The organism is Sutcliffiella tianshenii (assembly GCF_016908565.1).
Taxonomy (GTDB): Bacteria; Bacillota; Bacilli; order Bacillales; family Bacillaceae_I; genus Sutcliffiella_A; species Sutcliffiella_A tianshenii.
This window is the reverse complement of record NZ_JAFBED010000002.1, coordinates 631,172-671,586: the sequence shown is the minus strand read 5'-3', so window position 1 is coordinate 671,586 and position 40,415 is coordinate 631,172. Positions and strand designations below refer to the sequence as shown.

At 43.5% G+C, this 40,415-nt stretch carries 45 protein-coding genes (1 of these 45 cut by a window edge); 44 read left to right on the top strand and 1 reads right to left on the bottom strand.

All coding sequences use genetic code 11. The features are described 5' to 3' along the window. The first annotated feature begins 311 nt into the window (after window positions 1-311). From JOC95_RS06955 to fni, 8 genes are all read left to right on the top strand, one after another. The gene (locus JOC95_RS06955; protein ID WP_239582769.1) at window positions 312-1,337 is read left to right on the top strand and encodes a cell wall hydrolase; all 1,026 of its coding nucleotides are present in this window, start codon (window positions 312-314) and stop codon (window positions 1,335-1,337) included. Between the two features lie 15 nt (window positions 1,338-1,352). Then, complete coding sequence (ypeB, locus tag JOC95_RS06950; RefSeq protein WP_204414658.1) at window positions 1,353-2,693, top strand: germination protein YpeB; 1,341 nt, start codon at window positions 1,353-1,355, stop codon at window positions 2,691-2,693. 122 nt (window positions 2,694-2,815) lie between these two features. Continuing rightward, on the top strand, window positions 2,816-3,466 hold the full coding sequence (locus JOC95_RS06945) for a flagellar brake protein (protein WP_204414656.1): 651 nt from the start codon (window positions 2,816-2,818) through the stop codon (window positions 3,464-3,466). A gap of 66 nt (window positions 3,467-3,532) precedes the next feature. Beyond that, on the top strand, window positions 3,533-3,715 hold the full coding sequence (locus tag JOC95_RS06940) for a YpfB family protein (RefSeq protein WP_204414648.1): 183 nt from the start codon (window positions 3,533-3,535) through the stop codon (window positions 3,713-3,715). Between the two features lie 157 nt (window positions 3,716-3,872). Next, a complete protein-coding gene (gene cmk, locus JOC95_RS06935; protein ID WP_204414647.1) occupies window positions 3,873-4,565 on the top strand; it encodes a (d)CMP kinase in 693 nt (230 codons plus the stop codon). Next, window positions 4,562-5,143: a lysophospholipid acyltransferase family protein gene (locus JOC95_RS06930; protein ID WP_204414646.1), complete on the top strand. Its 582-nt coding sequence runs from the start codon at window positions 4,562-4,564 to the stop codon at window positions 5,141-5,143. The genes cmk and JOC95_RS06930 overlap by 4 nt, the downstream gene beginning before the upstream one ends. 291 nt (window positions 5,144-5,434) lie before the next feature. Next, on the top strand, window positions 5,435-6,577 hold the full coding sequence (gene rpsA, locus JOC95_RS06925) for a 30S ribosomal protein S1 (RefSeq protein ID WP_204414645.1): 1,143 nt from the start codon (window positions 5,435-5,437) through the stop codon (window positions 6,575-6,577). Window positions 6,578-6,596: 19 nt separating this feature from the next. Then, window positions 6,597-7,646: a type 2 isopentenyl-diphosphate Delta-isomerase gene (fni, locus tag JOC95_RS06920; RefSeq protein ID WP_204414644.1), complete on the top strand. Its 1,050-nt coding sequence runs from the start codon at window positions 6,597-6,599 to the stop codon at window positions 7,644-7,646. 67 nt (window positions 7,647-7,713) lie between these two features. On the opposite strand, the gene JOC95_RS06915 is transcribed toward fni, so the two are convergent. Next, the gene (locus tag JOC95_RS06915; protein WP_204414643.1) at window positions 7,714-7,845 is read right to left on the bottom strand and encodes a YpzI family protein; all 132 of its coding nucleotides are present in this window, start codon (window positions 7,843-7,845) and stop codon (window positions 7,714-7,716) included. A gap of 140 nt (window positions 7,846-7,985) precedes the next feature. Here JOC95_RS06915 and JOC95_RS06910 point away from each other — a divergent pair, with 140 nt between their 5' ends. From JOC95_RS06910 to lhaT, 36 genes are all read left to right on the top strand, one after another. After that, entirely contained in the window at window positions 7,986-8,591 is a 606-nt protein-coding gene (locus JOC95_RS06910) for a YphA family membrane protein (RefSeq protein WP_204414642.1), read from the top strand. Further along, window positions 8,588-9,472, top strand: coding sequence for a YIEGIA family protein (locus tag JOC95_RS06905; protein WP_204414641.1), 885 nt, complete (start codon window positions 8,588-8,590; stop codon window positions 9,470-9,472). The genes JOC95_RS06910 and JOC95_RS06905 overlap by 4 nt, the downstream gene beginning before the upstream one ends. Window position 9,473: 1 nt before the next feature. Next, window positions 9,474-9,659: a capping complex subunit for YIEGIA gene (locus JOC95_RS06900; RefSeq protein ID WP_204414640.1), complete on the top strand. Its 186-nt coding sequence runs from the start codon at window positions 9,474-9,476 to the stop codon at window positions 9,657-9,659. A gap of 245 nt (window positions 9,660-9,904) precedes the next feature. Beyond that, on the top strand, window positions 9,905-11,215 hold the full coding sequence (der, locus tag JOC95_RS06895; protein WP_204414638.1) for a ribosome biogenesis GTPase Der: 1,311 nt from the start codon (window positions 9,905-9,907) through the stop codon (window positions 11,213-11,215). Between the two features lie 18 nt (window positions 11,216-11,233). After that, complete coding sequence (locus JOC95_RS06890; RefSeq protein WP_204414637.1) at window positions 11,234-12,274, top strand: NAD(P)H-dependent glycerol-3-phosphate dehydrogenase; 1,041 nt, start codon at window positions 11,234-11,236, stop codon at window positions 12,272-12,274. Between the two features lie 465 nt (window positions 12,275-12,739). Next, window positions 12,740-12,955 carry a DUF2768 domain-containing protein gene (locus JOC95_RS06885; RefSeq protein ID WP_204414636.1) on the top strand — a complete coding sequence of 72 codons (216 nt, stop codon included), beginning with the start codon at window positions 12,740-12,742 and terminating at the stop codon, window positions 12,953-12,955. Between the two features lie 35 nt (window positions 12,956-12,990). Continuing rightward, a complete protein-coding gene (locus JOC95_RS06880) occupies window positions 12,991-13,728 on the top strand; it encodes a hypothetical protein (RefSeq protein ID WP_204414635.1) in 738 nt (245 codons plus the stop codon). Window positions 13,729-13,961: 233 nt separating this feature from the next. Further along, window positions 13,962-15,440: a stage IV sporulation protein A gene (spoIVA, locus tag JOC95_RS06875; RefSeq protein WP_204414634.1), complete on the top strand. Its 1,479-nt coding sequence runs from the start codon at window positions 13,962-13,964 to the stop codon at window positions 15,438-15,440. A gap of 358 nt (window positions 15,441-15,798) precedes the next feature. Further along, window positions 15,799-16,071, top strand: coding sequence for a non-specific DNA-binding protein Hbs (hbs, locus tag JOC95_RS06870; RefSeq protein WP_010193643.1), 273 nt, complete (start codon window positions 15,799-15,801; stop codon window positions 16,069-16,071). A 136-nt stretch (window positions 16,072-16,207) separates the two neighbouring features. Next, on the top strand, window positions 16,208-16,774 hold the full coding sequence (gene folE / locus JOC95_RS06865) for a GTP cyclohydrolase I FolE (RefSeq protein WP_204414633.1): 567 nt from the start codon (window positions 16,208-16,210) through the stop codon (window positions 16,772-16,774). A 41-nt stretch (window positions 16,775-16,815) separates the two neighbouring features. Then, on the top strand, window positions 16,816-17,037 hold the full coding sequence (mtrB, locus tag JOC95_RS06860) for a trp RNA-binding attenuation protein MtrB (RefSeq protein ID WP_204414631.1): 222 nt from the start codon (window positions 16,816-16,818) through the stop codon (window positions 17,035-17,037). A gap of 323 nt (window positions 17,038-17,360) precedes the next feature. Next, entirely contained in the window at window positions 17,361-18,191 is an 831-nt protein-coding gene (locus tag JOC95_RS06855) for a heptaprenyl diphosphate synthase component 1 (protein WP_204414630.1), read from the top strand. A 3-nt stretch (window positions 18,192-18,194) separates the two neighbouring features. After that, on the top strand, window positions 18,195-18,908 hold the full coding sequence (locus tag JOC95_RS06850) for a demethylmenaquinone methyltransferase (RefSeq protein ID WP_204414628.1): 714 nt from the start codon (window positions 18,195-18,197) through the stop codon (window positions 18,906-18,908). Between the two features lie 18 nt (window positions 18,909-18,926). After that, window positions 18,927-19,889, top strand: coding sequence for a heptaprenyl diphosphate synthase component II (gene hepT / locus JOC95_RS06845; protein WP_204414626.1), 963 nt, complete (start codon window positions 18,927-18,929; stop codon window positions 19,887-19,889). Between the two features lie 109 nt (window positions 19,890-19,998). Then, complete coding sequence (ndk, locus tag JOC95_RS06840; RefSeq protein WP_204414624.1) at window positions 19,999-20,445, top strand: nucleoside-diphosphate kinase; 447 nt, start codon at window positions 19,999-20,001, stop codon at window positions 20,443-20,445. A gap of 159 nt (window positions 20,446-20,604) precedes the next feature. After that, window positions 20,605-21,390 (top strand): CheR family methyltransferase, encoded by a 786-nt coding sequence (locus tag JOC95_RS06835; protein ID WP_204414623.1) that lies wholly within the window; start codon window positions 20,605-20,607, stop codon window positions 21,388-21,390. A gap of 548 nt (window positions 21,391-21,938) precedes the next feature. Next, window positions 21,939-23,111: a chorismate synthase gene (gene aroC, locus JOC95_RS06830; protein WP_204414622.1), complete on the top strand. Its 1,173-nt coding sequence runs from the start codon at window positions 21,939-21,941 to the stop codon at window positions 23,109-23,111. Then, window positions 23,095-24,189, top strand: coding sequence for a 3-dehydroquinate synthase (gene aroB / locus JOC95_RS06825; RefSeq protein WP_239582724.1), 1,095 nt, complete (start codon window positions 23,095-23,097; stop codon window positions 24,187-24,189). Before aroC ends, aroB begins: the two co-directional genes overlap by 17 nt. Window positions 24,190-24,203: 14 nt before the next feature. Continuing rightward, on the top strand, window positions 24,204-24,569 hold the full coding sequence (aroH, locus tag JOC95_RS06820) for a chorismate mutase (protein ID WP_204414619.1): 366 nt from the start codon (window positions 24,204-24,206) through the stop codon (window positions 24,567-24,569). A 352-nt stretch (window positions 24,570-24,921) separates the two neighbouring features. Next, window positions 24,922-26,433, top strand: a complete 1,512-nt coding sequence (trpE, locus tag JOC95_RS06815) for an anthranilate synthase component I (protein ID WP_239582765.1) — start codon at window positions 24,922-24,924, stop codon at window positions 26,431-26,433. After that, window positions 26,426-27,451 (top strand): anthranilate phosphoribosyltransferase, encoded by a 1,026-nt coding sequence (gene trpD / locus JOC95_RS06810; protein ID WP_204414617.1) that lies wholly within the window; start codon window positions 26,426-26,428, stop codon window positions 27,449-27,451. Before trpE ends, trpD begins: the two co-directional genes overlap by 8 nt. Next, window positions 27,441-28,205: an indole-3-glycerol phosphate synthase TrpC gene (trpC, locus tag JOC95_RS06805; protein ID WP_204414616.1), complete on the top strand. Its 765-nt coding sequence runs from the start codon at window positions 27,441-27,443 to the stop codon at window positions 28,203-28,205. The genes trpD and trpC overlap by 11 nt, the downstream gene beginning before the upstream one ends. Next, window positions 28,198-28,854: a phosphoribosylanthranilate isomerase gene (locus JOC95_RS06800; protein WP_204414615.1), complete on the top strand. Its 657-nt coding sequence runs from the start codon at window positions 28,198-28,200 to the stop codon at window positions 28,852-28,854. Before trpC ends, JOC95_RS06800 begins: the two co-directional genes overlap by 8 nt. Further along, entirely contained in the window at window positions 28,835-30,058 is a 1,224-nt protein-coding gene (gene trpB / locus JOC95_RS06795; RefSeq protein ID WP_204414614.1) for a tryptophan synthase subunit beta, read from the top strand. The genes JOC95_RS06800 and trpB overlap by 20 nt, the downstream gene beginning before the upstream one ends. Beyond that, a complete protein-coding gene (gene trpA / locus JOC95_RS06790; RefSeq protein WP_239582764.1) occupies window positions 30,051-30,851 on the top strand; it encodes a tryptophan synthase subunit alpha in 801 nt (266 codons plus the stop codon). The genes trpB and trpA overlap by 8 nt, the downstream gene beginning before the upstream one ends. A 9-nt stretch (window positions 30,852-30,860) precedes the next feature. Continuing rightward, window positions 30,861-31,955, top strand: coding sequence for a histidinol-phosphate transaminase (hisC, locus tag JOC95_RS06785; RefSeq protein WP_204414611.1), 1,095 nt, complete (start codon window positions 30,861-30,863; stop codon window positions 31,953-31,955). A gap of 56 nt (window positions 31,956-32,011) precedes the next feature. After that, a complete protein-coding gene (locus tag JOC95_RS06780; RefSeq protein WP_204414610.1) occupies window positions 32,012-33,121 on the top strand; it encodes a prephenate dehydrogenase in 1,110 nt (369 codons plus the stop codon). A 24-nt stretch (window positions 33,122-33,145) separates the two neighbouring features. Then, window positions 33,146-34,432, top strand: a complete 1,287-nt coding sequence (gene aroA / locus JOC95_RS06775) for a 3-phosphoshikimate 1-carboxyvinyltransferase (RefSeq protein ID WP_204414609.1) — start codon at window positions 33,146-33,148, stop codon at window positions 34,430-34,432. Between the two features lie 113 nt (window positions 34,433-34,545). Beyond that, on the top strand, window positions 34,546-35,448 hold the full coding sequence (locus tag JOC95_RS06770; RefSeq protein ID WP_204414608.1) for a hypothetical protein: 903 nt from the start codon (window positions 34,546-34,548) through the stop codon (window positions 35,446-35,448). Between the two features lie 50 nt (window positions 35,449-35,498). Beyond that, window positions 35,499-36,758, top strand: coding sequence for a tetratricopeptide repeat protein (locus JOC95_RS06765; RefSeq protein ID WP_204414607.1), 1,260 nt, complete (start codon window positions 35,499-35,501; stop codon window positions 36,756-36,758). Window positions 36,759-36,790: 32 nt separating this feature from the next. Further along, complete coding sequence (locus JOC95_RS06760) at window positions 36,791-37,327, top strand: ReoY family proteolytic degradation factor (RefSeq protein WP_204414606.1); 537 nt, start codon at window positions 36,791-36,793, stop codon at window positions 37,325-37,327. A gap of 130 nt (window positions 37,328-37,457) precedes the next feature. Beyond that, on the top strand, window positions 37,458-37,913 hold the full coding sequence (locus tag JOC95_RS06755) for a YpiF family protein (protein ID WP_204414604.1): 456 nt from the start codon (window positions 37,458-37,460) through the stop codon (window positions 37,911-37,913). 224 nt (window positions 37,914-38,137) lie between these two features. Then, complete coding sequence (locus JOC95_RS06750) at window positions 38,138-38,647, top strand: ubiquinol-cytochrome c reductase iron-sulfur subunit (RefSeq protein ID WP_204414602.1); 510 nt, start codon at window positions 38,138-38,140, stop codon at window positions 38,645-38,647. A gap of 3 nt (window positions 38,648-38,650) precedes the next feature. Beyond that, a complete protein-coding gene (gene qcrB, locus JOC95_RS06745; protein ID WP_078380200.1) occupies window positions 38,651-39,325 on the top strand; it encodes a menaquinol-cytochrome c reductase cytochrome b subunit in 675 nt (224 codons plus the stop codon). Window positions 39,326-39,361: 36 nt separating this feature from the next. Beyond that, complete coding sequence (locus JOC95_RS06740; protein ID WP_204414601.1) at window positions 39,362-40,153, top strand: menaquinol-cytochrome c reductase cytochrome b/c subunit; 792 nt, start codon at window positions 39,362-39,364, stop codon at window positions 40,151-40,153. 111 nt (window positions 40,154-40,264) lie between these two features. Further along, on the top strand, window positions 40,265-40,415 hold the 5' portion of the coding sequence (gene lhaT / locus JOC95_RS06735) for a lipoprotein heptaprenylglyceryl N-acetyltransferase LhaT (RefSeq protein ID WP_204414600.1). 446 nt of this gene lie beyond the right edge of the window; only the first 151 of its 597 coding nucleotides appear in the window; it begins with the start codon at window positions 40,265-40,267; the stop codon falls past the right edge of the window.

Genomic DNA, 40,415 nt, shown 5'->3' with positions numbered 1-40,415 from the left:
TGTACAGCTTGATGTTTTACTTCTCGTGTAAATTTAGTCAACTGAAGTACACCTCCTATTGTTAGGTGTGTGTCCAACAAAAGGGGTGCACTTCTTAGCCGAGGAGGCTCCACAAACGCCCCGCGGAAAGCGTAGCCTAGTGCGGAGTCAACAGCGGTGTTTATAGGATTATCACTCCATTTTTTGGTATATGTCTTTTGTTGGGTGGATTCTGTATAAAATGCCAACATCTACAGAAAATACTTCTAACAATTGTTTAAAGAAGACAAAGGAGGAAATGTAAGGTGAAGCGGTTACTAATAATTTCATGTATGTTTCTTATCAGCACCTTTATGCTATTTTCGATAAATCAGCCCCAAGTAAGTGCCTTTTCCGAGCAGGTCATTCAAAAGGGTGCAACCGGGAATGATGTGGTCGAGCTGCAAGCGCGCCTTCAATACAACGGCTATTACCAAGCCAAGATTGATGGAGTTTATGGCTGGACTACATACTGGGCGGTTAAAAACTTCCAACAAGAATTCGGGTTGGATGATGTTGATGGGCTGGTAGGTCCTAAAACAAAGGAAATGCTTCAAAGAGCGACCAAGTTCCATAAGGATTGGGTGCATCAACAGATTAACAGTGGAAAAAGATTTACTCATTACGGCGGCATGGAATTGAAATATCAGGTGGAACCTTCTGCAGCAACGATGGAAAAAGCAAAGCAGGGGGCTGCTGCAAAGTGGAAGCAGGAAAAGACGCAATATCAAAAGCCTGCCCCTCAAAAGGAGCCGGGTAAGCCAGCACCACAAAAAGAGCCTGGAAAGCCTGCTCCACAACAACAGGCCCCAGCTAAACCAGCTCCAGGGAAGGAGCCAGCAAAGCCTTCTCCCGAAAAACAGCCAGCAAAGCCAGCATCAGAGAAGCAGACGCCTGCTAAACCTGCTCCAGAAGAACAGCCTGAAGAAGAAAAGCAGACTGCAACGAATATGCCTGGAGGATATTCAGAGAACGATATTCAACTGATGGCTAATGCTGTTTACGGTGAAGCGCGAGGAGAGCCTTATGAAGGGCAGATTGCGGTTGCTGCGGTTATTTTGAACAGAATAAACAGCCCGACTTTTCCAAATACAGTTTCGGGTGTGATTTTTGAGCCGCTTGCATTTACTGCCGTTGCAGATGGCCAGATCTGGTTGACTCCGAATGAAACAGCCAAAAGGGCAGTTATCGATGCCATTAACGGAACGGACCCTACAGAGGGTGCAACCTATTACTTCAATCCGGATACCGCAACCAGCGGCTGGATTTGGGGGCGTCCGCAAATTAAAAGGATCGGAAAACACATTTTCTGTGAATAAAGAGGGTGGAAAATTATGTTGAGACTTATCATTATCGCTGTTTTAGCCATTGCAGTTGCAGGAACAGGGTATTGGGGTTATCAGGAACATCAGGAAAAAAACGCAGTCCTCATCAATGCGGAAAATAACTATCAACGTGCCTTTCATGACCTTGTATACCATGTAGACCTATTGCATGACAAAATTGGAACCACGCTCGCCATGAGTTCCAAGGAACAATTGTCCCCATCCTTTGCAGAGGTTTGGAGAATAACATCGGAAGCTCAGAATGATGTAGGACAGCTGCCATTGACGTTGCTTCCATTCAACAAGACTGAAGAGTTCCTGACTAACATTGGGGATTACACGTATCAAGTTGCGATACGTGATCTTGATAAGAATCCTTTATCAAAAGATGAATTTGCTTCCTTGCAGACACTTTATCAAAAATCAGGTGAAATTAAATCAGAATTGAGAAAAGTGCAGAGCATGGTCATGAATCAAAACTTGCGCTGGATGGATGTAGAGCTTGCCTTATCAGCCAAAGACCAGCCTCAGGATAATGGGATCATCGATGGATTCAAAACGGTGGAAAAGAATGTGGAAGGCTACGAAGAAGCGGATTTCGGGCCTACATTTACATCGATGAACAAAAAGGACGAAGACTATAGCAGACTTTCCGGTAAGACGATCACGAAAGAGGAAGCAAAGCAGGTTGCAGACCGTTACCTGGAGCTTGAAGGAAATGAGAAGATCACGATAACTGAAAATGGTGAGGGATCCAAGGTAGGGTTCTACAGTTTGAAGATTGTCGATAAAAACCAGGTTGATACGTACATGGATATTGCCAAAAAAGGCGGAACTCCAATTTACATCGTACAAAACATGGAAGCGAAGAAGAAAAATATCAGTTTGAACGAAGCGACGGAAAAAGCACGTAATTTCCTGAAGCAGAATAAGTATGAAAGCTTGGATCTCTATGAGAGCGTAGAATACAATAAATTGGGTGTTTTCACTTTTGTCTCAAATCTGGACGGGGTGCGAATCTATCCTGATGCCATCAAAATGAAGGTAAGTCTTGAAACAGGGGAAATCGTAGGGTTTTCGGCAAAGGATTATCTGATGGCACATCATTTGCGTGAAATACCAAAACCGGGTATTTCATATGAAGAAGCGACAGCCAAGATCAATGACAACGTCATGATCATGGAAGATCGCTTGGCAGTCATCACCAATGATACCGGTGAAGAAGTTCTTTGCTATGAATTTCTTGGAACCATAAATGAGGATACTTATCAGATCTTCATCAATGCAGAGAACGGCAGGGAAGAAAAAGTGGAAAAACTGAAAAATGCAGAAGAATTGTATGATTTATAATTGGAAAATGATTTAGGAAAAGCTAAAATTTGGCTTTTCCTTTTTTTGTTTACATGGTTTAATTAAAGTAACTAGGGAGCTTGGAAATAGAGAGACAAGCACGAAAGTCAGGGGGCAATTTTTTGTTGAAGACAGGGGTAATACTAACCCTTCATATGCAAAATGATGAAGGAGCGGAAAGGTACCGGTGTAAAGTTCAAGAAGTGATGGATAACGAATTTTACGTGGACTATCCAGTACATATCAAGAATGGAAAAACGACATACATATTGAATGGCACTCAGTTGAACGTCTCGTTTGTTACCGATGAGGGGCTTGCCTATCATTTTGACAGTGAAGTCATGGGGAGGATCAAGCAATCCATCCCGATGATACAGCTTTCCTATCCTGGTCACGAGCAATTAATCAAAATACAGAGAAGAGAGTATGTCCGTGTCGAAAGCAGTGTAGATGTTGCTGTACATCCCGATTCTGTCGAGTTTCAACCATTCACTACTGTTACACACGATATAAGCGCAGGCGGGAGTTCCATACTGTTGCCTAAGGAAGAGCGAATTCCTAAAACAGGAACCATACAGACTAACTTTGCCATCCATCTAAATAATGGGGAAATATATTATCTGAAATTAAAAAGCAAGGTAATCAGGATTGTGGATGGTAAAAATGGAAGAAAGCGAGCTTCGCTGCAGTTCGATCAAATCAAGGAACATGAAAGGCAAGTAATCATCAAATATTGTTTTGAACAGCAGCTGCTTAAGAGAAAAACACATTGATGAGAATATTTACCACAAATTTCACGCATAATAAGTAGAAACGCCTGTGAAAAAGTGGTGAATGAAATGAAAAGATTTGAAGGCATTATCGTCAAGCTCCTAATCATTCAACTATGCTGTCTTGTGGTTGCACAAAGCTTGATCCTTTATACGGAGGTTTCCCCCTTTTTAACGAAGGTCGTCCAGTATGAAGGGGTAGATGGAATGGAGATCATGGAGCATATAGAAACATTCGACCAAAATAGATGATTATGATAAAATAATGAAGGATTTACGTTTGAAATCTGCAGGGGAAACCTGCTTTTTTCATTAGTAAGGCAGAAAAAAGATCAGTACATACGAACATGGAAGACAGGGATCTCACAGATGCCCCTTACTTAAACATTGTTCGTTAGCAGGAGGAATTATGAACAATCATCATTTATCAGTAGCAATCGACGGACCTGCCGCGGCGGGTAAAAGCACTGTGGCAAAAATTGTAGCGGACAAATTGGGATACATTTATATCGATACAGGTGCCATGTACCGAGCAGTAACATTTGAGGCTCTTCGTCATGATATAGACCTTGAGGATGAAGATGCCCTTCAAAGACTAGTTGGAAAGATGGATATCGATCTTCGTGCTGCAGCCGGAAAACAACAACATGTATTCATTAATGACGAAAATGTAACAGAGGAGATACGTACACATAATGTGACAAATTCTGTTTCCATTGTTGCAAAACATAAATCTGTCAGAGAAGAGATGGTGGAACGTCAGCGCATACTTGCCCAAAGAGGCGGGGTTGTGATGGACGGACGGGACATCGGTACACATGTATTGCCACATGCCGAAGTCAAGGTATTCTTGCTGGCATCAGTGGATGAGCGGGCAAAAAGAAGACATGCAGAGAATCTCGCAAAAGGTTTTGATTCCGATTTGGATAAATTGAAAGAAGAGATTGCACGTCGTGATAAGCTGGATTCAGAAAGGGAGTTCGCTCCTTTAGTCAAAGCGGATGATGCAAAAGAAATAGATACAACGTCCCTATCCATCGTACAAGTGGTTGACAAAATCATGGAAATCGTCAAAGAAACCGAAAGGATCAATCTTGCATGACTTTCTATTCATTTGCTAAATTTATCGTAAGTGTCATATTAAAGCCCTTATACCGAATTAATGTGATAGGCGAAGAGAATATCCCAAAAGAAGGACCGGTCCTTCTATGCTCCAATCATATTGATAACCTTGATCCACCGGTTGTGGGTATTACCTCACCAAGGACAGTTCATTTTATGGCTAAGGAAGAGGTATTCCATGTACCGGTACTCAAGACTATTTTACCGAAATTGCACGCATTTCCAGTAAAAAGGGGAATGAGTGATCGTGAAGCACTGCGAACCGCGATCAAGGTTTTGAAGGAAGGAAATCTTCTGGGACTTTTTCCTGAAGGTACAAGAAGCAAAACAGGTGAACTCCAAAAGGGATTGGCAGGCGCGGGCTTTTTTGCTCTAAGGACGGATGCGGTGGTAGTCCCGTGTGCCATCATCGGACCATATAAAGCATTTCAGCCGTTGAAGGTTGTTTATGGGAAGCCGATCGATTTTGCCGAATATCGCAAGGAGAAAGTGTCAGCGGAAGAAGCAACCCTGATTATCATGAATTCCATCAAGGAACTATTAGAAAAAAATAAATAGTTTAAGAGTTTTGACTTGACAAAATGTCCTATTTATTAGAAGTTAATAGAAAGAAGTTAAAATATTTGATGAATTTTGCATATATTTAGCTATTTTTTTCATCAAAGCTTCACTCTGTCTGTTTAGATGGTGCATCATCCATCTAAGGATTATTACACGAAACATGCATCTTTGGTTAAGTGCATATGATAGTGCCTGGACGTTTGTCCGGTCGCTATTCATATATACGTAACGGCTACCGTTACTTACATAAATAATGGAATAGTTGGTTTGTATAGAGGAGGTAATAATATGGTAGAAGACATGAATCAAGTAGAAGTGAAAAATTTAGAAGTGGGTTCCAAAGTGACAGGAACTGTAACGAAAGTGGAAGAAAAGCAGGTTCTGGTTTCTATAGAAGGAAGCAAGCTTGATGGAATCATCCCAATCAGTGAACTGTCAAGCCTTCATGTAGAAAAGGCAACGGATGTTGTGGCAGAAGGACAAGAGCTTCAGCTTAAAGTTACCAAAGTGGAGGATGAGCTTTTGGTTCTTTCCAAAAAAGCGGTGGACGCTGATCTGGCGTGGGAGGACCTTCAAAAGAAGTTTGAATCCAAAGAGGTATTCGAAGCGGAAATCAAGGACGTAGTAAAAGGCGGTCTTGTCGTGGACCTGGGTGTTCGCGGTTTTGTTCCCGCTTCATTGGTTGAAAACCATTTTGTTGATGATTTTGCCGATTATAAAGGCAGAACACTTACTTTCAAAGTGGTTGAATTGGAAAAGGAAAAAAATCGAGTGATCCTTTCCCACAGAGCCGTTGTGGAAGAGGAAATGAAGAATAAAAAGCATCAAGTGCTTGATTCCATCGAAACTGGCCAAGTGCTAGAAGGAACTGTACAACGGATCACCGATTTTGGTGCATTTGTAGATATCGGTGGAGTGGACGGCCTTGTCCATATTTCCCAGCTATCCTATGAGCATGTGACAAAGCCATCCGAAGTGGTTACCGAAGGGCAAAAAGTGCAGGTGAAGGTGCTTTCCGTCGATCGTGACAATGAAAGAATCTCCCTTTCCATCAAAGAAACATTACCTGGACCATGGAGTATGGTTTCTGAGAAGCTTTCTGCAGGCAGCATCACAGAAGGTGTTGTAAAGCGCCTCGTTTCATTCGGTGCCTTCGTTGAGGTCCTTCCTGGAGTGGAAGGGTTGGTTCATATTTCCCAAATCTCCAACAAACACATCGGGACTCCTCATGAAGTACTTTCCGAAGGGGAAAAAGTCCAGGTGAAGGTATTGGACATCAATGAGAATGAACAGCGCATTTCTTTAAGCATCCGTGAATTGGAAGAGCCAGAACCACAAGAGGACTATAGTCAATATAGCCATTCTGAAGAGTCCGGCGGTTTCCAGCTAGGGGAAATGATCGGCGACAAATTGAAGAAACTTAAAAAATAATCTTATTAGGTGATAGACGGTGAGTAGAGCAAAGAGAAAAATGGACCATATCAAACATGCTTTATCAACAGGTCAACTTAGACAACATGGTTTCGAGGATGTTATGTTTGTTCATCAAAGCTTGCCAAATTCCAGTGTGTCATCTGTTCAATTGAATACAAAAATAGGCGAACTTGCTTTAAGTTCGCCTATTTTTATCAATGCAATGACTGGTGGGGGCGGAATGGAGACCCTGACAATCAACAAGGGGCTTGCAGCGGTTGCAAGGGAATGCAAGTTGGCTTTGGCTGTTGGTTCCCAGATGTCTGCCATAAAGGACCGGAATGAACGGGAAACATATGAAATAGTACGAAAAGAAAATCCGGATGGCGTCATCTTTGCCAATCTTGGCAGCGAAGCTTCGGTTGACCAGGCAAGGCAAGCTGTAGATATGCTGGATGCAGACGCATTGCAGATACATCTGAATGTGATACAGGAATTGGTGATGCCGGAAGGAGATCGGGACTTTACCGGGGCTCTTAAGAGAGTGGAGAAAATAGCTTCTTCCATAGACGTGCCAATCATTGTGAAAGAAACGGGTTTCGGCATGAGCCGGGAGGCGGCCAGACAACTTGTAGATGCTGGTGTATCCATTATTGATGTCGGAGGTTTTGGGGGTACGAACTTCTCTAAGATAGAGAACGAACGCCGTGATTATCGACTTTCGTACTTTGATGACTGGGGAATTTCCACTGCCTCTTCCATAGCAGAAGTGAACTGCTTCGTACCTGAAGCAACGATCATCGGATCTGGAGGAATTCAAAGTCCACTTGATATTGCCAAAAGCATGGCACTGGGGGCGTCAGCTGTTGGGATTGCAGGGTATTTTCTACGTGTTTTTTTGGAGGAAGGTCATGACGGGCTATGTAACTTGATAGCCCAGGTACATGATGATCTTAAAATGGTCATGACAGCTGTGGGAGCTTCTTCTATTGAAGACCTTCAGCGGGTACCATTGGTTCTACGGGGTGAAACCTTCCACTGGCTGACACAGCGTGGCTTGGATACGAGTATATATAGTAATCGCTAATCATCTTCGTTTCAAATAAAGTCCATAACATAAAAGCAGCGGTCCCGCGTGGGCCGCTGCTTTTTTACTATTTATTCCGCTTTCTTGCTTCCTCAGGGCCCTCAAGGCTTGTTGCGCCGGGATACTTCAAGGATTGATCGCGGTCTGATTCAGTTCGCTTCTGGGCTTTCAATTTTTTCTCCTGTCTATCTTTTCCCATTTTCATCACCTCTTTAGAAAATTGATTTTCTATCTTATTGTTTGTTTCTTTTATAAAAAGATACGAAGGACTGTGACTAGTTTTCTGTTTTTTTACCCATAATGTATGAAGTGATCATGAAATGATGGGAGGGAACTAGCATGGCAGTGGAAGGATTATATTTTTATTTTCTATCTTGGGTCGGATGGATAATTGTGACCTTCTTTTTTTCAAAAAGTAAACAAAGGCTTATGGTGTCTGTTCTTTTATTGTTGATCATTATCGGCTCTAATACATTTATTCCGATTATGGAGTTTCAAATAAGCTTTTCTTTTATCGTTCTTGCTTTTACGGCAATCATCCTGCTTGTCATCGTCCTGAAGAAGAATCTATTACTGCACTATTTTTCGATATGTACTGTGGCGCTTGCTTATGTCTGCTTCAAACTTTTTGAGATATATGATCCTGTTTGGATCATTTTTGATAGGACTTGGATGCTTTCCATCATTCTCCTGTATCTTGGGTTAATGCTTTTTAAATCAAAGAGCGAGAGATTCGTATTCCTTTTAACGGGACTACTGATGGGAGAGCTTCTCAGCAGTTTTGTTTTGCATTCAGTCTTCCGTTATTCGGTAGTCGGATCCTTTGAATTCCTTGATGTTTATGCCCTGACTCTTTCGGGATTGTCGGTCTGGGTATTTTTTGAAACGGTCACCGTCTACCTGGATGGCTTCATACAAAAGCGCGTAAAGGAGAAACAAGGATGAACGAATACACTTACCCGATTCTCTTCGGGGTAATAATCGGACTTGCCACGAGGATCTATATGCTGAAAACGGACTATAGGCAGTATCCCACTTACTTGCATGGAAAGGTGATTCACCTCTCACTTGCATTCATTGCAGCGGGGCTGGGTACGATTGCCGTTCCTGCGATCATGGAAGAGGAGTTTGCAGCCATCACATTCCTTGCGCTGGCTGCTTCTCAGTTTCGTGATGTGCGCAATATGGAGAGGAACACACTGACGGAACTGGATGGCTATGAGCTGGTACCAAGGGGCAGCACGTACATAGAGGGTATTGCTATCGCTTTTGAAGGAAGAAATTATTTGGTGATCATCACTTCTTTTTTGGCTACTTTGGCTTATCTTGTAGCAAATTTTTGGGTCGGGCTTCTGGTGGGCATAGGTGCTATGCTCATTTCCCACCGCCTGATGACAGGGGGACAGATCAAGGACATTGTCGAAATAGAATACGTTAAACCTCATTTCAAGGATGCAGGGCTATATGTGGATAACATATATATCATGAATATTGGTTTGCCTGAAAGACAGAAAGAAGTCCTTCAGTATGGAATGGGATTTATCCTGACACCCAAAAATTTCAATGCAAGAAGCACCATTGCCAATCTTGGACAAAGACAGGCAATCCTGCATGATATGTCGACCGCTCTGGGAGTGTACCGTGATTCCGGGACACCTGCTTTGGTGCCTCTCGCCAAACGGGACCTTAATGATGGGCGTGTAGGGGTTTTTGTGCTGCCACAGGAACAGGACCTTGAAATAGCATTGTCCATACTGGGACAGGTTCCGACTTTGGAGAATGCAATCAGGATGCCGACGGAAAAAATCAAAGAGAAGGTAAAATAACATGGAAATGGAAAAGTATATTTTAGCGGTCATTACTACGAACCCGGCCAAAATAGCTGGTGGTGCACCTATTTTCACATGTGATACAAAAGAGGAAATGGAGTTTGTTGCCGCAAACCTGGAAGCAATCCTTGATGGTATCGCGCATGGATTGGGTGAGGAGCTTTATATCATTGTGAAGCATTAGTACCTCTTGAAGCAGGATGGGGAAAAAGTCAGACTTCCTTATTGGAAGCAATAATGTTAAACTATTCTAGTTAGACCCTTCCGGAATTTGGAGGGTTTCTTTTATTCATGCTTGTATAATTTAGTCTTATCTTTTTACAGATTAGGTAAAGACTATGAAGTAAAGAAAACGAAAAGTAGAGTTTCTTCATCAACTTGATAGAGAATTTTTACATAAATATTTAGAAAATTGGGAGGGTGGTCAAGATGCCAAAACCAACCGTTGCGATAGTCGGAAGACCGAATGTCGGGAAGTCGACCATATTTAATCGTATTGTAGGAGAAAGAATCTCCATTGTAGAAGATATTCCTGGTGTTACAAGAGACCGTATCTATAGCTCAGGAGAATGGTTGAACCAACACTTTAATTTAATTGATACTGGTGGAATCGAAATCAGTGATGCACCATTTATGACTCAGATCCGTGAACAGGCGGAAATCGCCATTGATGAGGCGGATGTCATCATCTTCATGACCAATGGCCGTGAAGGATTGACAACTGCCGATGAAGAAGTGGCAAAAATACTCTACCGCTCCAAAAAGCCTGTTGTTGTAGCTGTGAACAAAGTGGATAATCCTGATATGAGAGACACTTTGTATGATTTTTACGCCCTGGGCTTCGGAGAACCGATCCCTATTTCCGGCTCGCATGGATTGGGTCTTGGTGATCTATTGGATTTGGTGATCGCCAATTTCCCTAACAAGCAAGAAGAGGAATATGATGATGATACCATCAAGTTCTCCCTTATCGGGCGCCCGAATGTCGGTAAGTCTTCCCTTGTGAACGCACTGCTTGGCGAAGAGCGTGTGATAGTAAGCAATATCGCAGGTACTACCCGGGATGCCATTGATACACCTTACAAGTATGATGGCAAGGAATATGTCATCATCGATACTGCGGGTATGAGAAAAAAAGGTAAAGTATATGAGACAACCGAAAAGTATAGTGTACTTCGTGCCTTACGTGCAATTGAGCGCTCTGATGTAGTTTTGGTTGTAATAGACGGTGAAGAAGGTATCATCGAGCAGGATAAGAAAATTGCAGGCTATGCCCATGAAGCTGGCCGTGCCATCGTGATTGTCGTGAACAAGTGGGATGCAGTAGAAAAAGATGATAAGACAATGAAGGAATTCGAGCAGAAAATAAGAGATCACTTCTTATTCCTTGACTATGCCCCGATTGTATTCCTGTCGGCTAAGACGAAAAAACGCGTGCATACATTGATCCCGAAAATTGATATGGCGAGTGAAAATCATGCGATGCGCGTCGTCACGACTGTATTGAATGATGTCATCACCGATGCTGTTGCGATGAATCCTACTCCTACAGATAAAGGACAAAGATTGAAAATCTACTATGCGACTCAAGTGGCAATCAAGCCGCCTACTTTTGTCATTTTTGTGAATGAACCCGAATTGATGCATTTCTCTTACAAACGTTTCCTCGAAAACCGTATCCGGGATGCGTTCGGATTTGAAGGAACCCCTATTAAGCTTATTGCACGTCCACGTAAGTAATGGAGAGGGAGTGAGTTCGTGAAAAAGGTAGCAGTTCTAGGTGCTGGAAGCTGGGGAACAGCGCTTGCGATGGTGTTGGCGGATAATGACCATGAAGTACGACTCTGGGGTCATAAGAAGGAACAGATCGATGAGATCAACACCACCCATACAAACAAAAAATATTTAAAAAATATTACCTTGTCAGAAGGGATCGTAGGCTATACTTCGATGGAGAAAGCCGTAACAGGTGTTGATGCCATTGTTTTGGCCGTGCCGACAAAAGCAATGAGGGAGGTCTGTCAGCAGGTCAAGCAATACCTGAGCACCCCTCACCTATTTGTGCATGTGAGCAAAGGCATCGAGCCTGATACCCATCTGCGGGTGTCCGAGGTCATCGAAGAAGAGCTTCCTGCCACAGTGAGGGAAGCGGTCGTTGTGCTCTCAGGACCGAGTCATGCAGAAGAAGTGAGCTTAAGGCAGCCCACCACCGTGACAGCTGCATCCTCCAATTTGGAAGCGGCTGAAAAGGTGCAGGATCTCTTCATCAACCAACACTTCCGCGTCTATACCAATACAGATGTAGTAGGAGTGGAGATTGGTGGTTCATTGAAAAATATCATAGCTCTTGCTGCCGGGATCACCGATGGTCTTGGCTATGGTGATAACGCCAAAGCTGCGCTCATTACGAGAGGGCTTGCCGAAATCGCACGCCTGGGAAGCTGTCTGGGTGCAAATCCGCTTACTTTTCTCGGTCTGACCGGTATGGGAGACTTGATTGTCACATGTACAAGTGTGCACAGCCGTAACTGGCGTGCAGGAAACATGCTTGGCAAGGGCATGAAGCTTGATGAAGTGCTTGAAAACATGGGAATGGTAGTCGAGGGGGTCCGTACGACCAAAGCGGCCTACCAGCTCTCCCAGAAGCTGCAGGTGAAAATGCCGCTCACATCCGCTCTATACCATGTGCTGTTTGATAACGTGGATCCGAAAGATGCGGTGGACGAATTGATGAGCCGTAATAAAACAACCGAGCTTGATGATCTTTCCCAATTGCTTGGGGATCGCTTCTCTTCTTAAAGAAGGGAAGCTTTTTTTGTTATGGAAGATATTTTTTTGAAAATGAACACCCAATTGGGCTCCCTGCATAATGTATAAAGAAGAATTGATGGGAGGGTGCTTTCGTAAATCCATACTAATCCATAATTTTTACATGCTTTATTTGCGATAAATAGGCATTTGGCGATGCATGTTTGCATGGCGCCGCATATGATGTGAATGAGGATATCACTGGTTGAGCTGTGGGATTGGATTATTTAGTCTATTACATGTTTGCTGAAGTAAAACGGCCCCTTTTACTTCAGCTTTTTTTATGGGGACAGGTCCCGTTTCCGAAGTGCCTTATAAGAGGGACGGGACTGTCCCCGATGATTTTTTGTCCGTTTTGTGACCCGTTGGCTTGGACAAGCAGAGTAGGGGCCGTAATTGGAGTTTTTTTCATGTTTATATTATGGTATAATTTTTGACGGAAAAGGAGAGATGAGAATGTCACCTGCATTGATGAAAATGTGGATTTCGTTTGTTGCGATGGGCTTTATGGTCATATCCGTACTTACCGTATATTTCACTAAATTTAAAGTTAAAAATAACGTGATCAGGATGATTTTGAATACAATTGCATTTTTGCTGATTGCCGTTGCCGGACTTATCATCTTTTATGTCGTGTTCAGTGGTCCGGTACCTGAAAGTGCCTTAATGTAAAAGAAATGGAAATCAGTGATAAAGGTGGAAAGTTTATGCCGATAAATAAGTTCTTCCTCCTAGTGGGAATGACAGCAATGATGATGCTGCTGACAGGTTGCTTGTATCCTCAGGACAGACTGACGCAGAATCAGGTCCCTTATCAGGATCAGCTGGAAGCGGTGCAATCTGCGGTCAATCAATATCGTGAGGCAAGCGGTGGGCTCCTTCCGATAAGGGACAGGGACATGGATACACCAATCTACCAGAAATATCCGATAGATTTCAACAAACTGTCTCCAAAATATATGCAGGAGCCACCCGGTACAGCTTATGAAGCCGGGGGGGTGTACCTCTACGTATTGGTCGATGTCGAGGAGAATCCGACTGTGAAACTGATAGACCTCAGAATAAGCGAACAGATCCGTGACCTGAATATGCGTATTTCCGTATATAAAAGCTCGAATGGCGGGTATGCGCCGGTTAAGGAAGTAATCAATGACAAAGCATTCCGTGTGGACTGGGACAAGCTCGGGTACTCTGAGGAGCCGCATGCCGAAAGTCCTTATTCAGGTAAAAACCTGCCCTTCATTTTAGACGAAAATGGAGAAATCAAGGTAGATTACTCCATGGATCTGTATGATTTCCTGCAAAAGCATGAGAATGATATCAAAGAGGGCGAGGATATCAGGGAGATATTGGTCGACAATTCCGTTTTTGTCCCTGCATTCTCCCTGCCATATACATTGGATGAAAATAAAGAGCCCGTGATTGCAAATTCCGATAATAAATAGTCATGAACCCTTTTTTAGAGAATACATTCTAAAGAAGGGTTTTTGTTTTTCCAGGCACAATACCCTTCGCTAAATCATAGCTGACAATTTTTTGATAAAAATAAAGGTGAGAGGGATTTAATTTTCTAAAAGTAGTCATATTTAATTAGGACAACATCATACACATATAGTGTCATAGATTCTATTCTTACTAGAAAATGAATATCCCAAGATAAATGTCGGGAGGGAATCACTTGGAAAAAGTAGATATTTTCAAAGATATCGCTGAACGGACTGGCGGCGATATATATTTAGGGGTCGTAGGCGCTGTTCGTACAGGGAAATCAACGTTCATCAAAAGGTTCATGGAGTTAGTGGTTCTGCCGAATATCGGTAATGAGTCGGATAAAGCTCGCGCACAGGATGAGCTTCCGCAAAGTGCAGCAGGAAAGACAATCATGACAACAGAGCCTAAGTTCGTACCTAACCAGGCGGTAAAGGTGAGGGTGGATGAAGGCCTTGATGTAAATATTCGTCTGGTTGATTGCGTAGGTTATACGGTACCTGGTGCAAAAGGGTATGAAGACGAAAATGGCCCAAGGATGATCAACACTCCATGGTATGAGGAGCCGATTCCGTTCCATGAAGCGGCTGAGATCGGCACAAGAAAGGTAATTCAGGAGCATTCCACTATCGGTGTTGTCATCGCGACAGATGGCAGTATCGGAGAAATCCCGCGCAGAGATTACATCGAAGCCGAGGAGCGTGTGGTGGAAGAGCTGAAAGAGGTCGGTAAGCCATTCATCATGGTCATCAATACCGTTCAGCCGCACCATCCTGAAACGGAAGCGTTAAAAAGGGAACTCTGCGAGAAATATGATATCCCGGTCATCGCCATGAGTGTGGAGAGTATGAGGGAGTCGGATGTATTCAATGTCCTGCGGGAAGCACTATTCGAGTTCCCGGTACTTGAAGTGAACGTCAATCTTCCAAGCTGGGTGATGGTACTGAAAGAGAACCATTGGCTGCGTGAAAGCTACCAGGAAGCTGTAAAGGATACAGTCAAAGATATAAGACGTCTGCGTGATGTGGACCGGGTTGTCGGCCAATTCAGCGAATATGAGTTCATTGATCGTGCCGGTCTTGCAGGCATCGAAATGGGTCAGGGGATTGCGGAGATCGACCTGTATGCACCGGATGACTTATATGACCACATATTAAAAGAGGTAGTGGGTGTCGAGATCAGAGGGAAGGATCACCTTCTGCAACTGATGCAAGACTTTGCCTTCGCAAAAGCGGAATACGACCAAGTGTCCGACGCTTTGAGAATGGTAAAGCAAACCGGATATGGGATAGCATCTCCAGCCTTGAGCGATATGAGCCTCGAGGAGCCGGAAATCATCCGTCAAGGTTCGCGCTTTGGTGTAAGGCTTAAAGCGGTGGCCCCATCCATCCATATGATCAAGGTGGATGTGGAGTCAGAGTTTGCTCCGATCATCGGTACGGAGAAACAGAGTGAAGAGCTTGTGCGTTACCTCATGCAGGACTTTGAGGATGACCCGCTTTCCATCTGGAATTCAGATATCTTCGGCCGTTCCCTTAGCTCCATTGTCCGCGAAGGAATTCATGCGAAGATCTCGTTGATGCCAGAAAATGCAAGGTATAAACTTAAAGAAACGCTCGAACGAATCATCAATGAAGGCTCAGGTGGTTTGATCGCGATAATTCTATAAAATCATGTCGAATAGGTTTAGCAGCTCCCAAAGCGTGGTAAGTTACACAAATGGGGAGCTGTTTTTGTTTTTTGTATAGGAAATCCCTTGCCTAGTGCATTTTCATGTGTTAATCTACTAACAGAAAATCTTCTCTTAATTGGCGAATAATTCCTATAAAAATCGCTTTTTTATGAGAAATTTGTTGAAATCTAGTGATTAATGGGGTAATATAAGCCTTGTTACAAGATTTACAGCTTAAAGATGTATAGAATGATTAAAAACTGTGAAGAAATGTTAGTACTAGGCTTTTACTAGACCTAATCAGCATCTTGGTCTATTATAGTGATTAAACTCCCTTTGGGAGGAGGTGAATGGCATGAACAAGACAGATTTGATCAATGCAGTTGCTGAAGCAAGTGAACTTTCCAAAAAGGACGCTACTAAAGCAGTTGATGCTGTTTTCGATACAATTTTAGACGCACTTAAAAACGGTGACAAAGTTCAACTAATCGGTTTTGGTAACTTTGAAGTACGTGAGCGCGCTGCGCGTAAAGGTCGTAACCCACAAACTGGGGAAGAGATCGAAATCGCTGCTAGCAAAGTACCAGCTTTCAAACCTGGTAAAGCTTTAAAAGATGCTGTTAAATAATTAACAGCTACATATCAAATGATTGTCATCAGTAAGAGGCGCATGTGTTTGCGCCTCTTTCTTTTTGCTTTTATAAAAAAGCTTATGCTAGAATCACATTACAGCTATTTGTATGATAAGTGGGAGGATAAAAGAAATGACACAAGTAAATACAGCACAAATTGAACAAGCAGTTCGTCTTATACTGGAAGCTATCGGAGAAGATCCAAATCGTGAAGGCCTGCTGGACACGCCAAAACGTGTAGCGAAAATGTATACGGAGGTTTTCTCAGGCCTGAATGAGGATCCGAAAGAACACTTTAAAACGGTTTTTGGCGAAGCCCATGAAGAACTGGTCCTTGTAAAAGATATCTCCTTCTTCTCGATGTGTGAGCATCACCTCGTGCCTTTCTTCGGTAAAGCGCATGTAGCCTATATTCCAAAGGGCGGGAAAGTGACTGGGCTTAGCAAGCTTGCAAGGGCGGTCGAGGCGGTTGCAAAACGTCCGCAGCTGCAAGAGCGCATCACGTCGACAATTGCCGACAGCATCGTCGAATCTCTTGATCCGCATGGTGTGATGGTAGTGGTAGAGGCTGAGCATATGTGCATGACGATGCGAGGCGTAAAAAAACCTGGTGCCCTGACCATCACTTCAGCGGTACGTGGAGTGCTGGAAAAGGATGCCGCTGCAAGAGCGGAAGTTCTGTCCTTCATTAAAGGGTAAGAAGAATATCCTAATGTAAAAAGATAATGAGGAGGGTTTAAATGAGCCAGACACATCCAAATGATTTTATCGTCATCAAAGCAAAAGAAGATGGTGTAAGCGTCATAGGACTTACAAGGGGTACGGACACACGTTTTCACCATTCAGAAAAACTCGACAAAGGTGAAGTGATGATCGCGCAATTCACCGAGCATACCTCTGCAATAAAAATCAGGGGGAAAGCACTCATCCAATCCTCTCATGGAGAAATGGACACAGAATAATAAGCAGAACAGAAGGCGCATTGCCTAGTTAATAGAAGCCTAGAGCAGAAGAAAATTATCTTTCTGCTTTTCTTCTATTTTTGGATCTGAAACCAAGTATACGTTTTGAGTTTATAAAACAGGTTAAACTATAAGAAAGATAGTTCATTATCGACATTATGCCTCACTAATGTGCTATAATTAGCTTTGTCTATTCAAAGGAAGTGTAAGTTGAATATTGCGTGATACAGCTTGCTCCACATTAACTGAAAAGCAAGCGGCTATTCAACTGCATAAGTTAATTTTTTCTTACTCGTAAGAAAAGGGAACAAGGGTGGTCTTTAGTGAGTAATATTCAATTACATATATCAGATATTAAAGAGCAGTTACATAAATTGATTACACATCCATACTTATCGAAACATATAGAATATCCCGTCATAGATGAGGATAAGCTTCTGCTCCTCTATACGGCCTTGGAATCCATCCCATTACCAGTAGAGAAAAAGGAGAAATACATCCTTTCCACCATGCTGGTGCAAATTGCCCTTGATACCCATGACTTGGTAACGAATGCAAAAATGGACCACTTAGAAACGGATACCGCCAAAAACAGGCAGCTCACTGTATTGGCAGGGGACTATTACAGCGGCCTTCATTATCAACTGCTAGCCAAAGTGGACGATATCACCATGATCAAACTCCTTGCCAGCTCAATTAAACAAATCAATGAACATAAAATTGCCTATTATCAAAAAGAGTTTGATGGAATGGAAATGTTAATGGATAGTCTCGCGAAAATTGAGTCATCCCTCATTCAATCCGTTTCCCAGTGTTTTTCCGATGCAATGTTCAAGGAATTGAGTGTCAATTTCCTTTTATTAAAGCGCTTAATCGCAGAACGTAAAAAGTACTGTGTGGAAAAGTCATCCCACTTATTTGATACGATGAAGAGAATCGCTTTTTCAAAAAGTCAGCTTGAAAGATCGGATACTTCGAAAGAACAGGAAACATATATGCTTTATCTGATAGACCGTTATATCGATCATGTAAAGAAAACGATCGACCAACTGGCGGGATCCATTCCGGATTTGAACCTCCTTTTAAAAAACCGGATCCAGGAGTTGTTTTATGAGACTCCGTTTTCGACAAAAAAGTATGCGGAAGAAGGGTAAACAATGCAGCATCCATCAAAAGAGGAAAGAGTGCATGGAGTCTTTGAAAAGATATATAAAAACTACGACAAGATGAATTCCGTCATCAGCTTCCAGCGTCATGTAGCTTGGCGCAAAGATACGATGAAAAGGATGGACGTACAAAAAGGTGCAACTGCCTTGGATGTCTGTTGCGGTACGGGGGACTGGACCATTTCCATGGCAGAGGCTGTTGGAAGAAGCGGGAAGGTAATCGGATTGGATTTCAGTGAGAACATGCTGTCAATCGGAAAAGAAAAAGTGAAGAACCTCCCCCTTCAAAACATTGAACTGATCCATGGGAATGCTATGTCACTCCCTTTTGACGATAACAGCTTTGATTATGTAACGATCGGCTTTGGCCTGAGGAATGTACCGGATTATTTTCAAGTGCTGAAGGAAATGTACCGTGTGGTGAAGCCCGGAGGAAAAGTGGTGTGTCTTGAGACCTCCCAGCCGACTCTGATCGGATTCCGTCAAATGTATTTCCTATACTTCCAATATGTCATGCCGATGCTTGGTAAGATCTTTGCAAAAAGCTATAATGAATATGCTTGGCTTCATGAATCTGCAAAGGATTTCCCCGGGATGAAGGAATTGAAAGCAATGTATGAAAAAGTAGGTTTCCAGCCTGTACAAGTGAAGGCTTATACTGGTGGAGTTGCTGCCATGCATTTAGGAGTTAAACCTAGAAAATAGTTTGTAAAGGTGACCTACATGAAATTAAAGATGATGTATTCCTTTTTAAATAGCGATTTGCAAATAATTGAGAATGAACTCGAAGACACAATTCAGTCGGAACGCGCCCTGCTTCAGGAAGCATCCCTTCATTTACTGCAGGCGGGCGGCAAAAGGATCAGACCTGTGTTTGTCCTTTTAGCCGGGAAGTTCGGTCAGTATGACATCCATAAAATCAAATACGTAGCGGTTGCATTGGAACTGATACATATGGCCTCGCTTGTTCATGATGACGTGATTGACGATGCCGAACTGAGACGCGGAAAACCGACCATCAAGGCCAAGTGGGATAACAGGATTGCCATGTATACGGGAGATTATATATTTGCAAGATCTCTGGAATTGATGACAATGGTGAATAATATCGAAGCCCATCAGATTCTCTCCAATACCATTGTTGAGCTGAGTAAAGGCGAAATCGAGCAGATTCGCGACAAGTATAATTATGACCAGAATCTGCGTGTCTATCTCCGTAGAATCAAACGAAAAACTGCACTCCTTATCGCTGCCAGCTGTCAACTTGGTGCCGTTTCTGCGAATGCTCCTTCAAACATACATAAAAGCCTGTTCTGGTTCGGGTACTATGTCGGGATGTCTTTTCAAATCACAGACGATATACTTGACTTCACAGGTACGGAAGAGCAATTGGGTAAACCTGCTGGAGGGGATCTCTGGCAGGGTAACATCACATTGCCGGTCCTGTATGCAATGGAAGATTTCGAGCTGAATCATAAGATCAGGGAGATCCACGAAAACAGCACGAAAGAGGAAATTCAGGGCATCATCGATTCCATAAAAAATTCTGATGCCATCGAGAGATCGTTTCAGCTTAGTGATCGTTATTTGAATAAAGCTTTCAAAGAGCTGGAAAAACTTCCGAACGGAATTGCAAAGCGGACCTTCAACAATGTGGCAAAATTTATCGGAAAACGGAAATATTAAGACAATTCCCCATTTTTTGAGTTGCGTTACTAACAGAACCATGATATATTTTTGTAGGTTAGGGCTTTTCCTAACCTTACATATTCTTTGATGGGGTGGAGAAATTATTATGGAAAAAACATTCTTAATGGTAAAACCTGATGGTGTACAACGTAACCTTATTGGGGAAATCGTTTCTCGTTTCGAAAAAAAGGGATTCCAATTAGTTGGAGCAAAATTAATGCAGATCCCTACTGAATTGGCAGAAGAGCATTATGGCGAACATAAAGAGCGTCCTTTCTTTGGGGAATTGGTGGACTTCATCACTTCTGGTCCTGTATTTGCAATGGTATGGCAAGGAGATAACGTGATTGCTACTGCTCGTCAAATGATGGGTGCGACAAACCCTAAAGATTCGGCTCCAGGAACAATCCGCGGTGAATATGCTGCAACAGTAGGAAAGAACATCATTCACGGTTCTGATTCTCCTGAAAGTGCAGAACGCGAAATCGGTCTTTTCTTCAAAGGTGAAGGTTTAGTAGAATACAATAAAGACGCAAACAACTGGGTTTATTGATTTTTTGTAAACGCTTAACCAACAGATGAAACATTCCCAAAAAGCCTCAAAATCGTGTTGAATTACATGATTTTGAGGCTTTTTTTCTGCAAGATTCAAAATTTGCCTTACTCCATCCGATAGTACTTATATATTATAATTATTAGAGATAGAAAGTAGATGACAGGTTTGATAAGGGATGACTATGGAACGTTTATAGTAAACATTAAACAAAAGACAGGAATCGATCTTTCATTATATAAAGAAGCCCAAATGAAACGAAGGTTGACTTCTCTTTACGAGAAGAAGGGTTATTCAAGCTTTCTGGAGTATTACAGGCAGCTTGATAGAAATCAGGATGACCTGTTCGAATTTCTTGATAGAATGACCATAAATGTTTCCGAGTTTTATAGGAATCATAAGCGTTGGGAGATACTTGAGAAAACGATTCTGACTCCGATGCTTGATAGGGAAAAACAATTAAAGGTATGGAGTGCCGCATGCTCCACAGGGGAAGAGCCATATACCTTGGCAATGCTGATTTCTAAATTCCTACCGATGGCCCGGATTAAGATAAATGCCACAGATATTGATGAGAATGCCATTGCGAGGGCAAAGCTTGCAACCTATCAGGAGAGATCCTTGCAGGAGGTCCCTGAAGAGATGAAAAAGCGCTTTTTCATGAAAGACGGAAACTTCTATAAAGTGAAGGACGAAATCAAGCAAACGGTTACGTTCAAGAAGCAGAACCTGCTTGCAGACCCATTTGATGCAAATCACGACTTGATCGTTTGCCGTAATGTCCTGATCTATTTTACAGAAGAGGCCAAAGCGCAACTGTATCATAAGTTCAGTGATGCACTGAAAAAAGGCGGCATCCTATTCGTTGGCAGCACCGAACAGATTTTTCAGCCTGCCCAATATGGATTTGAAGTGGTGGATACGTTTTTTTATAAGAAGATTTGAGGAATCTGTCCGGGTGGATGGGTTCTTTTTTTGATGTGGTAGCGGGGAAGATTGTTGGGGCAGAAACATAATTGTAAGTGATTAGAAAATTTCCAAAGACCAAAAACGTGTGCCGTGAGTGGTAAAAAGGTCATTAGCAGCGTTCTAATGGCCAAAATTCCAAGAAGGGAAGAGAGAAAAGTCCATTAGAAGCGTTCTAATGGACTAAATCCCAAGATTGGAAGGTAAAAAGGCCAATAGGAGCGTTCTAATGGACTAAATCCCAAGAGGGAAAGGGAGAAAAGGCCAATAGAAGAGTTCTAAAGACCAAAATCCAAGGAAGGAAGTAAAGAAAAGGTCGTTAGAAACACTATTAAGGATAAAATTAAAAAGGGAAAACCAGAAGAGTGACCCAAAGGATCGGTCATCATAAGGATCTGTTTACCGGTATATTCATACTTGCTTTTTTTTTTATACCACTCTAGGCTAAACTTATGGTATAGTATTACATAAATTATTAACACTTAGATGCTTAAAAGCTTTAAAGGGATAAAGGAGATGCTGAAACGATGAGATATTTGACTGCAGGAGAATCACACGGACCACAGCTCACAACCATTCTTGAAGGAATTCCGGCTGGGCTTCCATTGACAGCGGAAGACATCAATGAAGACCTGGCGAGAAGGCAGAAGGGGCATGGACGTGGCAGAAGGATGCAAATTGAAAAGGATACCGTGGAAATTTTTAGCGGGGTCCGTCACGGATATACATTAGGATCTCCGATTACGCTTGTTGTGGAAAATAACGATTGGAAGCATTGGACGAAGATAATGGGGATAGAACCTATTTCCGAGGAGGATCAGGAAGAGGTAAAGCGTAAAATTACACGGCCCAGACCCGGCCATGCCGATCTGAACGGAGCAATCAAGTACGGTCATCGTGACATGCGGAATGTTCTGGAACGTTCCAGTGCGAGGGAAACCACTGTACGTGTCGCGGCAGGGGCGGTAGCAAGGAAGTTTCTATCGGAACTGGGAATTACGGTTGCCGGACATGTTACGGAAATTGGCGGAGTAAAGGCAAACCCCAGCCCCATCCAAAGCCTTCAGGTGCTAAAAGATGTAACGGAAGCATCTCCAGTTCGCTGTTTCGATAAAAATGTCGAGCAGGAAATGATGGATGCCATCGATACTGCCAAGCAGAACGGGGATTCGATCGGTGGTGTGGTAGAAGTTATCGTGGAAGGGATGCCATCTGGTGTTGGCAGCTATGTCCATTATGACCGTAAGCTGGATGGAAAACTTGCAGCAGCCATCATGAGTATCAATGCTTTCAAAGGTGTGGAGTTTGGCGTAGGTTTTGAAGCGGCACGCTTGCCGGGCAGCCAGGTTCATGATGAAATCGCCTGGAGCAAGGAGCAGGGCTATTACAGATTGTCCAATAATCTAGGCGGCTTTGAAGGCGGAATGACAACTGGGATGCCGATTGTGGTACGTGGAGTGATGAAGCCGATCCCTACTTTATATAAACCGCTTCAAAGTGTAGATATTGATTCGAAAGAGCCGTTCCAAGCGAGCATTGAGCGCTCTGACAGCTGCGCGGTACCGGCAGCGAGTGTCGTAGCGGAGGCTGTGGTGGCCTGGGAGGTTGCGTCTGCTTTGGTCGAGCAGTTTGGGCAGGACAGATTAGAGTTGATCAAGGAAAATGTCCAAAGGATGAGAGAGCATGCAGCAGAATTCTAAGCTGAGTGAAGTGAAGGTCAAAACAGAATCGAAGGAGTATTCGGTGCATATAGGGCCAGGGGCCTCCGAGATGCTTCCGGAAGTTTTAAAAACCTTCAATAAGGCACCTAAAACCATCCTCATCATCACTGATGACGTTGTAGCCAAGCTATATCTCGATAAAATTGAAGCAGCCATAGATCAGTCATGCACCGTTCACCATTTCATACTGCCAAATGGGGAAGGCTCCAAGTCCTTCCAGAACTATTATGAAATTCAATCCTTTGCGCTTGAAAAAGGCTTGGATCGAAATTCTGTTGTGATAGCATTGGGTGGTGGGGTCGTCGGGGATATCGCAGGGTTTGTAGCCTCAACCTTTATGAGGGGAATCAAGTTCATCCAGATTCCGACAACCCTATTGGCGCATGATAGTGCGGTAGGCGGAAAAGTGGCCATCAATCATCCGCTTGGAAAAAATATGATCGGCGCCTTCTATCAGCCTGAAGCGGTCCTATACGATACTAGCTTTATAAGTACCTTGCCTGAGGGGGAATTGCGCTCAGGCTTTGCTGAAGTAGTGAAGCATGCACTTATTTGGGATAAGGGGTTTTACGAGTGGATCAAGGAAAATATCCCGTCCCTTGAAGCGCTTGATGAGGAACGCTTGATGTATTGTATTGAAAAAGGCATTCAAACAAAGGCAGAAGTTGTTTCTTCGGATGAAACAGAACAAGGGTTAAGGGCGATCCTTAATTATGGACATACACTTGGACATGCACTGGAGGCAGCCTACGGATATGGGGGAATTTCCCACGGGGACGGTGTGGCCCTCGGCATGCTTTTTGCAACGGAGCTGAGTGAAGAACTTGTACCTTCACTTGACCTGTCGAAAGAATTGCGCACGCTTTGGAAAAAATTCGGTTTTCCAAGCAAGATCAAACCCGGTATCCATCCAGAAGACATTTTAAATTGGATGAAAAAAGATAAAAAGTCTAAATCAGGTCATATACATATGGTATTGATGCAAGAAGTGGGAAAGGTCCTGCTTGAATCGGTACCTGATGATGTAATCATAAAAAAATTAGCATCGTTCTATTAAAAAGGGGGAATTACGTGATTAGAGGAGTACGGGGAGCAACCACCATCAACCAGAACACTGAAAAGGAAATTATCCAAAGGACAGAAGAGCTTTTGTTAAAAATGATTGACGCCAACGCAATAGTGGCCGAAGATGTGGCACAAGTATTGATTTCTGTCACGAATGATATCACCGCTTGTTTCCCTGCAAAAGCGCTGCGTAATCTTGACGGCTGGGATTATGTTCCGGTCATGTGCACAAAGGAGATTGCCGTACCGGACTCTTTGCCTTCCTGTATAAGGGTGATGATGACCGTGAATACAGAGGTTGCACAAAAAGATGTGAATCACATCTATCTCTATGCGGCACAAAGCCTAAGACCCGATCTATCCAAGAGCTGATGGTTGACAATCAGGAAAGATCTATCATATAGTACTACCAAGGAAACAAATTGTTAGAGTTTTCAGAGCCTAGTATAGTAAGTAAGAGACGAGAGCAAGAAAGTAAGTGAGTGGCATTGAAGCCTTAGACGGGCATCAATGGCCAATAGCAGCCAAGGCTTGTAGCCGGCACAGATTAGTAGACGAGTTGAGATGAGAATAGCTGAGAATGAGTTGAGTTTAGCTGAGGTTAGAATGTACTGTATTCTATCTACCCAAAGACTATCCTCGTCTTTGGGTTTTTAATTTTTCCTCATTCAGGTTTCACCTCTAATAAAGCTCATTCTCCATTTCTAAGATGGAGGAGAAAATGATGCACACAAATGAGTTTGCCGATTTTTTAAATGCGGCTAGACTTCACAAAACCATTCCCATTATTGAAACATTTTTTGGAGACACAATCACACCTGTCTCTGTATTTCAGTCACTGAAGGAAGAGGCTGTTTACCTTCTGGAGAGCAAGGAGCCAAATTCCGATTGGTCCCGATATTCCTTTATCGGACTAAACCCTTTTATGAAAATCAAAGGGAACGATTCAGTCATTACTTTGGAAGATCAGAACAGCATCCTTTATTCAGCCAATAGCCTGAAAGATGTTGTAGAGTTTGCCTATGAAAGATTGCAAGTGAAAAAGGTAGAAAAGAGCCTTGGGTTCACAGGTGGTGCTGTCGGCTATTTAAGCTATGATTTCATATCATCACTTGATAAGGTCCCGATGCATCATGCCTATAAGGGGGAGGATACGGTCCATCTCCTATACTGTGAAACAATCATTGTCATCGACCATAAGCAGAATGAAATTCATTTTATTCACTATGTACGACTGCAAGGCAACGAGACAGAAAAAGAGTTAATTATCAAGTATGAACAAGCCAAGCGAAGCCTCCTTGCCTGTGCCACTCGAATTAGAAAAAAGGAGAGCCGGGATAATCTTCTTGAATCCAAGCCGGAAGCCGATCCTTTGGACGTAGGATCCAATTATACAAAAAAAGATTTTCTGAAACATGTGGACCGGATAAAAGATTACATTTCCGCCGGAGATATCTTTCAATGTGTATTATCCCAGCGATTCGAAATGGAAGCGGACCTGGATGGTTTTGACGTATACAGGGTGCTAAGGAAGCAAAATCCATCACCCTATCTGTTCTATTTGAAATATGAGGATATGGAGCTGATAGGAAGTTCACCTGAACGGCTTATTCAAATCCAGGATAATCAATTGGAAATCCATCCGATTGCCGGGACGAGAAAACGAGGTGGTGACCTCGATCACGATAGGCAGCTTGCAGAGGATCTCATGCACGATGAGAAGGAACAGGCGGAGCATTTCATGCTGGTGGACCTGGCGAGAAATGATATCGGACGCGTTGCGAAATATGGATCAGTTCATACCCCAAAGATAAAGGAGCTTGTATATTTCTCAAGGGTGATGCATCTGATCAGTGTTGTCAGAGGTGAGCTTTCCCCTAACTTTACACCGGTAGAGGCGCTGCTCGCTTCATTTCCGGCAGGAACGGTATCGGGTGCACCTAAGGTGAGGGCGATGCAGATCTTGCAGGAGCTCGAGTCCACTCAAAGAAACACGTATGCTGGTGCCATCTGCTATATAGGCTTTGATGGCAATGTGGATTCATGCATCACAATCCGGACAATTCAAAAGAAAAATGATACTTTCTTTGTCCAGGCAGGCGCTGGTATCGTGGCTGATTCAGTTCCGGAGCTGGAATGGGAAGAAACGAGAAACAAAGCGTCCGCACTTATTGAAACCGTTCAACTAGCCAACAAGCTGTTCAAAAAAGAGACAGGGGGGTCTTACCATGTTTAAGCATTACCTTTCCTCACTTATCAATGGACAGAAGCTTTCCGTCAACGAGGCAGAAAAAGCCATGGATCTGATGATGAAGGGGGAGGCAACATCCAGTCAGATAGCAAGCTTCATCTCCATCCTCCGCTTTCGCGGGGAAACGGTCGAGGAGATGATCGGATTCACCAAAGCAATGAGGCTGCATATGAAGGAGATTCCATATGAACATCCTCATCTGATAGATACATGTGGGACAGGAGGAGATGGCGCCTCCACCTTTAATATCAGCACTGCTTCTGCAATTGTTGCAGCAAGCGGAGGGGCAAAAGTGGCGAAGCATGGTAACAGGGCGGTCTCTTCCCTGAGCGGCAGTGCAGATGTGCTGGAACAGCTTCAACTGCCTGTTCATCAGTCACTGCAGGAAGCGAAGGATACCTTGCAAATGAAAGGGATGAGTTTTCTTTTTGCTCCTATCTACCATGAAGCGATGAAGCATGCAGTTGCACCAAGAAAGGAAATAGGCTTCCGCACCATTTTCAATTTGCTTGGTCCTTTAGCCAATCCAGTACGGTGCAGGCAGCAGGTGATCGGGGTATTTTCCAGTGAGTATGCACAAAAGATGGCAGAGGTATTGAATCATTTAGGATCAAAGCATGTTTTGATTGTCGCAGGAAGTGATGGTCTGGATGAAATCACCATTACAGGTCAAACGAAAGTGGTGGAAGTCAAGGACGGCAATATTTCTTCCTATACGATCGCTCCTGAGGATTTTGGGATGAAAAGAGGAGAACTGAAGGATATACAAGTGACGACCAGCCTGCAAAGTGCACAGCTGATCAGACAGATTTTCCAAAACAAAGCTTCTGATAGTGCGAAGGATATTGTGGCATTGAACGCAGGTGCGGCCCTTTATGTATCAGGTATCTGTGAATCCTTGGAGGATGGTGTACATCATGCCGTACATCTCATTGAGTCAAAAACTGCCTATCAAATGCTTTTGGACCTGCAAAAGGAAGGGGTAAGTGAACATGTTAACTAAAATTGTGGAGACGAAAAGAAAAGAGGTAAGTGCACTGACTCTTCCTCCAAAAGTATTGGTAAGAAAGCATTCTTTTTATGAGGCTCTCCAAAACCCCAATCGCACGGTCGGCTTGATTGCGGAAATGAAAAAGGCTTCACCATCAAAAGGAATATTAAAGGAGAGCTTTGCCCCGATAGATATTGGAGCCCATTATGAAAAGGTCGGGGTGGATGCTATTTCGGTCCTGACCGATCAGCAATATTTCAAAGGATCGAAGCACGATCTGATGATGGTGAAAGAAACGACAAATCTGCCGGTTCTGCGAAAGGACTTCATCATTGATTCGCTTCAGGTGCAGGAGAGCGCCAGGATCGGAGCGGATGCCATCCTTTTGATAGCGGAGATCCTGACAGATGAAAAGCTATTTCAACTTTATCAAGAAGCCGTCGAATCAGGACTGGATGTACTGGTGGAGGTACATTCCCTGGAACGATTATCGCAGCTTCTTCAAACCTTCACACCTGCAATCATAGGCGTGAACAACCGGAACCTGAAAACTTTTGAAACAGATATAGAGTCGACAAGGAAGCTGGCAAGCTATATTCCCAGCTCCACGCTATTGGTCAGCGAAAGCGGCATCCTGACCCATGAGGATTTAACAATGGTCAGCAGTTACGGTGCGAAAGCAGTACTTGTAGGCGAGGCATTCATGAAGGATATCTCCCCTAGCATCGGTGTCAGACGTTTATTCGGGGAACTGGAGCATGCCTAATGTACTGATTAAATATTGCGGCAATAAAACGCTGCAGGATTATCAGGTTACCAACAGGTCAGAAGCTGATTATCTGGGCTTTGTGTTTGCCAAAAGCAAAAGGCAGGTAAGGGTTGAAGAGGTATCATCCTGGATTGGAAAATGTACATCTTCCAAAAGTTTAGTAGGTGTTTTTGTCAATCAATCCTTGGAAGAAATTCTGTATGCGGTGGATAAGGTTGGACTGGACGTAGTTCAATTGCATGGAAATGAAAACCCGCAATACATTCAATCCCTAGTCTCCAAAGCAAATGTGGGGATCTGGAAGGCCATCCATCATGAAAATGAAGGAAGCCTTCGAAATCTTGAAGTCTATCAGGAGTTTGTCGATGGCTTTGTGATAGATAAAAAAGTGGGAACTCAGTATGGAGGGACAGGGAAATGCTTCGACTGGAGTTTCCTTCCCGATTATATAAATATGGCGAAATCGTTAAATAAAAGGTGTTTTATTGCAGGAGGTATAAATGAAGGTAATCTGCCTGAACTATTAAGCTATCATCCTGATGGAATAGACATATCAAGCGGAATAGAACGCAATTTTATAAAAGACAGTAAAAAAATTCAAGCAATCGAGAAAAGGGTGAAAAAGTATGGCACAATCAGAAACTAGAACAAGTACCCCGGACAGCTTCGGAAGATTTGGAGAATTCGGAGGCAAATATGTACCTGAGACCTTGATGGTTCCCCTTGAGGAATTGGAAAGCGGGTTGCAGGAGGCGCTCCAAGATGAGAGATTCCTGCAAGAGTATCATTATTACTTAAAGGAATACTCAGGCAGGCCGACCACGCTGACTCTAGCAGGGAACCTTAGCGATAGACTCGGCGGAGCAAAAATCTATTTGAAAAGGGAAGACCTGAATCATACTGGTGCCCATAAAATCAATAATGCAATCGGTCAGGCACTCCTGGCAAAACGCTTAGGGAAGAAAAAAATCATCGCAGAGACGGGAGCGGGCCAACATGGGGTGGCAGCCGCGACCGTGGCGGCAAAGTTCGGGTTGGAGTGCAAGGTTTTCATGGGAGAGGAAGACATTAAGCGGCAATCGCTCAATGTGTTCCGGATGAAACTGCTTGGTGCCGAGGTGATTCCGGCTACAAGTGGAAACCGGACCCTGAAAGATGCGACCAATGAAGCTATTCGTTACTGGGTGCAGCATTGTGAGGACCATTTTTACATGATCGGGTCTGTTGTCGGCCCTCATCCCTACCCATATATGGTGAGGGAGTTCCAGAAAGTGATTGGGGAAGAAGCAAGACGCCAGTTTATTGAAAGGGAAGGGTGCCTGCCGGATAAAGTGATTGCTTGTGTAGGGGGAGGCTCCAATGCGATCGGCATGTTTGCGCCATTCATGGAGGATGATGTCAAGCTCATCGGAGTGGAGGCGGCAGGTATGGGGATTGATACACCGCTGCATGCAGCAACGCTTTCAAAAGGAACTAAAGGAGTCATCCATGGATCACTAACCTATCTGCTTCAGGATGAAAATGGCCAAATCACAGAACCGTACTCCATTTCCGCCGGTTTGGATTATCCGGGTATCGGTCCCGAGCATGCGTATCTTAAAGAAACAAAGCAGGTAGAATACAAAAGTGTGACAGATGATGAGGCATTGCTGGCCCTTGATCTTTTGGCCAAGGAAGAGGGCATCATTCCAGCGATCGAATCAGCACATGCGCTTGCCATCGCTTTTGAAGAGGCAGAAAAAATGTCTGTGGGTGAAACGATCCTTGTGTGTTTATCCGGCAGAGGGGATAAGGATGTAGGAACACTGATGAAGCGAATGGAGGGCGAAAATCATGACCACAATGTATAAGGAGCGTCTGCCAAAGCATGAGAAACTATTTATTCCGTTCATCATGGCAGGGGATCCAACCCCTGAGCTGACAATCAAGCTGGCATTGTTACTTGAAGAAGCCGGTGCTTCTGTACTGGAGCTCGGTGTACCATATTCCGATCCTTTGGCGGACGGACCTGTCATACAGCGTGCGTCCAAGCGTGCGCTTGAGCAAAAAATGACCATCAGGAAGGCGATGGGATTGGCTGGGGAAATGAGAAAGAGAGGACTGAAAATACCGATTATCCTCTTTACGTACTATAATCCTGTGTTACAATTAGGGGAAGAATCCTTTTTCGCTTTAGCGAAGGAAAATCAGATAGACGGCCTGCTCATACCAGACATCCCATTTGAAGAAAGTGTGGCTATCAGACAATCATGCAAGGATAATGGGCTTACTTTCATCAGCTTGGTGGCACCAACCTCCAAGAAGAGGGTAGAAGCCATATCGAAGGCTGCAGAAGGCTTTCTCTACTGTATTTCTTCGCTTGGGGTTACTGGTGTCAGGAATGGTTTTTCCGAGAGGCTCCATTCCTTTTTGGAAGAGGTAAGAGAGCTGAGTGCCGTTCCCGCTGCAGTAGGATTCGGAATTTCAAGCAGCAAGCAGATCGAGGCCTTGAAGGACCACTGCGACGGCTTTGTTGTCGGAAGCGCCTTGATTCAGATGATAGAAAACCTTGAAGCAGATTTTAAAATTGATGAAGAAAAAACACTAGATGAACTAAAACAGCAAATAAATGAACTTATTTCTCCGCTTTTAGCAGAAAGGTGATTGTTAGTGATGGACATAAAAAAACAACTACTATCTTTGACCCCTTATCAGCCAGGAAAGCCGATGGATGAAGTGAAAAGGGAATTGGGACTGGACAAAATAGTGAAGCTTGCATCAAATGAGAACCCCTTCGGCTGTTCGACAAATGTAAAGGAAGCGATAATGGATCAGTTAGGCAAAGCAGCCACCTATCCGGACGGCTATGCCCGCCAATTGAGAGAAACGCTTGCGGCACATCTGTCGGTCGCAGAGGAAGAGTTGATCTTCGGAAATGGCTCGGATGAAGTCATCCAAATCATTTGCCGAGCCCTTTTGCACAGTGGAAAGAACACCGTGATGGCGACACCGACCTTTCCCCAGTATAAGCATAATGCCGTCATTGAGGGTGCGGAAGTCAGGGAAGTAGTCATCAAGGATGGCCATCACCAACTAGAAGAAATGCTGAAGCAGATTGATGAAAATACGGCCATTGTATGGCTTTGCAGCCCCAACAATCCAACAGGTACTTATATTAATGAAGAAAGCTTGCTAACTTTTATTCAAAGAGTGCCAAAGTCCTGCCTGATTGTGGTCGATGAAGCCTATAAGGAATATGTGACGGCAGAGGACTACCCTGAAACGTTGAATCTTTTGAAAGAGTATCAGAATCTGCTGGTGACAAGGACATTTTCCAAGGCATATGGACTCGCGAGTTTCAGGATCGGATATGGAGTGGCAAATAAAGAGCTCATCAGACAGCTCGAGCCGGCAAGGGAACCATTTAACACGAACTCCCTTGCACAGGTTGCTGCCACTGCCGGAATACAGGATCAGTCATTCATCAAAGATTGTGTAGAAAAAAATAAACAGGGCTTGGAACAGTTCTATTCTTTCTGCAGGGAAATGAGGCTAGCATACTATCCCTCTGAAGGAAACTTCATTCTGATTGATTTTGAAGCGGATTCGGATGTGCTTTTCCATTATCTGCTCACAAAGGGCTATATTGTCCGGTCTGGAAATGCATTGGGCTATCCGGGCTGTTTGCGCATCACGATCGGAACAGAGGAGCAGAACAGGGAAATCATCTCGCATTTAAAAGAATATAAAATGAAGCAAGCCATCTAATAGAGAGGAACCTTCCTCTCTATTCTCATATATTAAGGCATCAGGCGGTGAAGGAAATGGAAGGTAATGTATTGATTATCGGACTGGGACTGATTGGCGGTTCCATTGCACTTGCATTAAAAAAGGAACACCAACAGGCCACAGTGATCGGATATGACCTGAATGAACAGCAGGCAAAGCTTGCTAAATCATTGAAGGTAGTGGATGACTGTTGTGAATTCTATGAAGAGGCTGCATTGGAGGCCGATTTTATTTTGATTTCAGTCCCTGTCATGCAGGCAAGCAAAGTGCTCGAGAAATTAAGCACCCTGGATTTCAGGAAACAGGTTTTGATCTCCGATGTAGGCAGTACAAAAGAGAGGATCGTGGAGGCCGGAGCTGCACTTTTTCCACAAAAAAATGTTACATTTATAGGTGGACACCCCATGGCGGGTTCTCATAAAAGTGGAATCATCGCTGCAAAGGCCCACCTTTTTGAAAATGCTTTTTATGTGCTGACACCGACAGATCTTGAAAGAGATGCAAAGCAGGTGGAAACCTTAAAAGATTGGCTTAAGGGGACGAAGGCCAATTTTGTGACAATGAGCGCAGGAGAGCATGATCTAGTCGCCGGGGTTGTCAGTCATTTCCCTCATATCGTGGCCGCAGGTCTGGTTCACCAGGCGGAGGACCTTCAGCAAAAGAGTCCATTTGTGTCCCGATTGGCTGCAGGTGGATTCCGTGATATCACCCGTATCGCATCAAGCAACCCGACCATGTGGAAGGATATACTCATACATAATAAAGAAACCCTGCTTCAGCTCATCGACAGCTGGCAAGAGCAGATGAACCTTGTAAAGCTGGATTTGGAAGATGGCAATGAAGAAAAGCTGTTCGATTTTTTCCAGAAGGCGAAGGAATTCCGGGATGGTCTTCCTGTAAAAGCGAAGGGGGCCATTCCATCCTTCTATGACTTGTATGTGGACGTCCCGGATTATCCAGGTGTCATCTCAGAGATAACAGGCTATCTTGCAACAGAACAGATCAGTATCACCAACATCCGTATCATGGAGACAAGGGAAGAAATCTATGGCGTCCTGAGACTAAGCTTCCAGACTGACGAGGATAGACAAAGTGCAACTGAATGCCTTGGCCAATATACGAATTATGAGACCTATATTGTGTAAATCGGAAAAAGGAGTGTATGCTACATGAAGAAATTGACCAGAACTGCCTCCGGTTTAAACGGAAGCATTGATATTCCAGGGGATAAATCCATTTCGCACCGTTCTGTCATGTTTGGTTCATTGGCAAAGGGGAAGACGACGGTCGAGAATTTCCTGCCCGGTGAAGATTGCCTCAGTACCATCAGCTGTTTTCGTAAGCTTGGTGTGGAAATCGAACAACAAGTGTCGTCCGTGACGATATATGGGAAGGGCATGGATAGCTTGAAGGAGCCAAGCGATGTTTTGGACGTTGGAAACTCAGGGACGACAGCCAGGCTGATGATGGGAATCCTTTCTGGCCTTCCGATCCATACAGTTTTAATAGGGGACGCCTCGATTGCAAAGCGTCCGATGAAGCGGGTGACTGGACCGCTTCGAGATATGGGAGCTAGCATCCAAGGTAACCAGGATGGCAACTTCACTCCCATTTCCATTCAGGGCGGAAATCTGAAGGGACTTAATTTTGTGTCCCCTGTAGCAAGCGCTCAGGTGAAATCCGCGATCCTTTTGGCTGGTCTTCAAGCGAATGGCAGAACGACGGTAGAGGAACCATTCAAATCAAGGGACCACACAGAAAGGATGCTGAAAGCGTTTGGTGTCGACCTTGAAGTGGATGGAAACACGATAAGCCTCGATGGAAAGCAGGAGCTTAAATCAGATTTACATATTGTCGTTCCGGGTGATATTTCTTCGGCTGCATTTTTCCTTGTAGCAGGAGCCATTGTGCCACGCAGCAGAATAACTTTGAGAAGAGTGGGGCTGAACCCTACGAGAACAGGGATACTTGATGTCTTGAAATCGATGGGGGCATCCCTGACATATTCAAATGTAACAGAGGATGGACCGGAACCTTATGCAGACATAACAGTGGAGACTTCAGAGTTGAAAGGCGTGGAAATATCAGGTGATATCATTCCCCGGCTCATTGATGAAATCCCGATTATTGCCCTTATGGCGACTCAAGCTTCCGGCACGACGGTAATAAAGGATGCAGAAGAACTGAAGGTGAAGGAAACGAACAGAATCGATACGGTCGTAAATGAACTGAAAAAGCTGGGAGCGGACATTACAGCAACAGAGGATGGCATGATCATCAATGGCGGTACCAAGCTTGAGGGTGCTGTTCTTGACAGTTATGGCGATCACCGCATCGGCATGATGGGGGCCATTGCCAGCCTGATAGCGAATGGGGAGACGGTTCTAGAAAATGAAGAAGCGATCAATGTATCTTACCCAAGCTTTTTTGAACATTTGAATCGATTGCAGGGGTAGATATGGAGAAGTGGAGTAAGGTGTCTACCCTGCTCCCTTTTTTATTCCGATTACTCATATTTCCAATCGTTCATTCATAGCTTGTCTTAAGACGAAAAAATTAGGGTGATGCTATGGAGTATATTATTGATCAGGCAAACATTGTAAAAAGTGATTCCTCCTTTATTACCGCCTCCATGCTTGTTAAGGACGATAGCATTCAATTAATTAAAGATACCATCCTTTCCACTAAATTGATGAGAATGAACTTCTCCTCCTATGTGATGACACCTGGACATGTAATGATTGTCGACGAACTTCCAGCAATGGCTTTTCACGATTTCAAAAACCATATCATCGACCACTATTTGAGTCGGGGGTGTACAACCTTGCTGTCGGTTTTCACCATCCAACATGAAAAGGAATTCAAACAAAAGCTGAAGCTGGCAAAATCCTATCTTTTTAACAGTCCCATTGATTATTATTTTGCTATCAGAGTGCCTATCGAAAAGCTGACCCCTTCCTTGGTGCGTATGTGTAAACGGCATAGGTTGCCGGCGGTCTTCCTGGAAATAAATGATGGGAATTCTCTTGGTAATGTAGCCTGGGGATGGATAAAAGAGGCACTCTATCAGTTTCCTGTCACCTTTATACCATGCCTTAGAAAAGCCGCGGATTCCAGTAAACAGATCAAGAAAGCCTGGAAAGCTATCATGAAAGAAGAGAGATTGCCACATCTTATAGAATGCCCGGAAGCCGGAAAAGCATTGAAGAAGGAAATGCTGATGATGCTTGGGATTTATCCGAAAAAAGGGGATTTGAGAGTAGGCGGCGAATTAAACTATAACTTATTTGTATACCCTGAGGACCGAATCGTTGAAACAATAGAAGATCTGGATTATGATAGTCATATTCCAGAAATTACGGTCCATCGCGGCATCATCCTGAAGGCCGGGGAGGCAATCTCCTTTCGCCCGGGCTTTGGAAATGAATGCGCGGTCACGGTACCAGGACACTTTATGGAAGGGCGAAGATGAGTGCAAGAATTAACCAAAACCGCTTTTCCAACTAGAAGGGAAGTTGTAGTTTGTCATATCAAGTTATTGAAAAAGCATTAACACTTATAGACAATGGGGAAGTAGAAAAAGGGATCGCACTGCTGCGAGATAATCAGTCCACCTTCAATGAAGATGATTTGTTCCACACAGCCCAGATCTACCAGCAGCTCGGAATGCTTGAAGAGGCAAAAGAGCTTTTGAATGGACTATTATACCATCATCCCAATGAAACCGATTTGATCCTTTCCTTGGCGGAGGTGCATATCGACCTTGATGAAGAGGATGAGGCAATGGCCCTCCTTGAAAACGTCAATGAAGAAGAAGATGCTTACCTGCAGGCATTATTGCTCTTGGCTGACCTGTATCAGGCACAAGGATTGTTTGAAGTGAGTGAAAACAAGCTAATACAAGCAAAGAGGCTTGCACCGAAGGAACCGATTATTGATCTGGCACTGGCAGAAATCAATCTGTCCCAAGGTGATTATAAGAAAGCGATTCCCCATTACGAAGCTGTCCTTCCATTTAAGGGAGATATCGATTTCGACCTTGAGGAAAGATTGGCGGAATGCTATAGCGCGACAGGGCAATTCGAAGAGGCGATGCCATATTTCGACGAAGCGCTGAAAAAAGAGTTGAAAATTGATGTTTTATTTCAATACGGATTTACCGCCCTTCATGCAGGATTCTCCAAGACGGCTGTCGAAAAGTTAAATCAGGTAAAACAATTGGATTATGAATATTCCTCTCTTTACTTGTATCTCGCAAAAGCTTATGAGCAGGAGGGTCTCCTTGAAGACAGCCTGCGTGTGGCCAATGAGGGTCTTGCGGTCAATGAATATAATAAAGAATTGCAGGTGTATGCCGCCAAGGTGGCATTGAAGCAGAATAATAGTACCGAAGCGATCCGATTATTAAGGGATGCAATCGCGATCGACCCGGGTTATTTGGAAGCCGCGATTACCTTGACGAAAATCTACATCCAAGAGGAGGAATACGAAGATGTCATCGATTGCCTCCAGGAATTGATCAGGTTTGGTGAAACGGATCCTCAATTTGATTGGGATCTAGCGGTGGCACATCAGAAATTAGAAAATTATTCTGATGCATTAAACCATTACCGTCAAGCATATACTTCTTTTAAAGATGACCCCGACTTCCTTTATGACTACGGATTCTTTTTGCTTGAGGAAGGGAAAAGAGAAGAAGCGAAGCCTTTATTTGAAAAGTTGATTCAACACGACCCGACCAATATGGAACTTTTGGATGTATACAAAAATCTAGAAGAATAGTGATTATTCTACGCAGAGGAGGGACGATAGTTGTGGCTACCCCTGTATCTGTCAACGAGAAGAAGGACTTTATAAGGTGGTTCTTAGGTAACTATCAGTTAAAAAGACGAGAATGTGTTTGGATCCTTAATTATTTGATGAGTCATGATCAGCTGATGAAAAAAGTTCACTTTGTCGAGCAAGCGCAGTATTGTCCTCGTGGTATCATCATGTCGACTCATTGTGTAGAAGAAGTGCCATTTAGGTTCTATAAGGAAAATGTCATGACAACCGACGCCGAAAAATCGTTTCATGACATCCGCCTGAACAGGGAAGAGGACATCTATATCCAACTGAATTTCCGCTCTGTCTATCACTCACCCCAGTACGCAGCAGTGCTGGAGGAAAATCCTTATATGCCCAAATCGTCCAATTCAAATGAGAAAGACCGTATAGTGGCAGAGCAATTTCTTCAGGAATGCATCACCACCTTTCAAAAAGAAAAACTGCTGACTTTAATAGACGATGCGCTTGATCGAGGGGATGAAACTGCCTTTCAGAGCCTTACCGAGCGATTGAGAAAATTATAGGCCCACCAATCAATAAAACCCTGCCGACCCTGGCAGGGTTTTATTATTTGACCTTCCAAAATATAAAACTTATATTAGGAAGTGACCTGCATTTGTAAAGTTACTTTAAATCAGAAATGAGATGATAGTCATGAAATGGACAAGCAAGGATATGTCCCAATATGTGCAAGCGAAGGAATATATCGATACAGCCGTGATACCCTTGATCCCGATAACCTTTGAGGGAGAAATCAAAACGATGGCATCACATGGTGAATACATCACGATCCTCAGTCATGAATTGGAAAGGCAATTTAAAGGAAGAGTAATATTGATGCCATCCTACTCCTATTTACATAAAAATTCCCTTGAGTCAAAGCTGGAGAGGTTGAATGAATTTGTGGCACACATCAAGAGCGATATGAAGCATGTCTTTCTTTTGACTTCAGACAGTGTATGGAACCAGAAAGAGAATGAGCTTGAAGGTAAGCTTGTCTGGCTTCCTGCCATTCCGCTTGAAGATATGGAGGAGAAATATAAACAAAAAATCATCCAGGATCAGATGAACCAGCTTCTTCCGATGTTCATCCAAAAATGGCAGCAGTAAGCGGAAAAACGGAAAAAATTCTATTTACAATAGTAAAAAAGTATTCCTATGGTATGAAGTTCCTTTAGATGTACAAAATAAGTCACAAGGTTGCCATTATTTCAATCAAGGAGATTATTGACCTTGGGCGAAGATTGATATATCATGAGAATGTCCTAGTTTTCTATGTGTTATAACCTACTGTCCGTTTGGACTTAGTTTTTTCTATAGAGGGGGGAAAAACAATGAGTGAAAAAAACCATCGTGTGTCTAGACGTCAATTTTTAAACTATACCCTTACTGGTGTAGGCGGATTCATGGCTGCAGGTATGCTAATGCCAATGGTTCGTTTTGCAATTGACCCAGTTCTAAAAACTGGTACAGGTCAAGATATGGTAGCTGTCTGTGAAGAAAGCGAATTAACTAATGAGCCACAAAGCTTCAACTTCAAAATTGAACAGGTTGATGCGTGGTATGAATCCGAAGAACCAAGAACAGCTTGGATCTACAAGGATGGAAGCGGCAATATTGTTGCTTTATCTCCAGTATGTAAGCATCTTGGCTGTACAGTAAACTGGGCATCCGACCCGGCGAATCCGAACAGATTCTTCTGTCCATGTCACTATGGCTTATATGAAAAAGACGGTAAAAACGTACCTAATACACCACCACTAGCTCCACTGGATGTGTACGAGCATGAAGTGAAGGATGGAACAGTGTATCTTGGTAGAGCGAAACCTAAAGGGGAGGCGTAATAATTGTTAAATAAGATTTATGATTGGGTTGACGAACGATTAGATATTACGCCGATGTGGCGGGATATTGCAGATCATGAAGTTCCTGAACACGTAAACCCTGCTCATCATTTCTCTGCATTTGTATACTGTTTCGGCGGATTGACATTCTTCGTGACGGTCATTCAAGTTTTATCCGGAATGTTTTTGACTATGTATTACGTTCCAGATATCAAAAATGCTTGGGAATCGGTATATTACTTACAAAATGAAGTAGCGTTCGGACAAATCGTGCGCGGTATGCATCACTGGGGAGCAAGTCTTGTAATTGTAATGATGTTCTTACATACGTTACGTGTTTTCTTCCAAGGTGCATATAAAAAACCACGTGAACTTAACTGGGTTGTCGGAGTATTGATCTTCTTCGTCATGTTAGGTCTTGGTTTTACAGGTTACTTATTGCCTTGGGATATGAAAGCGTTATTCGCAACAAAGGTAGGATTGCAGATTGCAGAGGCAACTCCGGTAATTGGTACGGCAGTCAAGACATTGCTTGCTGGTCACCCTGAAATCGTCGGTGCCCAAACATTGACCCGTTTCTTTGCGATTCATGTATTCTTCCTGCCTGCAGCTCTTTTCGGACTAATGGGAGCTCACTTTGTCATGATCCGTAAACAAGGTATCTCAGGTCCACTATAAGATTTATACTTTTGATAACAAAGGAGGGGAACATGAATGCATAGAGGAAAAGGTATGAAGTTTGTCGGTGACTCTCGTGTCCCTGCAACCCGTAAGCCAAATATTCCGAAAGACTACTCAGAGTTTCCTGGTAAAACGGAAGCGTTTTGGCCAAACTTCCTTCTTAAAGAATGGATGGTAGGAGCGGTATTTCTAATTGCATTCTTATGCTTGACTGTCGCACATGCTTCGCCTCTAGAGCGTATAGCAGATCCTACTGACACTGGTTACATTCCATTACCAGACTGGTACTTTTTATTCTTATACGAGCTACTTAAATATCGTTATGCAGCTGGTCCATACACTGTAATCGGTGCGATGGTTATGCCTGGCCTTGCTTTCGGTGCCCTGCTACTTGCTCCATTTTTGGATCGTGGCCCGGAACGCCGCCCAAGCAAGCGCCCGATCGCTACAGGACTTATGCTATTAGGTATCGCGTCCATCTTCTTCTTGACTTGGCAGTCTGTTGATTCCCATGACTGGGAAGCTGCTGCAAAGCAAGGGGAAATCACGGATGAGCTGAACATCGAAATCGATGAGACGGCTGAAGGCTATGTAATCATGCAGGATAACACTTGTCTTTCCTGTCATGGAAACAACCTTCAAGGCGGGGCTATGGGTGCAAACCTACTCGACAATCCTGATTATGCTCCAGAGGATTATGCCAAGATCGCTAAAGAGGGTGTCGGCACAATGCCTGGCGGTATCTTCAAAGGTACGGATGAAGAAGCTCAAAAACTTGGTGAATACCTGGTTGAGATGAATAAATTAGCAGCAGAATCAGAATAATCTTCACTTATTCTCTTTCTACTGACAACAAAAACTGGCTATCATAGCCAGTTTTTTTGTATACTCAAATTACATAATTCTACTTCTTTCAATAAAAAGTGAGGAAAAACGATGCTAAATTGGTTTATCTATCTTTTGAGGACACCATTCATGCTTTGGAGTGTACTCATTATCAATGTCTTGGGCACAGTTTACGGGTACATTTGGTACGGCGTCCAGCTTAAAGAGACGCCACCGATCTTTCTGATATTTGTGCCTGATA

Bases quoted from the DNA above. Each gene is read 5' to 3' on its own strand.
- JOC95_RS06910 (WP_204414642.1), top strand. From the start codon at position 7,986: ATGGCAGTGGAAGGATTATATTTTTATTTTCTATCTTGGGTCGGATGG.
- JOC95_RS06850 (WP_204414628.1), top strand. From the start codon at position 18,195: ATGCAGCATCCATCAAAAGAGGAAAGAGTGCATGGAGTCTTTGAAAAG.
- JOC95_RS06905 (WP_204414641.1), top strand. From the start codon at position 8,588: ATGAACGAATACACTTACCCGATTCTCTTCGGGGTAATAATCGGACTT.
- JOC95_RS06755 (WP_204414604.1), top strand. From the start codon at position 37,458: ATGAAATGGACAAGCAAGGATATGTCCCAATATGTGCAAGCGAAGGAA.
- hisC (WP_204414611.1), top strand. From the start codon at position 30,861: ATGGACATAAAAAAACAACTACTATCTTTGACCCCTTATCAGCCAGGA.
- JOC95_RS06955 (WP_239582769.1), top strand. From the start codon at position 312: ATGTTTCTTATCAGCACCTTTATGCTATTTTCGATAAATCAGCCCCAA.
- JOC95_RS06915 (WP_204414643.1), bottom strand. From the start codon at position 7,845: ATGGGAAAAGATAGACAGGAGAAAAAATTGAAAGCCCAGAAGCGAACT.
- JOC95_RS06880 (WP_204414635.1), top strand. From the start codon at position 12,991: ATGCCGATAAATAAGTTCTTCCTCCTAGTGGGAATGACAGCAATGATG.
- aroA (WP_204414609.1), top strand. From the start codon at position 33,146: ATGAAGAAATTGACCAGAACTGCCTCCGGTTTAAACGGAAGCATTGAT.
- ndk (WP_204414624.1), top strand. From the start codon at position 19,999: ATGGAAAAAACATTCTTAATGGTAAAACCTGATGGTGTACAACGTAAC.
- cmk (WP_204414647.1), top strand. From the start codon at position 3,873: ATGAACAATCATCATTTATCAGTAGCAATCGACGGACCTGCCGCGGCG.
- aroB (WP_239582724.1), top strand. From the start codon at position 23,095: ATGCAGCAGAATTCTAAGCTGAGTGAAGTGAAGGTCAAAACAGAATCG.
- trpA (WP_239582764.1), top strand. From the start codon at position 30,051: ATGTATAAGGAGCGTCTGCCAAAGCATGAGAAACTATTTATTCCGTTC.
- mtrB (WP_204414631.1), top strand. From the start codon at position 16,816: ATGAGCCAGACACATCCAAATGATTTTATCGTCATCAAAGCAAAAGAA.
- hepT (WP_204414626.1), top strand. From the start codon at position 18,927: ATGAAATTAAAGATGATGTATTCCTTTTTAAATAGCGATTTGCAAATA.
- JOC95_RS06800 (WP_204414615.1), top strand. From the start codon at position 28,198: ATGCCTAATGTACTGATTAAATATTGCGGCAATAAAACGCTGCAGGAT.
- JOC95_RS06930 (WP_204414646.1), top strand. From the start codon at position 4,562: ATGACTTTCTATTCATTTGCTAAATTTATCGTAAGTGTCATATTAAAG.
- JOC95_RS06835 (WP_204414623.1), top strand. From the start codon at position 20,605: ATGACAGGTTTGATAAGGGATGACTATGGAACGTTTATAGTAAACATT.
- aroC (WP_204414622.1), top strand. From the start codon at position 21,939: ATGAGATATTTGACTGCAGGAGAATCACACGGACCACAGCTCACAACC.
- trpC (WP_204414616.1), top strand. From the start codon at position 27,441: ATGTTAACTAAAATTGTGGAGACGAAAAGAAAAGAGGTAAGTGCACTG.
- JOC95_RS06780 (WP_204414610.1), top strand. From the start codon at position 32,012: ATGGAAGGTAATGTATTGATTATCGGACTGGGACTGATTGGCGGTTCC.
- trpB (WP_204414614.1), top strand. From the start codon at position 28,835: ATGGCACAATCAGAAACTAGAACAAGTACCCCGGACAGCTTCGGAAGA.
- JOC95_RS06885 (WP_204414636.1), top strand. From the start codon at position 12,740: ATGTCACCTGCATTGATGAAAATGTGGATTTCGTTTGTTGCGATGGGC.
- JOC95_RS06770 (WP_204414608.1), top strand. From the start codon at position 34,546: ATGGAGTATATTATTGATCAGGCAAACATTGTAAAAAGTGATTCCTCC.
- JOC95_RS06940 (WP_204414648.1), top strand. From the start codon at position 3,533: ATGAAAAGATTTGAAGGCATTATCGTCAAGCTCCTAATCATTCAACTA.
- rpsA (WP_204414645.1), top strand. From the start codon at position 5,435: ATGGTAGAAGACATGAATCAAGTAGAAGTGAAAAATTTAGAAGTGGGT.
- JOC95_RS06750 (WP_204414602.1), top strand. From the start codon at position 38,138: ATGAGTGAAAAAAACCATCGTGTGTCTAGACGTCAATTTTTAAACTAT.
- JOC95_RS06740 (WP_204414601.1), top strand. From the start codon at position 39,362: ATGCATAGAGGAAAAGGTATGAAGTTTGTCGGTGACTCTCGTGTCCCT.
- ypeB (WP_204414658.1), top strand. From the start codon at position 1,353: ATGTTGAGACTTATCATTATCGCTGTTTTAGCCATTGCAGTTGCAGGA.
- trpD (WP_204414617.1), top strand. From the start codon at position 26,426: ATGTTTAAGCATTACCTTTCCTCACTTATCAATGGACAGAAGCTTTCC.
- trpE (WP_239582765.1), top strand. From the start codon at position 24,922: ATGCACACAAATGAGTTTGCCGATTTTTTAAATGCGGCTAGACTTCAC.
- JOC95_RS06900 (WP_204414640.1), top strand. From the start codon at position 9,474: ATGGAAATGGAAAAGTATATTTTAGCGGTCATTACTACGAACCCGGCC.
- folE (WP_204414633.1), top strand. From the start codon at position 16,208: ATGACACAAGTAAATACAGCACAAATTGAACAAGCAGTTCGTCTTATA.
- der (WP_204414638.1), top strand. From the start codon at position 9,905: ATGCCAAAACCAACCGTTGCGATAGTCGGAAGACCGAATGTCGGGAAG.
- hbs (WP_010193643.1), top strand. From the start codon at position 15,799: ATGAACAAGACAGATTTGATCAATGCAGTTGCTGAAGCAAGTGAACTT.